Genomic DNA, 51,989 nt, shown 5'->3' with positions numbered 1-51,989 from the left:
TCCATCGTGAGTTGGCCAACCTTGCGTTCAAGTGCTGCGATCTGCGCCTCATACTCGGCGATGACGCTCGCTTCGGCTTCCTCATCGCTGAGTTCGCCGCGATCGAACTGGGTCAGCCACAACTGAATGAGGTTGGCCGAGACGCCGTAAGTACGTTGCGCATCTCGCCGTCCGATGACACCGCTTCGAATATCCTGACAAAGCTGCAATTTGAACGGCGTCGAGTGCCGCCGATATGGACCTCGGGATTTCATGAGCCTTCTCCGATTGAGGCCCACAGAGCGTATCAGTTTTTCCGTTTCCCGTGGTCCAGCCCCAGGGGTTCACTCCATCCTGAGAAGGCCTGTGACCATTTGCAAAACAACAAAATAGTGTCCAGTCCCATTTGGGATGCTCCGGGCGGGGCATTTGTTCTGAGACAAGTCGAGGAGACATCTCGACAGCATCTGTGGGTAACAGATTGGTCGCCAATAGAGTTGGGGAGTTCCGCCCAATTTGGAAGCCACTTTGGGATTGTTGCACTTCCGCTATCTGTGCGATGCTCCCTCTAGAGGTCGCAGCCTTAGAAGCGAAATATGGGGTGAAATGCGCGTATCAAATTTAGAAAGCGGCGGCCCGCGCAAGACTAGCCTCTACGAGGAGCTTCATGGGCGGCTGAAGGCGGCGATCCTGGGGGAAGCCTTGCCCGAAGGACTTGTTCTGACCGAGGCCGCCCTTGCCGAACTGGTTGGGAGCAGCCGGGCGCCGGTTCGCCAAGCACTGCAACTCCTGTTCGATGATGGACTAATCGCGCGGTTCGATGGACGTGGCTTTATCGTAGGTACCGGCGTGGTGCGACCGAAGCGGGTCAAGCTCGGTGCCTATCTCGGCAAATTGTTCCATGAAGATGACGACAGGCCGATATTTGCCTGGCAGGCGCTCTACGAAGATGTCGAGCGCATCGTCGTCTACCGCTCCTTCTTTGGTCGTTACCGCATCAATGAAATCGAGCTCGCGCGACATTTTGGTGTGGGGCGCGCCGTGGCCCGCGACGTTCTGTTGAAGCTTGAGACGCTCGGCATAACGGAAAAGGACGATAATTTCCGCTGGTCGATCGTGCCGCTCGACAGCCAGCGCATCCGTGACCTTTATGAGGTGCGCGAACAGATCGAGCCGGTGGCTCTTTCAAGCGCTCTGGGAGGACTTTCGCAAGAACATGTCGGCGCGATGCTCGCACGCCTTTCGCAGGCGCTTGCGGATTATCCCGATGTCTCGGCCTCGACCATGTACGAATTGGAGCTCGACCTTCATCAGCGCAGCCTTCAGGCCTGCCCCAACAAGGAATTTCTCAGCATCCTGAAACGGACGCACTGCGTTCTAACGCTCAGCAAGCATGTCGTCGGCAGCCACATCAAGACGCCGGAATATGAGCCATTTCTTGCCGAGCATATGGGTGTGTTCAAGATGGTGCAGAAACGCGATGAGGAGGGTTTACGGAAAGCTATGCGCGATCACATCCACAACTCGCAACCCAATGTCCAAGCCCGCGCCGCCTATATTCGCGAGCACTATCGGCCGGACGAATACAGCTTCATTTCCTAGGCGGTGTAGACGGACTTGACCGGTATACACAATGCGGTCATGGAAACGCCAGCAGAGACATTGCTCTCGGCCTTCTTGCAGCCTCCCGCGGCTCTCTTGAAACGCTCGAGATTACCGGCGGACTGTTCGATGCACGCGCGGCCATTTTTAAATAGTCGCCGCGAAGAACGTCGGTTTGTCGTTTCGTTGAATTTATATCGGACCACACGGAGGCATGCCGCGTGACCGGCTGCATTGCGATTGGTCTTGCTGGAGTAGCCATTGCCGACAACCGCCACCCCGGCTTGGATGTCAGAGCTCAAGTCTAGCTGAACCGGGAAGGGCGGTGTGTCACCCATTGTGCCGCCGGTCGGGTCCGCACAAAATGCGCCAATCCCCCCGCGCCACGGCCAATTAAATATCCGGTATCCGCCATCTTTCCGGTAAATCGGCAAAATAACCCAACGACGCCCAAGACAGATCATTCCTGTTGCTTGGTCGCGTCGCTAGCCTCCATTCTGGAGGGTCGGGAAACCCATGCCAGTTCAACCGCATCAGAAGCATATCTTCACCATCACACGTCGCGTAAAATTAGACATCAAACCCGCGAAGTTCTCCAACTTCTGTGCCAAATACCAACTGGCCAGCATCAAGTAACGAAGTCCAGGTAATTGACCTGGCTGCCCTATCCTGAAATCCTGCGAGCTTTAGGTCTGCCACCTCGTCAGAGGCGTCCCATGGATCAGCCTCCCAGATATTGGCCGACGAGTTCATGCGATCCATTTGCTTCATCAAACTGTCCACTCGGCCGGTTTCGGCATTCCGAAGCGACAGTTTACCGTGCTTCAGCAAGGTCAACCAGGAGGAAGCCTCATTTTGTCGCTGGCCTGGTCAGAGCCACTAGATAAGCAAATTTCAAATGGCTCACATTCGTCCACGCGCCAGAGAGAGGCTGTATCAGGTGATGGCGCCGACCTGCCAGGGAACGAATTCGTTGTCACCATAGTCGAAGGTCTCACTCAGCGTCTTCTTGCCTGAGGCGACAGCGATGATTTCCTCGAAGATCCGTTCGCCGGCTGCCTCGATCGTGTCGTCGCCACTGACGATGTCGCCGCAGTTGATGTCCATATCCTCGCGCATATGGTTGTACATCTCGGTGTTGGTGGCGATCTTGACGCAAGGCGCAGGTTTGAAACCGGAGACCGAGCCTCTGCCCGTCGTGAAGCAGATCACATTGCAGCCGCCAGCGACCTGGCCGGTGACGGCAACGGGGTCATATCCAGGCGTGTCCATGAAGACGAAGCCAGGCTCATCGACGATCTCCGAATACTCGTAGACGGCCTTCAGCGGCATGGATCCGCCCTTGGCGACCGCGCCCAGCGACTTCTCGAGGATCGTCGTCAATCCGCCGAGCTTGTTGCCATAGGAGGGGTTATTGTTGAGTTCCGCGCCGTTGCGGCGGGTATAATCGCGCCACCAGTCGATCCTCGAGAGCAGCTTCTCGGCAACTGCTGGAGTGACGGCGCGGCGCGTCAGCAGATGCTCGGCGCCATAGATCTCCGGGGTCTCCGCCAGAACCGACGTACCGCCATTGCGCACGAGCAGATCGGAGGCATAACCAAGTGCCGGGTTGGCCGAAATCCCCGAATAGCCATCGGAGCCGCCGCATTCCAAGGCGAGCTTAAGTCCTGAGAGCGGCTGAATGGTGCGTCTGGCGGAATTCACCTCCGGCAGCATGTCGCGGATCATTTCGGATGCGGCTGCGATCGTCTTGCGTGTGCCGCCGAGATCCTGGATGGTCATGGTGCGCAGCCGGTTTCCCTCCTCGAGCTTGTAATGCTCCAGAATGGGCGCGATCTGATTGGTTTCGCAGCCAAGGCCGATCATCAGGATACCACCGAAATTCGGATGGCGGGCATAACCCTGGAGGGTGCGCGCCAGATAGCGATAGCCCTCGGAATTGGTGTTGATGGCGCAGCCGCCGCCGTGAGTGAGGGCCACCACGCCATCGACATTGTCGAAGCCGTCCAGGCCGCCGGTGCGATTGAAATGCTCGGCGATATATTTTGACACGGTCGCCGAACAGTTGACCGTGGTGACGATGCCGATGAAATTGCGCGTACCGACGCCGCCAGCGCCACGATCGAAGCCCATGAAGGTCCGACAGTCCTCTTGCGGCAACATGCCCATCTCGTCGATATCAACGCTGAACTGGTAAGGGTGATCGGACTCAATCACCGCCAGATTTTGCAGATGGACATGGCCGCCCGCGGGAATGAACTGTGTCGCGACGCCGATCGGCTGACCGAACTTGCGGATCTCCTGGCCTGCCTGAATGTCACGTACCGCCACCTTGTGACCGCGCGGGATCTGGTCTGCAGCGGTCAAACCGTCGATGCCGGTCGGGCTGCCCGCGCGGATCATCGAGCGAGCGACCGCGACATCGTCGATGGGATTGAGCAGGATAACAGGCGAAACGGCGGACATGAGAAATTCCATACTGGTTGAATGAATGTCTATTGCTAGCAATAGACATTCATTCGGTGGATGACGTCAAGCATGATCGATCTCGACGATCGGTTTCTCTCGCTCAATCGTGTGGTTGGCGCGCCAGCCACACGCTGAGATCGCCTTCCGCCCGCTCGAGTGCACTGTGATTGAGCAGCTTTCGAAGAAATGCGACGGCAACCGCACGCGCTCTGAGATTGAAACGGCCATCATCGTCTTGGCTACCAAGCGGCTGATAGACCCCAAGTTTGACATAGAGCTGCTGCAATCGATTCTGGACGCTGCGTACCGAGAGGTTGCGCCTTTGGGCGATGGCGCGATCCGTCAATCCGAGAGCGATATCGACCAGGATTTCATATTCGGCCTCGGTGAACCCGTTGACGTTTCCAAGGCTCTTTTGCTGCATACCGCGCACTTCGCGGTCGATCACACACTGGCTCTCGATGAAGATACTGCGGAGCGCCAGTTTCAGCCGGTCGTCGGAGGCCGATTTCAGAACATAGCCATAGACCGCACCGCCAGGCACGATGCGTGAGATACCGCGGACATAGGCCTCGTCCGAATAATTTGACCAGAAGAGAATGCGCGTTTCCGGCCGCTCTTTCCAAATGGTGCGGGCGGCCTCGATGCCGTTGCGCTGGTTCATCTGGAGATCCATGACGATGTGCTCGGATTTGCAATCCCGCGCTAGCCGTTCGCCGGCATTGCCATTTTCGGCCTCCAGCACGCCGTCGCATTCGGGAAGTGCGGCGCGGATCGCCTCGTTGAGATAGGAGCGATGAAGCGGATCGTCCTCGATGATCAGGACCTTCATGCCGCGGATCCTCCCGCCGATCGCGTCTTGGCTGGCAAGCTGACACTGACAATCGTTCCTCCGGAAGCTGTTGCCGGTCTGATCATAAAGCGCGCCGAGATCAGGCGCGCTCGGGTCCTCATATTTTCTAAGCCGCCACCTGACGTTCTGCGGGCATTCCCAAGTCCAAGCCCGTCATCGATGACATCGATGGTCACCGCGCCTTCAGCCGCCTTCAGTTGAACGGCGATACTGCTTGCTTGGGCGTGGCGGATAGCGTTGTTGATGGCTTCCTGCGTAATGCGGAATAGGGCAATAGAAACCGATTGATCAAGGCTATCGATGGCGCCGCTGGTTTCATCTTTGAGGTTCCAGGTCAAAGTGGCCCCGCTCTCCTGGATTGATCGTTCAAGATGATTCTCCACGGCTTGCGCAAAGCCGAATAGCTGAAGAACCGAAGGCTTTGCTTCTTCGATGATTTGGCGAAGGTCATGCATACTATGCTGCAAACCACGAAACAGCGGTTCAAGCGCTTCACCGGTGACATCGGGTTGGCGGGCAAGGCGCTCCAGCCGCCGGGAGAGGCGGGTCAGATCGGCCAGGATCTGGTCGTGCAGGTCCATGCCGATACGTTGACGCTCAGTCTCCAAGGCTTCGGTCAGTTTCAGTGCGCCGAGCCGCAAACCCTCTTCGCGGGCGCGGGCTTCGGCTTCGACAATTGCCGAACGTTTAGCCTGGTCGGCGGCGCGGATGGCGAAGAAATGAGGCGCCAGGAGGTCGGCAATCACGCGGGCGCTCTCAATGTCCTGCATGGTGTAGAAGCCGGTCTGATGACTTGAGCAGGACAGAGCGCCGATGACATGGCCTTGCACCTTGAGCGGCACATGCAGACGACTATGCAGCGACTGATGAAAGATCGGATGCGAGAAGGCGCCCTGAAAGTGGAACTGGGGGTCGCTCCAGGCATCGTCGGTGAGAAGGTAATCTGTCTCACCCCAAAGGAGCGTGCGGATGGGGCTGTTGCTCACTGGCGCTGGAAAGCGGCGGCCCCAGTCTGTTTCCAATCCGCTCTCGTAGGCCGTGTGAAACTGCTCGTCCACGAGGATAATGCAAACATCAAGGTGGTCATGTGGGATGACATGGCTGATTTCAACGGCAACTGCTCGGATGACCGAGTGAAAGTCGAGCTGGCCGGCAAGTAGCCTCGATATGTTGAGATAGTGGTCGAAGACCGAGGTCGGCGCCAGATTGCGCAAAACAAGCCCTCCCAGGCAACGCGTCGACCGCTTATCCTCCAGTCGATCGCAGCACGCGAATTCCCATGCTATTAAGCGCTGATCCAAGCCATTCGTCCTGCGGATTTACGCATCTTTTCTGCGGGATCCCGCAGGGTCCAATGCGTTAAGCTCCTGTACAAGCGAAACAATCTCGGACATCCTGCTTGTACTGACAGGGGAGCCTTCAGTGCAAATACTATTTTCGATCGTTCGTTGAGGAGCGCGTTCGAAAATCTTAGCCTGGAAGTGGAAGTACGGGCTCATTGGGAGGAAAATATGAATATTGCCAAGATGCTTCTGGCATCCGCCGTCTTCGCTTGCGTTGTCGTGCCGGGTTCCGCTTTTGCCGATACAGCATCCAAGAAGATTGCATTGTCGAACAATTATGCCGGCAACTCCTGGCGCCAAGCCATGTTGACCAGCTGGCAGAAGGTAACCGGCGAAGCGGTCAAAACTGGTGTCGTTGCGGCCGCCGATCCGTTTACCACGGCGGAAAATCAGGCAACCGAACAGGCTGCCCAAATTCAGAACATGATCCTGCAGGGCTATGATGCGATCGTCATCGATGCAGCATCTCCGACCGCGCTGAATGGTGCCATCAAGGAAGCCTGCGATGCCAAGATCGTCGTCGTCTCTTTTGACGGTATCGTCACCGAGCCGTGCGCGTGGCGCATCGCCGTCGACTTCAAGGGCATGGGCGCCAGCCAGATCGAATATCTCGCCAAGAAGGTGCCGAAAGGTGGCAACGTCCTCGAAATTCGCGGACTGGCCGGCGTCTCCGTCGATGACGAGATTTCTGCCGGCATTCACGACGCTGCCGCCAAATATCCGCAGTTCAAGATCGTTGGCTCGGTCCATGGCGACTGGGCGCAGGACGTTGCGCAGCGCGCCGTTGCCGGGATCCTCCCAAGCCTTCCCGACATTGCCGCGGTCGTGACCCAGGGCGGCGACGGTTATGGCGCCGCTCAGGCATTCGCGGCCGCAAAGCGCACGATGCCGACGATCGTCATGGGGAACCGACAGGACGAGCTTGCCTGGTGGAAGAAGGAGAAGGATGCCAGCGGCTACGAGACCATGTCGGTCTCGATTGCGCCAGGCGTCTCAACTCTCGCCTTCTGGGTGGCCCAGCAGATCCTCGACGGTCAGCAGGTGAAGAAGGATCTGGTCGTCCCCTTCCTGCGCATCGATCAGGGTAATCTCGAAACCAACCTTTCCACGACGCAGGCGGGCGGCGTCGCCAATGTCGAATACACACTCGACGACGCCAAGAAGGTGATCGCTACGGCGAAGTAGTCGATATCAGCCAGCAAATGAAGGCCAGCGCCGCCGATCAAAGGCGGCGCCGGTTGGACCCAACGCCCGGCCGGACGATCCATGATTGCAGTTAAAGATAATAGCTTGATGAGAGAAAATGCCGAGCGGCAAGCCGTCGTCTCGGCCCGAGGCATCAAGATGCGTTTCGGCGCCGTCAAGGCGCTCGACGGCGCCGACCTGACTATTCATGCCGGCGAATGTATCGGTCTTGTCGGACACAATGGCGCCGGGAAATCGACGATCGTCAACGTCATCAATGGCGGCCTAAGCCCCCATGAAGGAACAGTTGCCTATGACGGCAATGATAGGGTCCATGGTATCAATGCGGCGCGCGCGCATGGCATTCGCTGTGTTTTCCAGGAGCTTTCGCTCGCGCCCAATCTAACCGTCGTCGAGAACATGCGGATCGTCCACCACGGCCTTTCCGGCTGGAGCTGGCGTCGGCGGGCGGCGGCGATCGTTCGAGCCAAGCTCGACGAGATCTTTGTCGGTCACAAGATCGATGTCATGCGCACGGTTGGTGAGCTTTCTATCGCCGAACGGCAAATGGTGGAAATCGCGATTACCTTCTCTACCGTCAGCGAGAAGCCGAAACTTGTCATTCTGGATGAACCGACCTCATCGCTCGATGCGGGGCTGGCGGCACAGCTGATGGCCTATGTGCGAAGCTTTGTCCAAGCTGGCGGTGCGGTCATGCTGATCTCTCACATTCTTGGCGAGATCCTTTCGACTGCGAGCCGCATTCTCGTCATGAAGGATGGTCGCGTCGTGGCTGATCGTGCCGCGCAGGACTTCAGCGTCAACAGCCTTGTCCAGGCGATGGGCAGCGTCGTCAAGGAACAGGACCGCAAGCTAAGGAATGAGGCGCATGCCACCAGGCCTCCCATCCTGGCCTTGCCTTCGCGCGGCGGCAGGGGGCTTGCCTTCGAAGTTCGCAAAGGAGAGGTGATTGGCCTTGCCGGTCTCGCGGGCCATGGTCAGACCGATATGTTGCTCGATCTCCATCGATCACTATCAAGCAACTGGCTGCCGGGCAGGCGGGACAATATTGCCTTCGTCGCCGGTGATCGCAGCCTGAACGGGACCTTCCCTTTGTGGAGCATCCTGAAGAACCTCAGTATCGCATCGCTCGGCGATCTATCGAAGATGTTCCTCGTCAACAAACAGCAGGAAGAGAACCTCGGCGCAGACTGGAAGGCACGTATCGAAATCCGGACGCCAACGATGGAAAACCGCATCCTGTCACTGTCCGGCGGCAATCAGCAAAAGGTCCTGTTCGCCCGCGCTCTCGCGACCACGTCGCCGATCGTGCTGATGGATGATCCCATGCGCGGCGTCGACATCGGCACCAAGCAGGAAGTCTATCGGATCCTGAATGACGAGGCCTCCGTCGGCCGGACCTTTATCTGGTACTCCACTGAAATGGACGAGATCCGCCTGTGTGATCGCGTCTACGTCTTTCGCGACGGTGCCATTGTCGCGGAACTGGTCGGAGAGGATATCACGGAGGAAAATGTGCTGGCGGCTTCTTTTGCCGGGGAGGGCGCATGATCCGCCCATCGTCTTCCACCTTGCGCCTGCTAATCCCGGCGCTATCACTGGTCGTTCTGCTGAGCGCGGTCTTCTATCTTCAGCCGCGCGCCATGAGCTATGTCGGTCTCAATCTGCTCTTCAATCTCGCCGTGCCAATCGCGTTGGCGACGATCGCCCAGATGATGATCATGTCGGTCAATGATCTCGATCTGTCGATGGGAACATTCGTCAGCTTCACCGCCTGCGTGGCTGCGACCTATCTACAGTCAGCACCGCTCCTGGGCATCCTCATTCTTCTCGCCTCGATCGTCGTCTACGCCGCAATGGGCGTGATCATCTATATCAGGGACTTGCCGTCGATCGTCGTCACCCTCGGCATGAGCTTTGTCTGGGGTGGCCTTGCCGTATTGCTGTTGCCTGCGCCGGGTGGCACCGCGCCCGACTGGGCTCGCTGGCTGATGACGTCAAAGCCGCCGCTGGTCCCCATGGCGATTGTTGCAAGTGTCGTGATCGCGTTGATTTCCCAGCTGATCCTCATGCGCTCTTCCTTCGGCGTACTGATCCGTGGCGTCGGCGGCAACCAACGGTCGCTCGAGCGCGCCGGCTGGTCCGTTGTAACCTTGCGCGCGGCCGCCTATGGGCTTGCCGGTCTGTTCGCGGTGCTATCCGGCATTGCGCTTGTCGGGCTTACCACATCGGCGGACGCCAACATCGCGCTACGCTACACGCTGCTGTCGATCGCCGGCGTCATTCTTGGCGGCGGGGAATTTATTGGCGGCAGGGTTTCGCCGATCGGTGCCGTCATCGGCGCGTTGACCCTGACATTGGCAGGCTCTTTCCTGTCATTCTTACGGATTTCGCCGGACTGGCAGATCGGCGCTCAGGGCGCCATCCTGATCGTCGTGCTGGCCCTGCGGCTGCTGCTCAGCCGCGTCGAGAAGCGGGAGAAACACTCATGATCGCTCTTCGCGTGCTCGGGCGGAAGCCTTGGATCTGGTCGTTTTTTGCCACCATCACCGTATGGCTCGTCACTGTGCTTTTCACCGGTGGCGCAAGCTCCCTTGGTCTGTCGCAGGCCGCATTGACCTTCGCAGCCTTCTCGGTGATCGTCGGTATCGGGCAGATGTTCGTCATCACGCTCGGCCCGGGCAATATCGATCTTTCCGTGCCAGCCACCATGACGCTTGCCGGCACCGTGGCGCTGAAGCTGATGAATGTCGAAGACGGCATGATCGTGCCAGGCCTGCTGGTGTCGATCCTGATCGGTCTTGGCATTGGCATCGGCAATTATGCCCTGATCAAGCTTTTGCGCATCCCGCCGATTATCGCGACGCTGTCGATGAGTTTCATCATTCAGTCGACGGCAATCTGGAGCAATCGTGGCCTTCGCATCAAGCCGCCTGAGCAACTCGCTGATTTCACGACATCGGGCTTTCTTGGCATCCCGAATGTTGCCATCGTTGCGCTCCTGCTCTCGCTGCTTGCCTGGGCGCTGCTGGAGCGAACGATCTACGGCCGGTGGATATCGGCAATCGGACAAAGCATGTTTGCGGCGCGCATGGCAGGCATTCCCGTCGATGGAACGCGGCTTGCAACCTATGTGCTCTGCGCCATCCTCGCTTCGATTTGCGGCTATCTGCTGGCGAGCTTTTCCGGTGGGGCTGCCCTTAATATGGGTGCCGAATATCTGCTGATGTCGATCGCCGTCGTCATCATCGGCGGAACGGCGGTCGCCGGTGGAGACTCGAACGTTCCGGGCATATGGGGCGCGTCCCTGTTCATGTTCCTGGTCGTGTCTATGCTGAATACCTATGGCTTTGGCGCAGGCCCCAGGCTCGTTCTCACCGGCCTCATCATCATTGCCGTCATCCTGGTTGCAGGCGGCCGCCCAACCGGCGGTCGCTGACACTGATCCCCAGCAGTTTTAGGACATCCGAAATGCCGAACGACGCATCGTCTCTCTATGAAATCTACGATACCCGCTTTCGCAACCTCGTGGTTCCAAGCGCTGGATTGGAGGAGCTTTATTCAGATTGCCGCTGGGCAGAAGGCCCAGTCTGGTTTGCCGATACCGGATGCCTTATCTGGAGCGACATTCCCAACGAACGTATGTTGCGATGGGTGCCAGGCGGCGGCGTGTCGATCTACCGGGCACCATCCAATTTCACCAATGGCAATACTCGCGACCGTCAGGGGCGCCTTATATCCTGCGAACACGGCGGCCGTCGGGTGACGCGCACCGAAATCGACGGTTCGATCACGATCCTCGCCGATAGCTATAAGGGCCAGCGCCTGAATTCGCCGAACGACGTTGTTGTCCGTTCGGATGGAACCGTCTGGTTCACCGACCCGACCTACGGCATCCTCTCAAACTACGAAGGCTATAAGGCGGAGCCCGAGCAGGCAACCCGCAATGTCTACCGGCTCGATCCGTCTAAAGGAGAGCTGGATGTCGTGGTCGAGGATTTCGCCCAGCCGAACGGCCTGGCCTTTTCTCCCGATGAGACAAAGCTCTATGTGGCCGACTCTGCTGCAAGCCACGACGTCAATGCCCCAAGGCACATTCGTGTCTTTGACCTCGTGGATGGCAGAAAACTCGCAAACGGTCGCGTTTTCTGCAACATCGACGCCGGCGTCCCGGATGGCTTCCGCGCCGATGTCGAGGGTAATATCTGGACAAGTGCCGGCGACGGCGTCCATTGTTTCGCGGCTGATGGCACCTTGATTGGCAAGATAAAGATATCGCAGACGGTGGCCAATCTCACTTTCGGTGGCCCGCGCCGAAATCAGCTGTTCATCACCGCGACGCGATCGCTCTATCGTGTCTTTACGACGGCAACCGGCGTGCAAATGCCATAAGGTTCGTCGTCGATAAGCCAATACTCGAAATAGCGGCCACCGGGTCCACCTCGTCCGCCGCGGCCGCATCTGGCACGACAAGCTCGAAATTCCGCGCTGATTTGCGCTGATCGCCCGGAAGCTACGTTTCAAGCAGGTGTCGTTTATCCGCTTCTATAGTCAGCCTTATCCAAATGCTGCTCATCGTGACCGCGAGTGCCCGTCGTTTCAAGAGCTACCATTTGCGATGCTCTCTCTCATTCGCAACTGTACAGGTGAAGTGATGACCTTTTGCACGGGCCGAGATGCAATGCCTAGACATAAGCAATGGGCTGGCGTTAAGCTTTGGCTTTGATAACGGCGATACCAAAACCATGAACATGATAGAACCCCCGCGCAAATCGGGAGACGTCGGCGAGGAAAAGATACTGACCAATCCAGTGCGGCTTGGAGGTCGCTTGAAGCTCGCCCGGCAGACACGGGGGTTGACCCTCAAGGCTCTTGCCCTGGCGGCAGATTGTTCTGAAAGCCTGCTGTCGAAGATCGAGAACGGCAAGGCTTCGCCCTCATTGCCAATGCTCCATCGGCTCGTCGGCGTTCTCGGCACCAATATAGGCTGGATGTTTGAGGAGGCCGATGGTGAGGAGGGCATCGTCTTCCGTTCGGGAACGAGGCCGCTGATCGGACTGGACCCGTTGCGCAGGGGGGAAGGTATCTCTCTCGAACGAGTTATCCCCTATTCGCAAGGTCATCTGCTCCAATGCAACATCCATCATATCGAGGCCGGCGGTCAAAGTGCCGGGCCGATCCAGCATGTCGGCGAGGAGGTCGGTTACGTCCTTGCGGGTGAAGTCGAGCTTATGGTCGGTGAGCGTACTTTCCGGCTCTCTCCTGGCGATAGTTTTGTTTTCAACTCCGAACTGCCCCATTGGTATCGCAACGTGGGAGCGGAACGCGCCAGCATCTTCTGGGTCAATACGCCAGCGACTTTTTAATTCGTGCGGATCCAGTCGGAGCAAGCTCGCGACCATCTTGAAAATCATCCATTCAAGTCACTTGACAAGAATTCAAGTTACTTGAATACTCCTCATGCAATCCAAAAACATGGGGAACGATCATGCGTCTTAAGAAATATTTGTTCGGTTGCGCGCTTGGCGCAACCGTTGCGCTTGCCTGCAGCGCCGGTGCCGCCATGGCGGATACGCTGGCACTGGTGACGATCAACCAGCAGGCTCTCTTCTTCAACCAGATCAATGATGGCGCCAAGGAGGCGGCAAAGAAGGCCGGTGTCGATCTTGTCATCTTCAACGCAAACAACGTGCCCAGTGCACAGAATGATGCCATCGAGAACTACATCACCCAGAAAGTCGACGGTATCATATTGGTCGCCATCGACGTGAACGGGGTGAAGCCGGCAATTACTGCTGCCAAAAAGGCCGGTATCCCGGTCATCGCCATCGATGCGCAGATTCCGAACGGCGATAACATCGCCTTCGTGGGTGTCGACAATACCAAGGCGGGCGGGGAGATCGGCAAATTCTATTCCGATTATGTCAAAGCCAAGTTGAGCGGCAGTGCCAAGATCGGCGTTGTCGGCGCGCTCAACTCCTTCATCCAGAACCAGCGTCTTGACGGCTTCAAGACGGCGGTAAAGGCGGGCGGGCAGAAGGTCGACTTCCTTGATACCGTAGACGGCCAGAACGTCCAGGATGTGGCGCTCAGCGCAGCGGAAAATCTCATCACCGCCAATCCCGACATGACGACGCTCTATGCGACCGGCGAGCCTGCGCTGCTCGGTGCCGTTGCGGCCGTCACCAGCCAGGGCAAAACGGGTAGCGTGAAGGTCTTCGGCTGGGATCTGACCAAGCAGGCGATCGAAGGCATCGATCAGGGCTGGGTTACGGCTGTCATCCAGCAGGATCCGGCTGGCGAAGGCAAAGCGGCGGTCGAAGCGCTCGTCAAGGTGAAAAAGGGCGACAAGATCGATCCAATCATCAATGTGCCGGTGACCATCGTCACCAAGGAAAATGTCGACAAGTTCCGGGGCATGTTCAAGTAGCTCTCACACCTCGTCACGTCATGGCCGTTCGCATCGGCCATGACGTTGTGGCATCATGGCTCAGGCCATTTCCGCAAGGCAGCATTGATATGACAAACGCTGATACCTACCGCGTCAGGATGACCGGTATTTCCAAACGCTATGGTACGATGCAGTCCCTGGACAATGTATCGTTGACCTTGAAGCCGGGCGAGGTCCTTGGCCTTGTCGGTGACAACGGCGCAGGCAAATCGACCTTGAGCAAGGTCCTGTCGGGCGCGGTGATCCCGGATTCGGGGACGATCGAGATTGACGGCAAACCGGTTTCCTTTGCGTCGCCAGCCGACGCACGCGCTGCGCATGTCGAGATGGTCTACCAAGACCTGTCCCTTTGCGACACGGTCGACGTCGCAGGAAATCTCTTCCTTGGGCGTGAGCCGAAATGGAAGCTTGCCGGCATCCCGATCCTCGACAAAAAGACCATGCATGAACGGGCGCGCCATATGCTGGAAGGGCTTGGCATCGTCATTCCTGACACGCATCTCAAGGTCGAAAATCTTTCAGGCGGCCAACGCCAGTCCATCGCAATCGGACGCGCGGCGTCATTCAATCCGTCGGTCCTCATCATGGACGAGCCGACGGCAGCCTTGGCAGTTGCCGAAGTCGAAGCGGTACTGGAGCTCATCCGCACAGTCAGTGCGCGGGGCGTCAGCGTCATTCTGATCACACATCGTCTGCAAGATCTCTTCCTCGTCTGCGATCGCATCCAGGTAATGTACGAGGGACAGAATGTTGCCGAGCGCCTTATCGCGGAAACGAATATCGAAGAGGTCGTCAACCTGATCGTCGGTCGCAAGTTTTCTGCTCGCTCGGCCGGACAACCCACTGAGCGAGGTGCTTCCGTATGACCATAGCCTCTTCTCATGCCCAAACCAGCCCGTCGTCTCGCCTGCGTAAGGCGCGCCTCTACGACAAGGCGATAGCCAATGGCGGCATCGTTTCGATCGCCTTGTTTTTCATCGTCGTCTGCGTTTTCTTCTCCCTCTTTACCCATGTCTTCCTGACGGCTCCCAACCTCCTGAACGTCGTCAGACAATCCGCGCCCTTGTTGATCGTGGCAGCGGCTATGACCTTCGTCATCACAACAGGCGGCATCGATCTTTCGGTCGGATCCGTATTGGCCCTTGCCGCAACGCTTTCGGCTGCCTGCCTTCAGGCCGGAATCCCATGGCCGCTCGTTGTCGTTCTGATGATGCTTCTTGGTGGCGCAACTGGATTGATCCAGGGATATTTCATCGCTTACGAGCGGATCCCAGCCTTCATCGTCACCCTGGCTGGGCTATCGGTCATCAGGGGCCTGGCGCTGCTCATCACCGGCGGCTATTCGATCCCGGTCGATCCGCAGAGCCCGTTCACGGCGATTGGCCAGGCCTGGTTCTTTGGCATTCCTGCACCTGCAATGATTGCGATCGTGGCCCTTGCCGCGGCCTATGTCGCCTTTAATGAAACGCCCTTCGGCCGCTATGTCACCGGCATCGGCGCCAATGCCGAAGCGGTGCGCCGCGCCGGCGTCAATACCCGGCGCGTCACCTTGTTCGTCTATGTGATATCGGGTGTCGCTGCCTCAATCGCCGGCATCATCCTTGCCGCGCGCCTGGGTTCCGGCTCTTCAAATGCCGGGCAGGGTTTCGAACTCGATGTCATTGCCGCAGTGGTACTGGGTGGTACAAGCCTGTTCGGTGGGCGGGGCTCGGTTGTCGGCACGGTGCTTGGAGCACTGACCGTTGCCGTTATCGCCAATGGTCTGATCCTCTCGCACATGTCGCCTTTCTTCACGCCGATCGTGACTGGCGTCATCATCCTGGTGGCAATCTGGCTGAACTTCCGCCTCTTCAAGGGCGCGACGAGGAGCCGCTGAGCATGATGGACCATCTCTTTGCGGATACGACCAAAGCGCATCATGCCATCGGCGTTCAAACCGGATGCGCCATGACGGTGCTGGGCCCGATACCGGTCGTGGATATGGGCGTGACGCTTATGCACGAGCACATTTTTCTGGATGGGGCGAGTTCGTGGAAATGCCCCTGCCATCCCGATGAAAAGGCGATCGCCGAACAGCCGGTGGGAATCGAGATCATCGGCGAACTTCGGATGAACCCCTATATGAACCGCGACAACGTCTCGTTGGATGACGGGGATCTGGCGCTAGCCGAACTCGGCCGCTTCCAGAAGCTTGGCGGCCACACCGTGGTGGAAACCACCAACTTTGGCATAGGGCGCGATGCCGAACAGTTGCGCCGTATTGCTCGCATGTCCGGTCTGAAGATCATCATGGGTACGGGCTTCTATCTGGAACATACCCATCCCGAATGGCTGAAGGGCATGGATCTGGACGAGGTCACGGCCTTCATCGTCAACGACGTCGGCGGTGGCGAGACCCAGCCTGATATCATGGCTGGCGTCATCGGCGAGGTCGGCGTCAGCAAGGACTTTACGGCCGAGGAGCAGAAGTCCTTGCGGGCATCGGCGCGAGCCTCGCGGCTGACAGGCCTGCCTTTGTCCATCCACCTGCCGGGATGGGAGCGCCTCGCCCATCGCGTACTGGATGTGGTCGAGGAAGAAGGCGCGGACCTGCGTCATACGGTGCTCTGCCACATAAATCCCAGCCACAATGATCTCGATTATCAAAAGAGTCTCGCCGAACGTGGCGCTTTTCTGGAATACGACATGATCGGCATGGACTATTATTACGCCGATCAGGATGCCCAATCGCCGTCGGATGAAGAGAACGCCAGGGCGATCCGGGCGCTCGTCGACTTAGGCTTTACCGACCGCCTGCTTCTGTCGCAGGACGTCTTTCTCAAGATCATGCTGACCCGCTATGGCGGCTTCGGCTATGGCTACATTCTCAAGCATTTCCTGCCGCGGCTGAAACGCCATGGCGTCGATCAGCAGGCGATCGACCAGATGCTGATCACCAATCCCCAATCGGTATTTTCCGCCTCGGCCTGAAGGTCGGGTGCATTCAAGGAGCAGACATGAGCAAGAAAAAGGTTCTTCTGGCAGGTGAGTCATGGGTTTCGACCGCCACCCACATCAAAGGTTTCGACCAGTTTCCGACGGTGACCTATCACACTGGCGCCGACGAGCTTCTCAAGGCTTTGAAGGACAGCGCCTTCGACGTCACCTTCATGCCGGCACATGAGGCGCAGCGTGATTTTCCGCTGACGGCAGAGGTGATTGCGGACTATGACGCTATCATTCTGTCGGATATCGGCGCCAACACGCTGCTTTTGCATCCGGATACCTGGATTCATTCCAAGAGGACACCGAACCGTCTGAAACTGTTGCGCGACTATGTGGCAAACGGCGGCGCACTATTGATGTTTGGTGGCTATTACAGCTTCCAAGGCATTAACGGTGGCGCGCGCTATCATAAGACCCCGGTCGAAGAAGTACTGCCCGTGACCTGCCTGGCGATCGATGATCGTGTCGAGGTTCCCGAGGGATTTTCGCCTGTCGTCACGGGAAGTGCCGATCATCCTGTCCTCAAGGGCCTGGGAGGCGACTGGCCCTATCTCCTCGGCTTCAACCAAGTGGCCGTCAAGCAGGGCGCCCAGGTTCTTGCGACGGTTTCCAGCGAGTATGGTTCGCAGCCGCTGCTGGTAACCGGCACCTATGGCGCCGGCAAGACACTCGTCTGGACATCGGATGTCGGCCCGCACTGGCTGCCGCCCGAATTCATCGCCTGGAACGGCTATAAGACACTGTTCGAGCAGATGCTAGCCTGGGCAACGATCAGGGACTGATGCCTATGCGCCTCCATGTCGTCGGCAATGTCTGCGTCGATACGAGCTTCCGCTTGCCGCGCCTGCCGCGTCCGGGCGAGACGCTCAATGCGACCTCGACAGTTGAGGGCATCGGAGGCAAGGGCGCCAATCAAGCCGTCGCGGCGGCCCGAAGCGGGGCGGATGTGTGCTTCTGGGCCCCGCTTGGCGACGACGATATGGCGGATAGAGTGACCGAGATGCTGAAGAGCGATCTTGACGTCGATCGACTGATTCGACTGCCTCTTCCCACGGATCGTTCGACGATCCTGTTGGAAGAAGGCGGCGAAAACGCCATCGTGAGTGCCGTCGTCTGCGCGCGAGCTTTCGATCCGATCCAGCAAACGAATCTAACCGAGATCTGGAGTAAAGACGACATCCTTTTGATGCAGGGAAATCTACCATGGGAGGTCATCGCCACTTGTCTGAAACTTGCCAAACGGTCGGACCTGAAGACGGTGCTGAATCCGAGCCCGCTGTCAGACACGAACGTCGAGGATCTTGCCGATGTGGATGTCGTCATCGTCAATCGGGGTGAAGCCTGCGCGCTGACGGGTCTGGAAAGCCCGGCTGCGGCGGCAGACCTGCTCTTCGATAGAGGGGCCAGAAGCGTGGTCGTGACGCTGGGAAGTGAGGGTAGCCTCGTTTGGGATCAGGCAGATGATGCACCTTTTGTTCTTGAGGCGCACAGGAGCGCCGCTGTCGATACCAGCGGTGCCGGTGACTGCTTTGCGGGCACCTTCGTCGGCTTGCTGGCGCAGGGAAAAACCTTGGCTGCGGCTGCAAAGGTGGCAACCAAGGCTGCCGCCATCTCAGTTGCTCGTCTCGGAACGCTCTCCTCCTATCCCTCGCGGGCGGAGTTTTCGGAAATCATAAAGATATCAGAACTGGAAAACACATGGCTGGGACAATGAAGCCTATCGGGCAGGTAGCGGGCAACGCGCTTATCGATCTCTTCGGGCGCGACAAAGCAATTATCGGCGTCGTACACTTGGCGCCGCTTCCCGGCGCGCCACGCTATTCGGGAGAGGAGATAGAGACCGTCTACCAGCGCGGCCTCGATGATGCTCGCGCTTATCTTGCCGGCGGCTGCGACGCCGTGATCATCGAGAACCATGGCGACATTCCATTTTCGAAGCCCGATGATATCGGTCCGGAGACTTCGACCTACATGGCCGTCGTCTCGGATCGCATCCGCCGTGAACTCGGCGGTCCGATCGGCATCAATGTTCTTGCCAACGCCGCCATCCCCGCGCTTGCGATCGCCAGTGCGGCGGGCGCGGGCTTCGTTCGCGTCAATCAATGGGCAAACGCCTATGTCGCCAATGAAGGTTTCATCGAGGGTGAAGCTGCCCGTGCAATGCGCTATCGCGCGCGGCTCAATGCATATGGCATCCGTATTTTCGCTGACGCACATGTCAAACACGGAGCGCATGCTATCGTTGCGGACCGCTCGGTCGAGGAGCAGGTCAAGGATCTCGTCTTCTTTGATGCAGATGTGGTTATTGCCACGGGGCAGAGAACCGGGCATGCAGCCGATCTGGACTACATAAGCATGATCAAGCGGGCGGCAGGCCTGCCGACGCTCGTCGGCAGCGGCGTAACCACAGAGAATGGCAACGACATTCTATCGGTTGCCGATGGCGTGATCATCGCAAGCTCCCTGAAATATGATGGAGTCTGGTGGAATGCAGTCGATCCCCAACGGGTAAAGGACTTCGTGGCAGGCATCCATCGATGAAGCCATATCCGAAGATCAATGCGCAGCGTCTGTTGCAGCGCATTGCCGATTTTGCAGCGATCGGCGCAACGCCCGCTGGCGGTGTGAACCGCCAAGCACTGAGCGCCGAGGATAGGGCGGCCCGACGCCTGCTTGCGGAGCTAGCCGTCGCGCGCGGATTTGGCATCCACCAAGACGCGATTGCCAACCTCTTCATCCGGCGCGAAGGGTCTAATCCTTCGCTTCCGCCCATTCTGATCGGTAGCCATCTTGATAGTCAGCCTACCGGAGGCAGGTTCGACGGCGCTCTGGGTACGCTGTCTGCCTTTGAAGTATTGGAAGCTCTGGAGGATGCAGGCGTCGTCACCGAGCGATCTGTGGAAGTCGTGTCCTGGACCAACGAGGAAGGTAGCCGCTTTTCTCCTGGCTGCATGGGGTCGACGGCTTTTGTCGGCGCAGGCGACGTGCGCAGATGGCAGGATATGCATGGTGCCGATGGAGCCAAACTCGGCGACGAGCTGGCTGCAACATTGAATGCACTACCGGAAGCTGGAACGCAGCCGATCGGCCATTCTGTTTCCGCCTTCGTTGAGGTGCATATCGAACAAGGCCCCGTGCTTGAGCGCACAGGCGTGCCGATTGGCATCGTCACCGGCGTGCAGGGAACCAAGTGGCTTGAGATTTCCTTCATCGGCGAAGCGGCCCATGCTGGCACGACGCCACTAGAGTTCCGCAAGGATCCCATGGCCGCCGCTGCCGCTGCGATCGCGCACCTGCAGCTAGTCGTCATGCCAGCTGATCCAATGGCGCGGCTGACGGTTGGCCGCATGACTGTTGAACCCAGTTCCGTCAACGTCATTCCGAGCAGGGTTACATTCACCGTCGACATCCGCCATCCTCAGGAAGACGTGCTTTCCTCGATCGAGGCCCAGGTCGATGCGGAATGCCGTGCGTCGGCCGAGCGTCATATGGTCGACGTGCGGATCGCAAAGCGCTTTGACCTAGCGCCTGGACAGTTTGACCTGGCGATCGTGGATATGATTGACAATGCCTGCAGAATGCTCGGCGTTTCCAACATGAAATTGGTCTCAGGAGCTTTTCACGACGCACTTTTCGTCAGCCGCGTCGCGCCGACGGCGATGATCTTTGTCCCGTGCCGGGATGGCATCAGTCACAATGAGGCTGAATTCGTTGCCGCAGAAAACATTGAAATCGGCGCAACGGTCCTGCTTGAGACCACTCTTGCCTTGTCCAAAGAACAATAATCGTCCGGTGATCGATGTCATGGCTGGATGTCTGTGAACTCCGCCCGATGAACGGGTTCGGCAGAACCAGGATGTACTGTGCAGCCATAGATAGAAGTGAGCCACTAGATCTGGCCATGTCGTTCGAGCACAAGCAATCTGCAAGTATCCAGAAGACATTCTGTTTTACCAGCTCGCTGGACAGCGGATCCCACCAATTGGCGGGCAACTTTACGGTCGTCTCCGGGCTGCCGTAGGTTGGTCGGCGAGCGATCTTTACGCCGTCGTGCCATGGACCTTCGAAAAGTAATGGCCCCACGTTATCGCTTACGCCGTAGTGGTTCTGCCCAGAAGATGGCGGATTGTTTCCGGTTTTCGATGAGCGTTGGAAGCAACTAGTTTCGCGCTAATATGCGGAATTTTGGGCGTGATTTGTCGGTCTCAATACTCGCCCGGTTGCGGATGGGTCGCCAGCATCAGGTCCTTAAGCCCGCGGCTGCCGTCGCGGTTGCCGGTGGCCGCGACCGCGGTGAAGATGCGTTGGGCGTCGTCATACATTTTGAGATTGAGATAGCTGTATCCGCGCAATACCATCAGGTCGACACGCTCCTGCTGGAGCTGCGAGCGCTGGTCGAGATAGAGCAGTGCCTCGTGGTAGCGTTTGCCATTGAATGCCGAAAGGGCGCGATCGGCCAGGATTGCCACCTGCAGTTCGGCGGCGCGCTGATGGCTCATGGGTGCTTTGGTCGCCGCGACGGCTGCATTGTTGGCAAGCCCGGCCCGGAGATAGGCAAGGCTCTGCCCGTATGCGGCATCTTCTCGCGACTTGGGGTCACTATTGTTCAGCCCAACGCCAAAGGCTTCGACCGCTTCCATGGGCCGATTGAGGTTCATGAGGCACCAGCCGCGTGACAGCGCATTGGCCGGCGTCAGCAGCTCGGCATTGATTGTCGTGGTGCAGCCGGCCTGACGGCGCGTCGTGCGAGCAGCGGTTCTGGCGCGAATTTCAGGCTGAGCATATTCGACGGCTGCCGAGCGACGAACGGGTGTGATTGGCTGGGCGGCGGCCTGCGTGTTCGCGTAGGGTTGCGCAGCTGGAACCTGAGGCGTCGCTTGGGGAGCGGTCAACGGCGCGTTCGGGAGCGGCTGCTGGAGCACGGGTTGCTGGGGGGCGGTCTGTGCAGTCTGGTTCGGTGATGGCAATGGCGCGGCGACAGGTGTGCGCGGCGCCGGTTCTCCGAGGACGGCGATGCGCTGCGAACGACCTGCCCATAGGCGCTGGACTTCGGCGACACCCTGTCGGTCGTTCAGCTGATTGCGCGTGATAGCGAGGCCGTAGGCAGAAGGCTCGTCGTCGGGTTTCCAACGTAGCGCCGTTTCGAACCAGCGTGCGGCTGCCTGCGGCTGGTTCACGGTTCGGGCGTACCAGCCGAACTGCTGCGCCGTCGGAACATATTTTTCCTTCACGATCTCAGCGGCGACGCGCGCAAGGACATCCTCCGTGAGATTGGCCGGCGGCTGCAAGGCCATGAGGTTTGCCGTCGCTGCGAGATAGGTCGCCATCGCATCCTTGGATTCGTTGCGCCATTTATACATAGCGTCTTCGGCGTCCTGCGGTTTGTGGTCGGCAATCAATATCAGGGCCAGGCCCTGCGAGATTGCGGCTGAATCTTCCTTCTCATGTGCAGCCTTGAACCATTGCTCGGCGTCGGTGTAGTTGCCGCGGCGCAGATAATACCAGCCGAGCAGCGAGTCATCTGACGCTAACCCCTGGCTGCGGGCAACGCGCTCGACCTGGGAGAGATAGTCCTGCGAAACGGTCAGTTTCGGATCATCATTGCCCTGCGCCACGAAGCGCCGAGCCAGATCGGTCCTTATGCTGTCAAACTCGCGTCCGCCATTGCCATCCGGCTTCTCAAGAGAAAGGAGATCCTGCATGGGCTGGTAGGCCAACAATGAGGAGGCCTTCTGGATGGTCGCGAGCCTCTCCTGCGGATTTGTGCAGGTCTTCAGGATGTAGCTATAGGCATCCTGGCCGCGCTGTGCGCGGTCGGTGCGAATGAAAGCCTCGGCCACGCGCCAGAGAATATCGATATCGCTGCATGTGAGCAGGCTCGGGTTCTTTGAGCCGATGTCGATCACCGTTGCGTATTGTTTCAGATCGGAAGCATTGACGATGCGCGTGCGCGCTTCGGCCACGGCAAGGCGCTCCAGGAGGTCGGAGGGTGGTTGCCATCCTGTATCCGCAGTCTGACGGTCGGCGATTGCCTTGCGCACCTCAGCGTAACGGCCCTCGGAATAGAGCTGCCACATGGCTTCCAGCTGCTTGTCGCTGTTTTGTGGTACGGCCAGCGGATCGGCGGGCGGCGTCCAGTTCGGGTAAAGCGTCTGCAGTCGAGAAATTTCCGCCTGCAGACGCGCCTTGTCGCCATGGCTGGCAAAATAGCGCAATGCGCTTTCATCCACCTTGGGTGCCGCGGCGGGTTGAGGCTGGCTCGGCTGCTGCTGAGGTGACTGCTGTGGGACGGGCTGAGGCGTCGGCTGTGGCGCAGCCTGCGCCGTTGCAGCGGGGCTGGCTTTGTCGACCTGAGACGTCGATGGCGGATCGGCGAGAACCGCCGACGGCGCCGTTGCCTGTATGTGATTGGCGATTGCCTGCAGATCGATGGACTGCCCTTGGGAGGTCGCCGGCTTGGCGTCAGCCGCGAGCGTCGCCAAAGGCTCCAGGCGATGGGATCTCGCCAGCTTGATCTTGTCTTCCGGCGAGTCGTGATCCTTCGTTGCGAGCGTAAACCCCGCCACAGCGACGGCCATAAAAGCCATGATCAAGGTGGACTTTATAAACACTCCGGGTGTTTCTCCGTGACAAAAGCCAGGCTCAAGAGCTGCAAAGTGGCCGGGTAGTAAAGCGACGGAGCGAACTGCCGAACCGGAGCGGGCAGTTTTGTTCCGCCTACCACACACGCCACAACATCGTTAACAATCCTATAACCGGGGTCGGAAAGCAGGTCTTTCGGTTTGCCCGTGGTCAGGTCGATCGTCGCTGGTTCGTCTCCTTCGACAGTCATGCCGCGCTGCAAGCGTGTGAGCAGTGCTTTGTCGTTAATGCCGGCGCGGGACAGATAAAGCGGGATTCTAACGGCATTGTAACCGAATTCCGCCTCGAAACCGTCGGCGGGTGCTGGCTTCGCCTGCAGGCTAACCCAGTCGGCTGGCAGCTTGCGCGGGCCGAACTGCATCGAGCGCAAAAGAGCAAGGCCATCGTCCCGCAGCTTCTGCCATCGCTCTGATGGCGCCAGCAAGGCCATGACAGGAATAGCCTCGTAAACCCAATAGGACGGATTGATGATGGGGCCGTCCTTGCGCCCTGGCGCAGTGTAGCCCTCAACACCGGGAATGAGCACCGTCCTCCCGCCCGCATCTATGACGACATTGGAGAGAAGCGCTTTCGCCATGACTGCGGCAGACTGCAGATAGTCCTTGTTGTTCCAGGCAGATCCCGCAAGCGCCAGGGCATAGGCGATCAGCAGATCGCCATCCGAGGCGTTGTTGGTATCCGTCACATGAGGAGTTACCGCCGGATCCCATTTCCACGCCGCAAGACCATCGTCGCGCAACAGGAGTTCGGTCCGCGTGAAATACAAGATCTGCTCGAAGTCAGCCGGATTATTGGCGAGATAGGCGAGCAGCAAGCCGTAGCCTTGGCCTTCGCTGTGGCTGATGCCACTGTTGCCGTTGTCGAGGACGCGGCCGCTCGCATCGACGAACTTTGCCTTGTAGGCGATCCAGTCGTGCGGGTCGATTGCAGCACGTTGAGCCGCAACCGGCTGGGCGACCACCAGGATGGCGGCGCTGCAAATGGCCAGAATGGAGCACCAGCGTCTCATTCGCGCCTGCCGATCTTGGAGAGAATGTTTGCTGTGGCAATGCCGAGCAGCAGCGAGCCGATGACCAACAGGAATGCGTAGGAAAGGATATTGCTGGAAAGCCAATTCGCGGCGATCAGACGATAGTTGGTCAGCGACCAGGGGCCGGACAGGACGAAGTCGAAGCGGTTGACCGGTACGGTGTCGATCTTTCCCGTCTTGGCGGAATAGAGGGTGATGTGGCCGCTGATCTGCGGCCAATTGACTTGCGAGGTCATGGCATCCACGCCCGTCCGCAAGTCTCCGGCACTTGGTGCCGTAATCACGGTCCAGGTCGCGTCCTTGGTGGGGTTTGCCGCCTGCGCGATCAGGAAGGTATTGGCATTCGACGGTGCAAAAACCTGCTCAGAGCCTGGCATGAAGCGCAGGGAGCTGAGCGAGATATCGAAATTGCGATGCATCCACTCCTGAAAGCGATCGAGTTGCCCCTGCACTACGCCGCCGCTGATGCGGGTACGCCAATCCGCGATGGTGACGGAGGCATCTTGTGTAGTGCCTTGTCCGGGTGTCGGCGAGCGCCAGGCGACCTGGCTTGTGGCGGCAATATTCATTTGCGAAAGGATCGTCGACGGGAGCTGCGAGATTGAGCCGATAAAGATCGCATTCCGGCTGCCAACGGCGCTGGGCGACGCTATCGGCTCAATGGCAATGGAATGGCCGGCAACCAGCGCCATCTGACCGAGGAGGGTGGCGGTCGTGGACAGCATATCGGCATCGATCCGATCGATGAACAAGGCCGTTGCCTCGGCATCGCGATTATAAGGATAGCCCGTGCCGGCGAAGGCGGCCAGGTTGGGTCGCTGCCCGACCCTTGCGAAATCCGGAATGCGGAACTGGCTGGTATCGAACAGCGCAAAACGCGGTGTCGTGCTTGACGTGGTGGCGGGCACGCAGGCCGAATCCTCGTCGGCCAGCAACATTGCCTCGAGCGTCACCGTGTTGAGGCCGGGTTTGAAATGGCGCATCGTGATGCGAATGGGCAATTGCTTGAGGATGCCGCCGCCCGTCGCGGTGATCGGCTTTGTCGTGGCGATGTTGCCGTTGACATAGACATCGATATGGCTGCCAGGTCGCACGTCCTTCGCATAGGCGGCATCCAAAAGGACGGTGGCTTCACCATAGGCGTTCGCATAAAAATCGGACGGAATTGCAACGTTGAAGCTGGTGTGAAAACGCCGTCCTGAAAATTCCGTCGTCTTGACGCCCAGTTGCTCAAAAGAGAGGCTGGTTCCAGAATAGAGGAAAGGGGCATCCGGCGCAGTCCAGCGCTGCGTGACCAGCAGATCGCGCTGCGTATTCGGATCCCGGTCGGTTGGCGAAACCACCATATCGATCGCCGAGGAGATCGCCTGCCAGGACGGGCCGCTGATGAGCAGAAGCTGCTGTCCGCTGCGTGGATCCGTCGCAAATGTCGCCAACGCGCCATTTTGAGCGGAGGCGGGCACGGCAAACAGAGGCTGCAATTCGGCAGGCGTGCCGACGGCAACCGTCATTTTGCCCGGGCCTGGCGGCGGCAAAGCATCCGGACTGAACGAGAACGTCTCGTTCGGCATTCCGGCAAGCAGTGACAGACCCTGTGCGAGCCGCAACATCGGTTTGGTGGTGCCGGGTTGCGCCAGCGCCGGCACGACGAGATTGAATTGCGTCTTCCCGGCTTCGTCGATGCCGATCGCGCGTATTGCATCGGTTGTCGAAAGCTTTTCAGCCTCGCGCCCGGCGAATGTCAGAAAGGTTTTCGTCGGATCGATATCGGACCACAATTCGTAGGTCGACTGGATGTCACAGTCGGTGCGATGTCGTTGCGACGCCTCGAAGGTCAGCAGGTTAGAGCCCGGCTGCAGCAGGCCGCGCGGAATGTCGAAATTGACATCAGACGGGTTGTCGGAGGAGCCGATTTGCTGCTGGTGCACGATACGATCGTTTAAGAGCACGGTGAGCTGCGATGCTTCAGGGGCAACGACGACCGCGTTTTGGTAGGAAAAATTGAACTTCGCCGGAGCTGCCGCTTGTTCGGGCGTAAGGTAGATCGACCAGGATTTGTGATCGATCTCACCCTCCAGGCGCAGCTTCGAATAAGGAACGACAAAGCGGCGGAGCTCGGGTGTCGCCGATGCGATCTGTTGCACCTTCGGTGCTGCTTGCGGCGGTGCTTGAACCGGAACGACGAGCGGCGTGACCTGTGGGGCTACGGTCTGAGGAATGGCAGTTTGCGGCGTTATCGCAACGGGCGGATTGACCCGAGGGGTAACAGCCGAAGGTGTCGCTGCGGGAGGGAGGGTCGTCTTTGGCGGTTCAGCTTGGGGTGTTGTCGTCTGGGGCGCGAAAATTCGCGGCGTGACGGGCGGCTCGCCTTTCGGGCGTTCGCCCGACATGTCAAATGGTGTCGACTGCGCTTGGGCGGCCGCGGCGCCCAGGAGCAAGATGAGAATTGGGAGGACGCGATTCATCAGCTCTTCGCCTTTGCGCCCTGCCGTTGAGTTGAGCGCTCGCCGCCCACCCCTCTGAAAAGATAGATCAAGCCGCGGCTGGTTTGGTAGAGCGACAGGCCGAGGAACCAGATCGTTCCGCGGATGATGCCCGGATTGCGCCGACGCGCCTGCTGGAATTTCGTCCATTGGTCCGAATTGGCAAAAACAAGGTCGGCGATCAGCCGATGATCGGCGGCACCTTTCGGGACATACTGGCATCCGATCGCGGTGATATCTCCCATCGGTTCGATATTGCGAATGACAACCGACAGCGTGACCATTTCGGCGCCGCTATAGGGCTGGAAGCGAAGCGTGCCTTCCGAGCCGACCTTTATCGGGCCGAGATCCTTGTTGAAGACGTTCAACTTTGCGCCGTGAACGGAGACGTCCTCGATCGAAGCGGAATTCCATTTGTCGCCGGTGCCGAATTCGCTGCGGCGATCGACGCGTACGCGCCGCGACGAGGCGCGCTCGCCCCGTTCCGAGACCACGCCTAGCGCGCAGCCGGACATGATGAGGTTGATGAGATTCCAGCCGCCGACGACGAGCGTCACATCTGCCTTATAGGGCTCGGCGTAAACACGATAGATAGTCACCGCCAGGGCGATGATCTGAACCGCAAAGATGACGAAGAACGGGCGACTGATCTCAGAAAGCCGGCTGACCGAAATCGACTCGTCCTTGGCCGTCACTTTAAAGGTCGGCTTGTGGGGATTGAGCATGACGGAAATGACGGCCGGCAGCAGATGCACCGTCTGGACATATTCGTAGAGCTCGGAAATCCAAGGCCAGCGGAAGGAGCCGTAAAGATAATTCTGCATCATCAGGTTCACGAGCATGTAGGCGAGCGTATAGGCAAGGAACTCGCTGCCAGATGCGGTGAAGATTTCGAGATCGAAGAACAGATAGAAGAGCGGCGCGAACAGGAAGATGACGCGCGGGAAAGGGAAAAGCCAGAACAGCGTCGAAGACATGTAGCAGAAGCGTTGTGGCAGTGTCAGACCGCGTTTCAGCAGCGGGAAGCGGAAACGCAAGATCTGCATCATGCCTTGCGCCCAGCGGCTGCGCTGGCCGATGAAGCTTGCAAAGGTCGCCGGTTGCAGGCCCGCAATCAGCGGCTTGTCGACATAGATGCTGTTCCAGCCGGCGCCATGAAGCGCAAGCGCCGTTTCGCAGTCTTCTGTAATGCTGATGCCGCTGAAGCCGTTCTGCGATTCGAGCGCCCTGCGGCTGAGGACTGCGGCGGAACCGCAGAAAAATGCTGCGTTCCACTTATCAAGACCGCGCTGGATAATGCCGTAGAACATTTCGTTCTCGCTCGGCATGGTGTCGAAGGTGCGCAGATTTCGTTCCAGCGGGTCCGGATTGATGAAGAAATGCGGCGTCTGGACGAGGAAGAGTCTCGGATCGTCCTCGAAATAGCCCACCGTCTCCATCAGAAAATCGCGCGCCGGCGCGTGGTCCGCGTCGAAGACGGCAATCAGCTCGCCGGTGGAGTGCTCAAGTCCATTGTTGAGATTACCCGCTTTTGCATGTTCATTGCGCTCTCGCGTCAAATATTCGACATCCAGATCGGCGCAGAGCTGCTTGAGTTCGTCGTGGCGAGCAATGGCCACTTGCGATTCCAGCACCTTGGTCGAGTTCCGCTTTTGCGCCGTGCCGCCATCATCGAGCAGCCAGACTTTGAGCTTGTCGGCCGGATAGTCCATTGCTTTGGCAGAGGCGAGCGTGTTGGCAAGAAGATTGGTGTCCTCATTGTAGGAGGGCACGAAAACGTCCACCGACGGGAAGTCCTGCGTCTTCAATGCGCGCGCCGTGCGCGGGGGAAGAGGAGTGGCAACGATGAAGAGGCTGAGCATCAGCATCGCCACGTTATAGACTTCTGCAAGATAGAGCAGCAGCCCCGGAATGAAATTCTCAGGCTGATTTAAGGGCGGAAGGGTACTGGTCGTCCGCCAGTATACGTAGCGCAGGACGATGGCGGTGCCGAAGGCAAGCGCCACCAATCGCCAAGTGCCCTGACGCTTGAGAATCTTGATGATTGCCATAATGGTGACGGCGACGGTGCCGGCGATCAACTGCGTTTGAAGGTTGACGGGCAGTGTGATCAGAACGACCCCGCATAGCGCGATCACGGCCCATATCAAGATGCTGCGTGCTGTCTGCATCGATGTTCCTTCAAAGGTATTGCCAGGCGCCATCCTGGCGCCCCGAGATCGCTCAGCCTAGCGGCTGCACGTCGCGGATATGCCCGATTCTCCGTTACAGTCCGGTAAAGGCACGGCAATATTGCTCGCTGTATTTGGCCTCGACGGTTGTGCCATTATGGACGTCGAGCCGTTCGCGCCGCCCGTCTGCGGCGAATCGTTCTGTCCATCCGGCAAAGGTACGCGCGGGCCGATGATGGGTGGCAGGGCCGGCTGCACCTGGGGCTGCTGCGGTGTGACTGCGGGCCTGCGTATGACGGCAGGGCGTATGGGTGCCGGCTGGCTCTGATAGCCGATGCTGATCGGGGCCGTACGATAAGGGGCAGCGTCGGGATAGACCAATTCGCCCGGCTTGCCCAGAACGGCATCAGCACCGCGCGGCGCACCGAAGGGGTTCAAGGCAGCGCCATCGAAACGACCGGCGATCGTATAGCCATACACCGTGCTTAGGAGCTGGCGCTCCGTCGAATGGGCGTCGCAGAGCCTGAGCCTCACCTGCACCGTGCCGAAATTGCGCTGCTCGCGCGACGGTGCGAAACCTGCCTGAACCTGCTGCCACGCATAAAGGCAGGTATCGCCGGCCATGCTCTGACCGGAGGCGTAGCCGAAAGGCCCGTAGCTGTTCTGGACGAAGATCGCCGAGCGAGCGAGCCGCACGCCCGGAACGGCCGAGGCCATTTCGCGGGCGATCGTACGCTCGTTGATGGTATTGAACGGCCTGCTTCCGAGAGCCGGGTTCGATCCATCTATGCCGAGAAACTGTACCTTGAGGAAATTCTGGCCGGGAACGGAGGAGGAAGTAGCGAGCGAAATCGTCTGATCCACATCCTTGGCATGTCTGCGCTCGACCACATTGACGATTGCCGGGCCACCGGGCGGTGGGAAGGCCAATGCCTTGTCGTTGTCGACCGTTTCCACGCCGATTGATTGCCGAACGTGGCCCGTCGTCGTACAACCGGCCATCAAACCGGCTAACGTAATCAGGGCTATCGTCTTTGAAAGATGCATCTTTTCGGGTCGCGGCAAAGTGGTTGTCTGTTATAAAATTCGCTAAATTGCGCGGCGGAGTTGGGAATCAGGCCCTTGTATTTGGTAACACGAATAAGCAGGACTATGGTTAATCAATCGTTAATTTAGCGATTGAGACCCAGGCAAAAGGGTAAAGTAATGCCGATCATGATGTCGCGGAAAAATCGGTTGAGCGGCCGCCCAGAGATGACGCCACATGCAGCCCGAGCTGCTCCCGAAGAGGTGACCCCGGTTTTCTATAACGTCCTTCGGAACGCTACTTGTACGGCCCGATTGAGGGCGACCGGAAGGGCCGACATATGGTTCTCGCCGGCATATTCCTCGAATGTAGCCGCCCCTGTGAAGGAGCTCATTGTTGCCCATCGCTGTGCCATGTCACGGGCGAGTTCGATGGTGCGTGTTTCCTTGGCGCGTTCCTGCCTTTTTTGCTCTTCGGGCGTACCCTTGTGAAAAGGCGCGAGTTTCTCGCCTTCGTATCCGCCGGCAGAGAGATGCAGCTCTGTGTCCAGCGGAACTTTAAGATCGGCGAGAAATTCGCTTTCCAATGAAAGGATTGCGGCATCTTCCCAATAGATTGCGGGGCTTGCCGCGATCCAGCGACTGAAGGCGTGTGGTTTCGAAAACAGCGCGTAGAGAGTAAAGAGACCACCGAACGAGTGACCGAAAAGCGATTGGCGCGATCGGTCAATCGACACCTGTCGTTCTATCCAGGGCTTGAGCTCGTCTTCGATCAAAGCCAGGAAACGCGCTCCGCCGCCGGTCCGGACATCAGGTGTGTTGGGGAAGAATGGTGGATAGATCCGACCGGGAGGCGGGCTCAAGTCCCATGAACGCCGAAGCGGATCATAGGGTTCGTCCGTGGGGTAGCCGATGGCGACGATGACACCTTCGCTAACATTGGTTCCGTTCGGATAGGAGGCCTGCACTTTGAGGGCGTCGAGCGCAGTTGCGAAACAGGCATTCCCATCCGTCAGGTAAAGAATGGGCCATCCCTCCGGCGGCGCCGGCTTGTCGGGGCGGTAAAGGAAGATCCTGTGCGGCTGATCGGCATTTTCGAATTTCAGATCGGCAAATGTCGCGCCGGCAAGAGTGACCGGCCTCGACTGGACCGTTGAGCTGCATGATGACGATTGGGACATTGTCTCCCCGAAAGACCGAAAATGCGGTTGCCTTGCAGGATCGTAAAGGCGCTTAAAAAAGATGACTGTAATTCTCCATATTATGAGATTCGACATCTGACAAGCAGTTCCGATATGTCAAAAATATAATTCGAGGTTGTATATTCGCAGAACGCAGTGTCGCCATTTCGGCGATTTTATCGCAGCGGCATCGAATTCGATGAAAAGATGACTATTATACTCATATATTATTGACGGCGGCCGGAGCTGCAATCTAATTTGCGCCATCTTTCTCAAAAACGGATGGACGAAAAAACTTATGAAACAGAGACAATATAATTATATCAATAAATTGATAGATAGTAGGATCGCTCTTGCGCGCAGCGCTACAGCGCTTGCCACCCTGTTTGCTTTGAGTGGAAACGCCTTTGCACAAGATTCCGCTGCCGGCGCGAACAACGGTGCTGCGACCCAGCTTGCGCCGATCGTCGTCAGCGGGCAGTCGAGCGGTGCAAGCGATAATACAACGGTAGCGGCAAAGAAAAGCAGCGGCGCCACCAAGATCGATACGCCTCTGGTTGAGACGCCGCGTTCCGTTTCGGTGGTGACCCGGAAGGAATTGGAGGAGCGCGGTGCGCAGGACATTACCGAGGCCGTGCGCTACTCCGCCGGTGTTCAGACGGGCTCGTATGGTTTTGATCCGCGCTTCGACCAGATCTATATTCGCGGCAATGATGTCACGACCGACGGCGATTATCGCGATGGGCTGCGGCAACCCTACATGAATTACGCGATGTTCCGAACCGATCCTTATGCGCTCGACCGTGTCGAGATCATCAAGGGTCCGGTATCTGTGCTCTACGGCGCCGGCTCGCCGGGCGGTATCGTCAACAAGATATCGAAGCTGCCGACGGAAGAGACGATCAGGGAGGTCGGGGTTTTCTATGGAACCTCTGACCGTGCCCAGACAATGTTCGATTTCGGCGGGCCGGTCAGCAAGGACGACGACACCATGTTGTACCGGATCGTCGGCTTGGCGCGAAAGGGTGACACCAATTTTGACATTGCCGACGATCGCTATTTCATCCAGCCGTCCTTCACTTGGAAATCTGATGATGCGACGAAATTTACGGTCTACGGATCGGCGCAGTCGACTGAGACCGATGCCAATGTCGGTGCAATGAAAGGCCCCGACGGCAATATTCTTGATTTTCGCGACAGCGATCCCGATTATGACTATCAAAAGACCCGCCAGCAGCAGGTCGGCTACCAGTTCGAGCATGAGTTCGATGGTGGCTTCACCTTCCGCCAAAATCTTCGCTTCTCGCACCTGAATCTAAAATCGCGTTATCTCAGCACGCTTGGTTGGACCGGAACCGTCGCCAATCGTGGTGCAACTGCGATTGGCGATAGGATGAATGTCTTCCAGGTCGATAACCAACTCGAATCCAAGTTCAATACCGGTCCGGCAGCCCATACCATGCTGTTCGGCCTCGACTATACTCGTATGAGGGATTCCTTCGCATATGGGATGGATGCGACGACCAGCCCGGCCTATGACTTCGATATCACCAATCCGACCTATGGAGTGTCAGGCCCAACGCCGGCCTATAACTTCAGCCGGGTCGGCGCCAGCCTGCAGCAGTTCGGTGCCTATGCCCTTGACCAGATCGAAGTCGACAAATGGCGCTTCACGCTCGGCGGGCGCCAGACCTGGGTCAAGCAGTCGACCGATACCACTCTTGTCTCTTCCAATACGACCACGAACGACAGTCTCAACAAGAGTGCATTTTCAATGCAGGCCGGTGCTCTCTATCTCTTCGATAATGGGATTGCGCCCTTCACCAGCTATTCGACCTCGTTCAATCCGGTCACCCAGCGATCCGCATCCGGCAGTATCCTCAATCCCGCGAAAGGCGAGCAGTATGAGCTTGGCGTGAAATATCAGCCGCCGGGCACCGATATCCTGCTGTCGGCCGTCGCCTATCACCTTGTCGAGAAAAACAAGCCCGTTCTGGTCGATCCGCTGACGGGCATCTATGCCTCGCTCGGCGAGGTAACCAACAAGGGCATCGAGCTGGAAGCCAAGGCAAACATAACCGATGGCTGGGACGTGGTTGCCGCTTACTCGTACAATCATTCCGAAATCACGCGCGGCAACAATGCCGGCAACACGCCTGCGGTAACCCCGCAGAATATCGCCAGCCTCTGGTCAAACTATACCTTCCAGGAGGATTCCGCTGCCAGGGGTCTAACGGTCGGTGCCGGCATTCGCTACACCGGCGAGACCTATGCCAGCACGGCGAACACCGCCAAGAACGATGCCAGCGTCTATCTGGATGCGGCACTCTCTTACGACTTCGGCGCGGTCGATCAGAAGTACAAAGGCCTGACTGCATCGGTCGACGTCCGCAATATCGCCAACCGCCGACTGACGGTTTGCAACGAAGGCTATTGCTACCTTGGACAAGGCCGCAACATCACGGCATCGTTGAAGTATCGCTGGTAAATTCTTCGCGGGCGTCGTGTTTCCACATGCCGCCCGCGATTTTCGCTTGAAAAAAGCAAACAGAGCGGCAAGACCTGCCAGATGCGCTTGAGTTCAGCCATCTTCCCGAACTGCAGCGATCCAGAGGACGGTACATGGATCGTGTCAGGCCTGCTCCTTCAGATGCTGGCCTTGATCCGATGCGATCAATATTCGCTGGCATTCGGCGGGCGAAACATTTCTTCCATCGGCAAGAACCTCGAATACTGGCAGCGTGCTCCGATGCGTTTAAGAGGCCCTGCGCCGCTTGATCAGTAGCATCAATAGCAGAGGCGCACCAACAAGCGCCGAGACCAGGCCGGCGGGGATCTGGTATGGGAAGGCGATCATCCTGCCGAACCAATCGGCAAGCACCATGAGACCGCCGCCGGCAAGGGCTGCACCGGCAAGCTGGGGCGCTGCGCGTCGTAACCCAAGCTCTCTCGCGAGGTGTGGGGCCATAAGGCCGATGAAACTCAAAGGGCCGACGACGAGCGTCGCAGCAGCAGTCATGGATGCGGCGAGCGCAAAGAGACCGGCGCGGGCGAGATTGACGCGGACGCCGATCGCTTGCGCGGCCTGCGGGCCGAGCGGTAACAAGTCGAGCCAGCGGCAGCCAAGAAATGACAGTGCGAATCCCATGGCCGCCGCACCTGTTGCGGAAATTGCTCTCGTTGTGTCAACAAGATAAGTCGAGCCGCTCATCCACTGCATGATAATCATCGCGCGCGGATCGCCGCTAGCGGCAAGCACGCTTATGAAGGCGTCAAGCATGGCGCCGAGCGCAATACCCGTCAGCAAGACCCGCTCCGGCGCGAAGCCGGAGCGAATGCCGAAAAGGAAAATAGCAACCAAAACGGCGAATGCACCAAGGCCGCCGAGGCCGAGCTGAGCTGCCATGCCTGGAGCTGAAAACACAAAAAGGGCGGCCGTTACGCCGATGGTCGCGCCGGCGGAGATACCCAATACTTCGGGACTTGCCATCTCGTTACCGCTGAGTCGCTGCAGGATTGTCCCGACGACACCCAACATCGTGCCTGCAGCGAAGGCGCCGATCACCCGCGGCAACCGATAGGGCAGGACATCGGGCCAATGCAGGTAGACTAGAGTCGTCCAGGCGCCATCCGGCGCCCGTCCGAAGAAGGCTGCGCCTAGAAGGAGGGCTAGAAGTCCGATGCCTGCTATGAGGAGCGGTTTTTGTGAGGTATGTGCCGTTCGGCCTAGCGTCTGGGGCGAGACCGGAACGTTGCGTTGTGCCACCTTCAATCGCGGCAGCATCAGAAGCAATAGCGGAGCGCCGAGCAATGCGGTGATGGCGCCGGTCGGAAGGAAGGTCGAGGATGCGCCGGAAAGCAGTATCAGCGCCTGATCCGTTAGAAGCAGCAATCCCGCACCGATGAGCGGCGACCAGACAAGCTGGCTCCTCATATGGCGGGCGCCGGCAAGCTTAGCAATCCGCGGGGCGATAAGGCCGATGAAGCCGATAACGCCGACCGCACTGGTCACGATGGCGGCAAGCGCGATGGCAAGGCAGACCGCAGCAATGCGTGTCCGCCTTACCGAAAGGCCGAGACCACTGGCGCCGCCGTCCCCAAGTTCCATGAGCGATAGCGGCCGCGCCATCAGAAAAGCAATGGCGGCAAGAACCGCGATTTTCGGGAGAAGGGAAAGGGGAATGGTCCAGCTCTGCTGCACCAGCGACCCCGCGCCCCAGATGAAGAGGCCGGAGAGATAGCGATCGTTCATCAGAACGAGAATGGCGGCAAGCGCACCACTCCAGACACTGACGATCAATCCCGAAAGCACCAGGGCAAAGGGCGAGAAGCCGCGCCTTGAGCCGATCAGAAAGACGACGGCAGCGGCCGCAGCACTCCCGAACAGAGCAACGGCATCGCGGCCAAAGCCTTCAAGGGCCGGAAGGGCGAGCATGACGGCGACAAGTGCGAGATTTGCGCCGGCAGAAATGCCGAGCGTCGAAGGCGAGGCAAGTGGATTGTGCAGTACCTGCTGTAACAAGCTTCCCGAAAGAGCCAGCGCTGCGCCGGCAAGAAGTGCGGTAACAATCCGTGGCAGCGTCGAATAGAGCAACAACAGGCGCTGTGGATCGTAACAGGTATCCTGTACCAGCAGGCGCGAAAAATCTGGGGCAACATGATGCCAGACGAGCAACCCGGCGAGCCCCAAAAGCGTCAATGCCACGACGGGAGCGCCGAGGGCCTTATTTGCTTCCATGTGGCTCATGCGAGTTTTTCCAAATGGTCGAGCAGGATGCGAGCGAAGCGCTCTGCCTCCTGCACCATGCCGAACATCAGAGTGCCCGGCAGCACCGAGACACGTCCGGCCTGCACGAAGGGCAGGCTGGTCCACAAAGGGCTGTCCTGCAGATTGTCGAATATATTGGGGGGAAGGAGAGGTTCAAATGCGATCAGGCGCAGGCTTTGATCGAGCGTTGCCAATTGTTCCAGGCCGATCGTTTCGAAACCCCAATAGTCGCCAGGCCCTGTCCAGGCGTTTTTGAGACCGATCCTGCTCATGACGTTCTGGTAAAGGCCGGCGCCGCCATAGATCCGGGCGTGGCGCTGATCGACGAAATTGATAAGTGCCAATGGCGGAGGATTGAGCTTCCCAACTCTGTTCGCGCAGCGGTCAAAGAATTGTTCGGATCGCGCCAGAAAATCGTCCGCTTGCTGGTGTCGCCCGATTGCAGCGGCCAGCAGCCGTGTGGCCTCAATCGATCGCTGGAGAGCTTCTCCGCCTTCGGCATAGACCGTCAGCTCCATGACAGGCGAAATCGCCTCCAGCCGTGGCTTAAGCGGTGCGAGATAGGGTGTCGTCAGGATCAGTGCCGGCTTAATGCTCGCCAGGACTTCAAGATTGATTTCACTGGTCGTGCCGAGATCGATAACGCCGGCCGGCATTTTCGGCTCCACCACCCATCTATCCCAATCGGCAAGCGAAGCGATGGCAGCCGGCGTGACACCGAGCGCCAGCAGCGTCGAAGCCAAACCATAATCGAGGGAAACGATCGGGCCGGATACCGTTTCGGCAGCAAATCCCGCTCGCGGAACGGCAAAGAACGCTGCGGCGGCAAGGAGTGCGCGGCGGCGGGAAAGTTTCAAGGGATAGTAAAGTTTCAAGGGATAGTAAGGTCGCTCAGATGACATAGGCGAGCGGTGTTCCATGCACGGGGTGAGCCGTGATGCCCATGTTCGTGTTGTAGATCATATGCAGCGTCTCGGCTGTCATGAGACTGGGCGACGGGCCGGCGGCAATCAGGCGTCCGTGCTTCAACGCATACAGATGGTCGCAAAAATGCGCGGCGACATTGATGTCGTGAAGCACAAGAATAACGCTCAGGCCTTTCGTCCGTGAGAGTTCCCGTACCAGGCCCAGGATCTCCATCTGATGGGCGATATCGAGCGCTGAGGTGGGTTCGTCCAGCAGGAGGCAGCGGCTGTCCTGGGCAACCAGCATGGCGATCCACACGCGCTGGCGCTCGCCGCCCGAAAGCGTATCCACCATGCGGCCCTTCAAAGTATCGACGTGAGTAAGCCGCATCGCGGTCTCGACTTTCTCCCGATCGAGCTCAGTGAAGCGGCCCAGAGCTCCATGCCAGGGATAGCGTCCGCAGGCGACAAGTTCCTCGGCGGTCATGCCAGCGGCGGATGTGGTATCTTGCGGCAGATAGGCAACGGCGCGGGCGAAGGCACGCATGTCGTAGGAATGCACCGAGGCGCCATCGAAAACGATCCGCCCGCCGGCGGGCCGGATTTGTCGCGCCAGCAGTTTGATCAGGGTGGATTTGCCGGAACCATTATGGCCAATCAATCCCGAAATCTCGCCGGCGTTGAAAGTCGCATCGAGCGGATGGAGGATGGGGTTGCCGTCGACTTCGAAACGCAGGCCCTCCGTCGTAAAGACGGCGTGCCGGTCTAGGTCGGCTTGAGCGATCGGTTGGTCTTTCATGGCCATCTTTGGCGAAGCATATGGTTTCAGCATGTGTCGAACGTCTGTAAATGAGTGAGATCAGTTAGTTGCCGTCAGCGGCTTAACGAAGAACAGGCACGGATTGCCCTTACTCCAAAGCGTAGGAAACACCTCTGCACGGATAAAGCCGTTCCGGTCGTAGAAGGCCCGCGTCGCCTCATATTGCGGCTCGTCCTTGCCTCTTGGAGCGAGCGTCTTCACCGTCAGAAGCTTGCAGTCGGCAGCGCGCGCAAACCGTTCGGCGGCGGCGAGCAATCGTTTGCCGACGCCGCTTCGGTGGTATCGGCGTCGAGTTGCGATCACCAGGATTTCCATGGCAGAAGGCGTGCGCGCCTGCATCGAAACGAAACCGGCGATAGTGCCAGCCTCGACGCAGGCGAACATCGGCAGAGTTTCCGCAGCTTCTGCGCAGGCATCGACCACAGCCCGGTCCGTAAACCAGTCTGTTAGCTCCGACATGACGGCACGACAGATTTCGCCCCTGGATTCGGTTATCTCTATCGCTTCCAGCATGTGTTTCTCCCTTGCCGGGTAACGGTTGCGGAAAATGGCGGCGCGCCGCCATCAGGCACGCATCTCCCGAGAGCGCGAAGACCGGTCCCGCCTTTGGTTACGACTGGACGTCATGTTCTGATCGACCTCCAGCGCTAACGCTGCGAGGCAGCGCGAATGCGCTTCTCTCAACAGGCCGCAAACCAGCGCGCAGGATACTCCGGCTTCTTTGGCGATGACGTTTTGGGGCACATCGTCGAAATAATGCTCCTCGTAAAACTTGCGGGTCCTGGCGGGCATCGCCTCGACGGTGCAACGAAAGGCCTTATATGCTTCAGCCTCGTGCAGATGTTCTTCGGGACTTCCGTAGGCAGATGCATTGCCGCCGACTTCTTCTTCGACAAACAGACCTCTCTCATATCGCAAGCGCCGCATATGGTCGGTTGCCAGATTGCGCACCATGCGCATCAAATAGGGGGGCAGTGCCGCGATATCTTGCCTGAGCGGTTTGGAGACCAGTTGCAGCAAAACCTCCTGCACAACGTCTTCGGCCAAGGTCATGCTACCGGTGATCCTGCGGGCGACGGAGAGGAGTTTCGGGTAGGCGCGAAGCGCTGTTTGGAGTTGTTCATTGGAAGTCGGCTGTGAATGGTTGGCAATCATGTCGGGCTCTCGATGAAATCCAAAGTTGCATTTCGTTGCGCCCCTCCTTTTGAAGGGACCCTATAAAACATGATAATAATAGTCAAGATAAAATCGATAGGCAGTCAATCTTCTTCTGAATCTCGATATATCCATGTGATTTCATGGGAATTTTAAACAACTCTCATAAAATGAACGAGGTCGAGGTTATGGCGCCATATTGGCTCAGCTATCATGGTTGAAGCAGCGACAGCCCATTGAAGATCGCTGCCGTTTCCGCACTTGAATTGACCAGAGTGAACAAAAACTGCCTCTCTCGGCGGGGATTCTATAATGCCAAAGGTTGTATTTTTTTGAATGAGGGTCACGCTTTGCGGGTCGGCGAGGAAGCCGTGGCCGAGGCATTTCAGAGCAGCTTCCTTTCGAACCCAATGGGATAGAAATTCGTTTTGGCGCTGCTGTGATGTCAGATGGTGGAGATCGTTGAGCTCTTGAGCGGAGAGGATCAGCGGCAGGATCTCGCGCACTTCTGCTTCGGAAAATAAGTTGAGCGGTTCGATGTCTACGCCGACATGGCCGCCGCGACTAACGGCAAGCACCACCATGTTCCCCGCATGGGAGAGATTGAAGTCGATATCGGGATGGTCGGGCAGGTAGGGTCGCCCGGACGGCGTAATCGCTATGGAAAGAGCCGCCGGCGTGCAGTCGGTAATCCTGCTGACAATGCTTCGGCAAAGCGTACGTCCTGCAACGAACATACGCCGCGCCTCGAGTGAACAAAACGCTGCCGCACGCACCTTTTCCGCCTCGCTTAGCATCAGCTCCGGGATATAGAGGCCGTCGTGCAGGTGAAGGCTGTGAAGCTCCACCTGCGCGATCTCTTTCCCCGCTTCGAAGGAAATCACTTTATTCCGCCGCCTGTCCCATATGCGAGGAAAGTTGCGTCGAATGTGTCTGTGTTTCCCATTGAACGATGGGATCGAGCTGGCCGAGACTGAAATGATCGCGGCCGAGCAGCGCATTGGCGATGACGGCGCTGCGCCATGCGGCAAGGCTGAGCTGCGGTTCGGCGATGCCGTGGCTGTGGCGGCCTGCATTGAGAACGAAGATGCGGTTTTCACGCGGACCGTCCCAGGCCAGCGAGAAATCGTTTTCCAGCACCGGCTCGCCTATCGAGTTCAGCTCGATGCGGTTCTCAAGCGAATGAAGGAATTCAGGTAGGACGAACCGATAGCCCGTGGAAAGCACAATCATGTCGACCGCCAGCGTCTCGATGCTGTTGTCGAAGCCGTTGCGCATGGTCAACGCGATTTCGGGACCATCCCGCTCGGCTGCAATGACATCGCGGAACGGGCGCAGCGATATGCCATGATCAGGCTCGCCGGCGCTCTCGAGCTTTCTCTCGTAGAGCCGGCGATAGAGCTTCTTCAGGGTCGATGCGGAGATGCCGTCACTCGCGAGAACCTGTCGGCCGGTATGGACGAGCCGCAACTCCTCAGGTAGCCGGTGGAAGCGCTCCATATAGCCGGGCGTGAAGAGCTCGTTGGTGAAGGGCGTTGCATCCAGCGGCTCGAAATTCGGTCGGCGGCTGATCCAGTGGACTGCCGTGACGCTATTCAGGTCAAGAAGCGCATCGACGATCTCGGCGCCGCTTTGGCCGCCGCCTATGACAGCAACGCGCGGGACTTTGATCTCGCCGAGACGCGCGGCGGCCTCGCTGCTGTGAAAGCTCATCGATTTCGGCAGTTGTTCGGCCCAGGCGGGGCGAGCCGGCATTTTGCCGACGCCGACGGAAAGATTGCGGGCGGTGATCGCGCCATCATCCGTGGCAATGGAGAAGACGCCGTCATTGGCATGGACTTCATGCATGCTTGTGCCGAAGCAAAGCGAAGTGAGCCCACGCGCGACCCATGCTAGATAATCGGCGAATTCCTTGCGGGGAACGGCCTCATATTCGGCATTCAGAAACTGATAAAAGCGTTTGTGTGCAACGAGATAGGCAAGAAAGCTCCATGGGCTGGTCGGGTTGGTGGCTGTCACCAGATCCTTGAGGATGGATGTCTGCATCTCAGCGCCGGGCAGCATCATGCCCGGATGCCAGGCGAAGGATGGGTTCCGTTCGAAGAAGCGCACCGACAGCTCAGGTATGGAATCGAGCTGGGCGGCAAGGCTGAGGTTGAATGGACCAATTCCGGCCCCTGCGAGGTCGAGTACATACGATGTCATGATGCAGCTCCAGAATGATTTAGAAAGAGGGAGTTACTTGGCGATGCCTGCGGAGAGGGAACGCGGCGCAAAGGCATCGTCCAGCCGTCGCGCGAAGCGCTGGTGGAAGGGTGTCTTGCCGATGATCGTCAGATGGTTGGTGCCGGTAACGATCTCCGATGCAGTGGCGTTCGGCGAATAGCGGCGCCAATCGATGACGTTGAGGGCGCGCGTAAGGGAATCTTCGGCGGCGAAGGCATGAATGCGGAAATCGGATGGCGGGAGACGATAGTTTCGGAAGATCATCGCATTGTCGATGAGGATCCAGAATGTGTGCTCCTCCGAGCCGATATCAGGGCCGTCCGTCGGTAGTTTGACGTTATGCTTGACGACGTGGTGGAGGAACTGTTCGTAGACCTCCTCGTTCATGGCGGCGAAAAGCCTTTTCCAATCCTCGCGCATCGGCGTGGTTGCAAGCCAGCTCTGCACGGCGGCATGGGTGCGATCCCGGATGCCGTCTTCGAAGCGCGGCATGATGCCGACGGTGAACTCCTCGTCCATGTCGCAGACATCGACCATGCCGATCATGCGCAAATCGATGTCATTGCCGAGCTGCCGGGCGGCCTCATAGGCAAGCAGCCCGCCCCATGACCAGCCGAGGAATGCACAAGGGCGACCCTTGGCCTTCTTGCGGATAGCCTCCGCATAGCGAGCGGTGATATCCTCGACGCGGGTGCTGAGCGTTTTGGTCTCGGTCAGCGAGTAGCAGATGAAGCCCGTCGCCGGCTGCTCCGGGCCGAGATAGTCAACCAAGCGCATATATTCGCGCGTGCTGACGAGGAGGCCGGGGAAGCAGTAGAGAACCGGCCGGTCGCCGTTACGGCGGAGGTAGACGATATCGACGCCGGTCTCGTCGCGGCTACCGTCGATGGCAAGCGCCAGGTCGCGGATGGTCGGATGATTGAACATAGCGGCGATCGAAAGCGGCCATTCTGGATGGCGCATCTTCAGGCGTGAGACGATCCGCACCGCAGCCAGCGACTGCCCGCCGATATCGAAGAAATTCTCCGTGACGCCGATGTCGCCGATGTCGAGGATTTCCTTCCAGGCATCGAGGATCGCTCTCTCCTTGTCGTTGGCCGGTGCGACGATCTCGCGCTCGATGCGCGGTGCCGGCAGGGCCGCACGATCGAGCTTGCTGTTCGGACCCATCGGCAGCTTGTCGATCAACATGATCGTCTGCGGCACCATGTAGTCGGGCAGGGCGGTCATGGCGGTGCGACGCAGTTCGGTGACATTTAAGCTTTCGCCCTCGCGAGGAACGACATAGGCGACGAGCGAACTGCGGCCGTCCTTATTGTGCAACAGCACGACCACTTCGGCGACGCGCTGGTCCGACCGAAGCGCGGCCTCAATCTCTCCGGGCTCGATGCGAAAGCCGCGTAATTTGATCTGGTGGTCGACGCGCCCGGCGAATTCGACGATGCCGTCTTCCCGCCAGCGGCCGAGATCGCCGGATTTATAGAGCCGACCGCCTTCCGAAAAGGGATCGGGGATAAAGCGGTCCGCCGTCAGCTCCGGCTGGCCGAGATAGCCGCGCGCCAGGCCGCTGCCGCCGATGTAAATCTCGCCGATCACGCCGACCGGAACAGGCGAAAGATCGGCATCGAGCACATAGATACGCCGATCGCCCACACCGCGCCCGATCGGCGCGACTGCTCCCTCGAAGCGAGTTCCCGCCGGGATCTTCCAGATCATCGGAGTCATGATCGTTTCGGTTGGTCCATAGCCGTTGATCAGCAGCTGCGCTTTGAGATTTTCAGTGATCATGTCGAACACGGCCTGCGACAGTGCCTCGCCACCGAAGGAATAGAGCCGCAACCGCGGTATGTCGCCGTTCTCGCCGGCATATTCGGCCAGGCCGCGCACGTAGCTTGTAGGAAGGCTTGCATTGTTGACGCCGTGCCGCTTCATCATCGCGAAGGCGTCTTCAGCCGTGGCGAGCTTGTCCTGCGTCAGCACCACGCCGCCGCCCGCCATCAGCGGCACCATCCAGCGCTCATGTCCGCCGTCAGAGGTGAATGGAAGCACGGGATATTCGCAGGACTCCTCGCTCATCTCGTAGATGCGCAATGTCGCCTTGCAGTGATGCGCCAGCGGAGCATGCTCGACCGCGACGCCTTTGGGCACGCCCGTCGATCCGGAGGTGTAGATCACGTAGGCGAGCTGCTGCGGGGCGATCGCCGTGGCTGGCGCTTCGCTGCTTTCCGCGGAAAGGTCGATTGCATCGAGGTTGAGGAAGGGCGTCGCAATATCGTTCGGCAGGTTTGCGATGTGCCGCGTCCGGGAAATGACGAGCGTCAGACCAGGCGCCGTCAGGATATGGCGGTTGCGCGCCTCCGGGTGATCCGGTTCGACCGGCGTGAATGCGCCGCCTGACTTCAATACGGCAAGAATGGCGATCATCGCGTCGATCGACTTTTCGAGCGCGATTGCCACGCGCTTCTCCGGTCCGATCCCCATGGCAATCAGGCGATGTGCCAGCCGATTGGCCGCCGCCTCGAGTTCGCCGTGGGTGATCGATTTTTCACCTTGTGCGACCGCGAAGGCTTTCGGCCGCCGTCTGGCCTGCGCGGCGATGACTTCATGGATAGGCACGCCATCGTCGGGCTCGGGCGCATCGGGATAGGGCGCCGACAGCCTGTCGAGCTCCTCCGGCGACACGAACGGGATGTGCTTGATCTCCTCATTGGGGTTGCTGTGCAGACGCACGAGCGCGATTGCCAGATCATCGGCAAAGCGGGTGATCTGCTTTCGGTCATGCTTTTGCGGGTCGAAGCCGAAGCTGAGGCGAAGCTTGGTGTCGGATGTCTGCGAAACGGTGATGACCAGCTCGGCGTCGCGGCGCGCCTGCGGCTCGATCAGGCTACGGATATCCTGGGCCGACTGCGTAAATCGCAGGGGTGGACGGATGTCGAGAAGCGTCTTGACCAATCCCGTCGTGTCGAAGGATTCGTCCCGCCGCAGCAATGCGTCCGCAAGAGCTTCAAAGGACATTGATTGGCGGGCAGCGGTGTCGATTTCCTCAGCGAATGCCTCGCGGACGCCCTGAAGCGTCATGGCGCCGCTCAGCTCAGCCGTCAGGATCAGGATGTCCTCGCTTCGGGCTGCGACCACACGCGTTTCCGGGCGGGTGACCAAGCCTATCCGCTGTGTGGCGTAGCCGGAATGGCGACGCAGTGCGATCCCGAGTGCGGCAAGGACGGCGCCGGATATTTCGGTTGTTGGCTGCGCCCGCGCGGGCGGCGATGGCATCAGCACATCAAGCATGTGCTCGAACCATGCTTCGTCGACCAAATCTGTTCCGGTTAATGTTTGCGGCAGAAGCGAAGCGATATTTTCCTGCACCGTCAGGCGCTGAAACCAGAAATCGACCGACTCGACCGCCGGATTGCGTGGAGCGCCGTTGCCGGTCATCCATGACACCGCGTCGGGCATCGCTGTTTCGGCAACATCAAGTGGGACATCGGTGTCGCTATAGATATTGCGAAGGAAATCGGTAGCGAGAAGATCGAGTACTGCGATATCCGCAAGAATCGCGTGAAGAGACAATATGGTGCCGATCGCCTGGCCGTTTCTCGTCAGCAGAATGAAACGGGCCGGATTGCCACCGGCAAGATCCATCAGGCGCTGTCGTTCCGCGGAAGCGACGGCCGCCAGCCCCTCGTCAACATCCTCGTTTGCCGCCAGACCCTTCTCGACAGCATCGACATTGCCGACGTTTTTCAGGATCTGCTGAACAGCACCGCCTGCACGCGCCTCAAATTCACAGGTGACGAGGGGATGGTGACGAGAAAGTGCCGAAAGTCCCTCTCTCGCCACAGCAAGGGAAACTGGAGGGAAGGCGAAGCCGAGAATCTGTCGTCCGTAGATGACCTCGTTACCTGTCTCCGACAGTAGCCAGATTCGCGACTGCGCCGGCGATAGCGAGCACTTCGCGACAAGATCGGAGTCGTTTAATGCTCTGGCGTTCCGGTCAACAATTGTCATTTCTTTACTCGTCTCCTCGAAGATTTTGCGGTATTTCTCGAATATTTTAAATATAATAAAGTATATATACCAATCATCCGTAATGGATGTGGGGGCTATATTCCTTATGTTTCTGGCTTTGCTGCGCCGATGAGATCGGTATTCCCGATAATTACATAGAAGCATTTGCATGACGAACGACGGCGCGGGAAATTCAGGAGATTCTCAAAAAATCTTTTCGAAAAATATTTTGAATTTAGCCGGGAACCATTCGTCACTGCGAGACAAACGCCGGATGCATGATCTGTTGAGCCCGGCGGCGCACGATTTCGAAAAACGGAGAAAATTATGGATGTCGCTGTGACGATGATGAGCGAAAAGATGGCGACACAGTCATTTGAGTTGCGCTTGCCGCCGGCAGGGTTTGCAAGCAACGCACTCGGTTCCGATCAGCCGCTTATTGTTTCGCTGGGGCAGGCGCAAGGTAGCTTTCATGTCGAATATCAGGGGGTCGAAATTGCCTCTGCTTGTCTGTCCGCTCGCGATGCCAAGCTTTTGGTTTTTGACACCATATCTGATGCAGTCTCGCCGGTTTCCAATGAGGATATCGTCAATGCGGTATTGGAAGCCATTCTGGCATGCAATCCGGAACTGAACTGCTTCGAGATCGAATTTGCAGACCATGGTCTTGTGAAGCGCCTGCTGGAATTGGGCGCGGTCGAGCGGCACGGAGGCCACCAGGTGGTGCGTCCCGAATCCTTCTTTCAGCAGGCAAAGCCCTGGCTCGGAGGCGCCGTCAACGCCTATCCGGAAGTGTCGGTCCTGACCAAGGGCGTCCTTCATCCGCAAAGGCCGCCGAAACCTGCCGGTCGGGTCTATAGCCGGTTCATTCCCTGGCTTAATACCCAGCTTGGCTTCCACGTTGTTGATATCGAGGCCGATCTCGAGCATTTCCATCGCTGGATGAACGATCCTCGCGTGGCAGCCATTTGGGAAGATAGCGGGGATCTCTCTTATCACCGCGATTTCATCGCTGGCCGCCTTGCCGACCCGCGTACGCTGCCGCTGATCGGGACCTTCGGCGGCGTTCCCTTCGGCTATTTCGAACTTTATTGGGCCAAGGAGGACCGGATCGGCCCGCATTATGATGCTGATGGTTTTGATCGCGGCTGGCATGTGGCGATCGGTGAGGACAATTTCCGCGGAAAAGCCTTTGTCAGTGCCTGGCTGCCATCGCTGATGCACTACATGTTTCTTGCCGACCCGCGCACCCGGCGTATCGTCGGCGAGCCGATCCATCATCATGCGCAGCAGATTCGCAATCTTGATCGGTCTGGCTTCGCCAAGGTCAAACACATCCAGTTTCCGCACAAGAAGGCGCTGTTGGTCATGCTCCTGCGTGAGCGTTTCTTCATGGATCGGCTGCTTTCGCCTGATCTTGACGGGCTTCTTGGCGAGGATGGCCTGCCTATGCTCGGTTCGCTGCCGAGGAGCACCGCATAATGAAAACAGCCGTCGACATGAATGATCCGCGTATCATGCGGCTCGTTCTGACGGTCGCGCTTCCGGCGGTTGCGGGATTGACTGCCAGCGCCGGGCATCATGCGATTAACGCCATCTTTTTGGGTGCTCTCGGGCCGGACACGCTGGCGGGTATCAGCCTGGTCATGCCGCTGTTTTTGCTGGTTGCGGCAGCCGGCCAAGGGCTCGGCATCGGCCTTGCCACGCTTCTGGCGCGCCATCTAGGCGAGGGCGATCTTACGGCCGCCTCGTCGATTGCAGCAACCGCGCTTGCTGCCACCGTCCCGCTCGGCGTTCTTTTGTCTATGCTGATCTATCTCGGGCTGCCCGACTTTGTCGTTGCGCTCGGTGCGAGCGACAGCCTGTTGGCACCGGGTCTCGATTACGGGCGGCTGCTTGCTTTCGGTGTGACGCTTGGGCTGCTGCAGGCGATCTGCGATTTCATCGCGATAGCCGAGGGCAATTCGCGCTTTTCGATGATCGTGCTGATCGCGAGCTTTGCGCTCAATGCCCTCCTTGATCCCGTCTTTATCTTTTTCTTTAAACTCGGCGCATCGGGCGCCGCTGTTGCGACCATTCTTTCTTCCATCGCGGCAATTGCCTGCTATCTCGTCTATTTCGCTCGCAAATGGGGGAAGGTCAGGGTGTCGAGCGGTTTGGTGCGCTGGCGCTTGCTGTGGCCGATGGCCAGGATCGGTATTCCTGCTGCGGCTACCAGCGTCGTAACTGGTCTCGGCCTTCTCGTACTGATGCGTGAAGCTGCGGTTCATGGCGGCGATACCGGAGTGGCGGCGACCGCGATTGCCGTCAGATTGATGACGTTGGGGCAGCTTCCCGTCTTCGGCTTTTGCCTTGGCGCCCAGAGTATCGTAAGCCATGCCTTCGGCGCCGGCGATGCATCGCGCCTTAAAAGCGTAATCCGCTTTATGCTGGCTATAACGGTGCCTGTCGGGCTGCTCTATTCCGTCTTGCTGTTTGTCGCTGCAGAGCCTTTGGCCCGCCTGTTTACCGATAGTCCACAGGTCATCAGCGAAGCGGTTGCGTGGCTGCGCGCGCTCTTTCCCGTCTTTCCCTTGGCTGCCTTTCAATCCGTGCTGCTCGTCATGCTCCAATCTCGGGGCCGGGCGGGCTTGTCTGCGCTCGTGGGGCTTGCGCCGCAAGGCTATCTGCTGGTGCCGCTTCTGCTCGTTCTGCCGATCTGGATGGGCTTTGGCGGTATCTCGATAGCCCCCGCAGCCGCTGCCATTCTTGCTGCCATGCTTGGCCTTTTCGTCGCCAGAAGAGAATGGCTTGCCATTCTGCCGGCGGATCCGCTGGCCCGTGTGGCCGGCCAATCGACATTTCACTCCTGACTTATGAGGAACGCCATGAACGAGACACCGAGATTCGATGCTTATCGACACACTACTCCCAATGCGCCGATGCACCATCGCGCCGATCCGTTCGATGCCGCTGTGCCGCCGATCTATCAGACATCGCTGTTCCTGTTCGACAATTACAAGGAGCTGGAGGACGTCTTTGCCGGCCGCTCGAAGAAACCGATTTATTCGCGTGGCGACAATCCGACGGTGCGGATGCTAGAGCGCAAGATCACCGAGATGGAGGGAGCCGAAGAGGCGCGCGCCTTCTCAAGCGGTATGGGTGCCATCGCGGCAGCGGTTCTCGCCTTCGTCGGACCGGGAGATCGCATTGTCACGGTGCGGCACGTCTATAGCGACGCGTTCCGCTTCTTCGAAAAGGTTTTGAAGCGCTTCGGCGTCATTATCGATTATATCGACGGCACCGATAGCGAAGCCATGATCGCGGCTCTTCCCGGCGCCCGGCTCGCCTACCTCGAAAACCCGACCTCGATGGTGTTCGAGCTTCAGGATCTGACGGCCATTGCCGAAGCGGCGCGGCGCCACGGCGTGGTGACGATGGTCGACAATTCCTGGGCGACGCCGCTCTACCAAAACCCGCTCGCTCTCGGCATCGATCTCGTCATCCATGCGGCATCGAAATATCTCGGAGGCCACAGCGACACGGTGGCGGGCCTTGTTGCCGGCTCGAAGGCGCATATCGACCAGATCAACAGCGAAATCTACCCCTATACGGGAGCCAAGCTTGCGCCGTTCGAGGCTTGGCTGGTCCTGCGTAATCTGGAAACGCTGCCTTTCCGGATGCGCCACCACCACGAAGCCGGTCTGGAGGTGGCATCCTGGCTAAACGCTCATGGGGACGTAACCCATGTCATGCACCCCGCGCTCTACGACCATCCTGGCAAGCACACTTTTAGCGGATTTGGTGGACTGTTCTCGTTCGAGGTTTCGAACCGTATCGATGTCGCAGACTTCGTCGACGCGCTGCGCCTCATTCGCATCGGAGTGAGCTGGGGAGGCCCAGAGAGCTTGGTCGTGCCAGCCAAGGCGGCACTCAGCATTTCGCCGGAGACAAACGTCTTTGCGCGATTTGGTGTCAGCGATCGCACGATCCGGCTGAATGTTGGGCTCCATGCGGCAAAGGACATCATAGCCGACCTGGATCAAGCGCTGAGCGCCGCGGGACGATAATAAGCTCCCCAGATTTCTTATCGGCAGGCGGGCGAAGTGGCATTGCCGCTCCGCCCATACTATTATCCAATGTTGATTTCATTCCCGCCCCAGGCAGACCGAGAAACGATGACCATCCCTTCCGATGAAACACTAAGCGCGCTCGTAACCGAATATGGAACGCCGCTCTGGATCTATGATGCCGCCGCGATCCGCGGCCGCATCGCGCAACTGTCAGCCTTCGATATCGTGCGCTTTGCGCAGAAGGCCTGTTCGAACATTCATATCTTGCGGGAGATGCGCAAGGCAGGCGTCTTTGTCGACGCAGTTTCTCTCGGTGAAATCGAGCGGGCAATGCGGGCCGGATTTACCGCGGGCGGTGCATCCAATGCAGCCGAAATTGTCTTTACCGCCGATGTTTTCGACCGGCCGACCTTGGAGCGGGTCGTCGCCGACGGCATAGAGGTCAATATCGGCTCGATCGACATGCTGCATCAGCTGGGCGAACGATCGCCGGGTCATAGGGTATGGCTGCGCATCAACCCGGGTTTCGGGCACGGCCACAGCAACAAGACCAACACCGGCGGCGAAAATAGCAAGCATGGCATCTGGTTCGAGCAATTGCAGGAAGCCGTGGCGCTGACGCAAAAATACTCCTTGAAGCTCGTTGGCCTGCATATGCATATCGGCTCGGGCGTCGACTACGGCCATCTGCAGCGCGTCTGTGGGGCAATGGTTGGCTTTTGCCGCGAACTCAACGTCGATATCGAGGCGATCTCTGCCGGTGGCGGGCTTTCGGTGCCCTATCGGGAAGGCGAGGAGGAGATCGATCCCTCGCACTATTATTCACTTTGGGATGCAGCGCGGCGCCAGATAGAGGCCCGCTTTGGCCACCCGATCCGTCTGGAGATCGAACCTGGCCGCTTCCTGACCGCAGATTCCGGCGTACTGCTCGCTGAAGTGAGGGCAGTCAAAATGATGGGCCGCAACCGGTTCGTGCTTGTCGATGCCGGCTTTAATGATCTTGCCCGGCCGGCGATGTATGGCAGCTACCACAATATCTCGGTCGTCCCGGGAAAGGCGGCGCGGAGCGCGGTATCGGAACTATTGCCGACTGTCGTTGCTGGCCCCTTATGCGAGTCGGGCGATGTTTTCACCCAGGCAGAAACCGGAATCGTACAGCAACGCGATCTGCCCGAGGCTCACGTCGGCGACTATCTTGTCTTTCACGGCGCCGGTGCTTATGGTGCAACGATGTCTTCTAACTACAACAGCCGGCTTTATGCACCCGAAGTGCTTATCGATGGCGCGAAGCATCGATTGATCCGCAAGCGTCAGAGCCTAAACGATCTGTTGGTTTTGGAAGATGTTTGAGCGAAGGAGCGGGTATTTCGGCGGCGCTCGAGCAGGATGGACGATGTTCTGCTATCGTGAGTGCCTTCTAAAGATGAGCACGACTTTTCGTCTCGCCAGTAGAGGGGCTTTCCGCGGTTGCGAAATGGGTATGGTGATCGCGGTAGGGCGTCTTAGCGCCCGGTCCAATTCTGTTATCACTGGCCGCAAGGCGCGAAAGTTCTGCACCATTATCCCGGGCCGACTTGATCAGAAAGCCGAAATCGTCGAAGGCGCGGATCAGTCGTCACAGTATTTCGAGTTTTTCGTTAAGATTGATCGCTCCGGCTCATGCCGCTTATTGTAGTGGAAAGCCCGGTCAGCTGCCGAAACTCATGTTGCAAGCGCGCGGCAACTTCCCGCGCGAAACATCATCAAATCGCAAAAATTGCGTGAGAACAGAGGGCACCCTGCCAGATGGGGCTCATTCGCCGTCTACACTGAGTGACACGAGCAACGGGCGACAACTGAGGCCAGGCGAGCGCCACCAGACCTATACGAGCGCCGGTGCGAACAGTCTGGCCGCAAAATTTGAGGCGGGTTTGGCTCAGACATCGAAAAAGGCGAAACGCGAAAAACGATAGTACTGCTTTGAGCATAGGTTGGCGAAATACCTGAAATCTAGGGAGCGGAAGGCATTCCAAACTCCGTCAATGAACGTCCGAACATCTCATCCACCGAGTCTTGCGCACTTTCGGCTGCGTCCAAAAGATGGCCTTCGCGCGAACTCGCGTTAAGGAGCGCTTCTATATGGGAAAGCCAGAATCCATCTGTTTGGAATAGGCGTTCATTGGAAATCGTGTATCGATGCGATAGGAACGTGAGCACTCGACCGGCTTCAATATCTGTCAGCGAGGACGCGTTATCTATTTTCGCTGTGTTATCGATAGACAATCCGGCTAGCATCGTAGACGGATTGGCAACGATTCTTTTACCCAAGAGAGCAGCGGGAATTGCCGCCTTTGAGCCGATGGTAATCAATGCATCAATATCCGAGACAAAAGGATCAGAGCCGAACTGCCGCAACTCGGGAGGCAATCCGAAAAAATTCGGGAAAGACTCTGACATCCGCTGATCTAGCTTTGAACAATCACCCATATCGGAATGATAAGTCGCAAAAGCGCACCAATCGTCCGGCAGTGTTGATTTCCGCTAGGAACTGACCCGGCGTTTGGAGTGAACCCCTGGGGCTGGACCAGCGATGCGCGTCAAACTAAGCCGCCTGCTGGGCGAGTTGGGTTTCAAATTCTGCTGGCGATCGATAGC

General features: G+C 58.5%; 39 protein-coding genes. 20 read left to right on the top strand and 19 right to left on the bottom strand.

What is annotated here, in order from left to right:
* A partial coding sequence (locus GA0061102_RS26580; RefSeq protein ID WP_092854790.1) for a transposase occupies positions 1-254 on the bottom strand: 254 nt, incomplete at its 3' end.
* A gap of 331 nt (positions 255-585) precedes the next feature.
* Here GA0061102_RS26580 and GA0061102_RS26575 point away from each other — a divergent pair.
* Positions 586-1,581 (top strand): GntR family transcriptional regulator, encoded by a 996-nt coding sequence (locus GA0061102_RS26575; RefSeq protein WP_092854788.1) that lies wholly within the window; start codon positions 586-588, stop codon positions 1,579-1,581.
* Between the two features lie 936 nt (positions 1,582-2,517).
* Here GA0061102_RS26575 and GA0061102_RS26560 read toward each other — a convergent pair.
* From GA0061102_RS26560 to GA0061102_RS26550, 3 genes are all read right to left on the bottom strand, one after another.
* Positions 2,518-4,047 carry a UxaA family hydrolase gene (locus GA0061102_RS26560; RefSeq protein WP_092854782.1) on the bottom strand — a complete coding sequence of 510 codons (1,530 nt, stop codon included), beginning with the start codon at positions 4,045-4,047 and terminating at the stop codon, positions 2,518-2,520.
* 103 nt (positions 4,048-4,150) lie between these two features.
* A complete protein-coding gene (locus GA0061102_RS26555) occupies positions 4,151-4,882 on the bottom strand; it encodes a response regulator transcription factor (protein WP_092854780.1) in 732 nt (243 codons plus the stop codon).
* Complete coding sequence (locus GA0061102_RS26550) at positions 4,879-6,117, bottom strand: GAF domain-containing sensor histidine kinase (RefSeq protein ID WP_092854778.1); 1,239 nt, start codon at positions 6,115-6,117, stop codon at positions 4,879-4,881. Before GA0061102_RS26550 ends, GA0061102_RS26555 begins: the two co-directional genes overlap by 4 nt.
* 297 nt (positions 6,118-6,414) lie before the next feature.
* Here GA0061102_RS26550 and GA0061102_RS26545 point away from each other — a divergent pair, with 297 nt between their 5' ends.
* From GA0061102_RS26545 to GA0061102_RS26480, 14 genes are all read left to right on the top strand, one after another.
* On the top strand, positions 6,415-7,431 hold the full coding sequence (locus GA0061102_RS26545; protein ID WP_092854776.1) for an ABC transporter substrate-binding protein: 1,017 nt from the start codon (positions 6,415-6,417) through the stop codon (positions 7,429-7,431).
* A 108-nt stretch (positions 7,432-7,539) separates the two neighbouring features.
* Complete coding sequence (locus GA0061102_RS26540; RefSeq protein WP_245298149.1) at positions 7,540-9,003, top strand: sugar ABC transporter ATP-binding protein; 1,464 nt, start codon at positions 7,540-7,542, stop codon at positions 9,001-9,003.
* The gene (locus GA0061102_RS26535; protein WP_092854772.1) at positions 9,000-9,944 is read left to right on the top strand and encodes an ABC transporter permease; all 945 of its coding nucleotides are present in this window, start codon (positions 9,000-9,002) and stop codon (positions 9,942-9,944) included. The genes GA0061102_RS26540 and GA0061102_RS26535 overlap by 4 nt, the downstream gene beginning before the upstream one ends.
* On the top strand, positions 9,941-10,891 hold the full coding sequence (locus GA0061102_RS26530; protein WP_092854770.1) for an ABC transporter permease: 951 nt from the start codon (positions 9,941-9,943) through the stop codon (positions 10,889-10,891). The genes GA0061102_RS26535 and GA0061102_RS26530 overlap by 4 nt, the downstream gene beginning before the upstream one ends.
* 32 nt (positions 10,892-10,923) lie before the next feature.
* Positions 10,924-11,844 carry an SMP-30/gluconolactonase/LRE family protein gene (locus GA0061102_RS26525; protein ID WP_092854768.1) on the top strand — a complete coding sequence of 307 codons (921 nt, stop codon included), beginning with the start codon at positions 10,924-10,926 and terminating at the stop codon, positions 11,842-11,844.
* Positions 11,845-12,203: 359 nt separating this feature from the next.
* Positions 12,204-12,818 (top strand): cupin domain-containing protein, encoded by a 615-nt coding sequence (locus GA0061102_RS26520; RefSeq protein WP_092854800.1) that lies wholly within the window; start codon positions 12,204-12,206, stop codon positions 12,816-12,818.
* Between the two features lie 122 nt (positions 12,819-12,940).
* Positions 12,941-13,882, top strand: coding sequence for an ABC transporter substrate-binding protein (locus GA0061102_RS26515; RefSeq protein WP_092854766.1), 942 nt, complete (start codon positions 12,941-12,943; stop codon positions 13,880-13,882).
* Positions 13,883-13,971: 89 nt separating this feature from the next.
* Positions 13,972-14,769, top strand: a complete 798-nt coding sequence (locus tag GA0061102_RS26510) for an ATP-binding cassette domain-containing protein (protein ID WP_092854798.1) — start codon at positions 13,972-13,974, stop codon at positions 14,767-14,769.
* Positions 14,766-15,779, top strand: coding sequence for an ABC transporter permease (locus tag GA0061102_RS26505; RefSeq protein WP_092854764.1), 1,014 nt, complete (start codon positions 14,766-14,768; stop codon positions 15,777-15,779). Before GA0061102_RS26510 ends, GA0061102_RS26505 begins: the two co-directional genes overlap by 4 nt.
* A 5-nt stretch (positions 15,780-15,784) precedes the next feature.
* Entirely contained in the window at positions 15,785-16,873 is a 1,089-nt protein-coding gene (locus GA0061102_RS26500; protein WP_092854796.1) for a phosphotriesterase family protein, read from the top strand.
* 26 nt (positions 16,874-16,899) lie between these two features.
* Positions 16,900-17,670 (top strand): glutamine amidotransferase, encoded by a 771-nt coding sequence (locus GA0061102_RS26495; RefSeq protein ID WP_092854762.1) that lies wholly within the window; start codon positions 16,900-16,902, stop codon positions 17,668-17,670.
* Positions 17,670-18,602: a ribokinase gene (locus tag GA0061102_RS26490; protein WP_245298148.1), complete on the top strand. Its 933-nt coding sequence runs from the start codon at positions 17,670-17,672 to the stop codon at positions 18,600-18,602. The genes GA0061102_RS26495 and GA0061102_RS26490 overlap by 1 nt, the downstream gene beginning before the upstream one ends.
* Positions 18,587-19,429, top strand: a complete 843-nt coding sequence (locus GA0061102_RS26485) for a BtpA/SgcQ family protein (protein ID WP_092854758.1) — start codon at positions 18,587-18,589, stop codon at positions 19,427-19,429. Before GA0061102_RS26490 ends, GA0061102_RS26485 begins: the two co-directional genes overlap by 16 nt.
* Entirely contained in the window at positions 19,426-20,673 is a 1,248-nt protein-coding gene (locus GA0061102_RS26480) for a Zn-dependent hydrolase (RefSeq protein ID WP_092854756.1), read from the top strand. The genes GA0061102_RS26485 and GA0061102_RS26480 overlap by 4 nt, the downstream gene beginning before the upstream one ends.
* A gap of 420 nt (positions 20,674-21,093) precedes the next feature.
* Here GA0061102_RS26480 and GA0061102_RS26475 read toward each other — a convergent pair whose 3' ends face one another.
* From GA0061102_RS26475 to GA0061102_RS26450, 6 genes are all read right to left on the bottom strand, one after another.
* On the bottom strand, positions 21,094-23,499 hold the full coding sequence (locus GA0061102_RS26475) for a cellulose synthase (protein WP_245298147.1): 2,406 nt from the start codon (positions 23,497-23,499) through the stop codon (positions 21,094-21,096).
* A complete protein-coding gene (locus GA0061102_RS26470; RefSeq protein WP_092854754.1) occupies positions 23,490-24,539 on the bottom strand; it encodes a family 8 glycosyl hydrolase in 1,050 nt (349 codons plus the stop codon). Before GA0061102_RS26470 ends, GA0061102_RS26475 begins: the two co-directional genes overlap by 10 nt.
* Positions 24,536-27,025: a cellulose biosynthesis cyclic di-GMP-binding regulatory protein BcsB gene (locus GA0061102_RS26465; protein ID WP_092854752.1), complete on the bottom strand. Its 2,490-nt coding sequence runs from the start codon at positions 27,023-27,025 to the stop codon at positions 24,536-24,538. The genes GA0061102_RS26470 and GA0061102_RS26465 overlap by 4 nt, the downstream gene beginning before the upstream one ends.
* Entirely contained in the window at positions 27,025-29,214 is a 2,190-nt protein-coding gene (bcsA, locus tag GA0061102_RS26460) for a UDP-forming cellulose synthase catalytic subunit (RefSeq protein WP_092854750.1), read from the bottom strand. The genes GA0061102_RS26465 and bcsA overlap by 1 nt, the downstream gene beginning before the upstream one ends.
* Positions 29,215-29,271: 57 nt before the next feature.
* Complete coding sequence (gene bcsN, locus GA0061102_RS26455) at positions 29,272-30,261, bottom strand: cellulose biosynthesis protein BcsN (RefSeq protein ID WP_092854748.1); 990 nt, start codon at positions 30,259-30,261, stop codon at positions 29,272-29,274.
* A 257-nt stretch (positions 30,262-30,518) separates the two neighbouring features.
* The gene (locus GA0061102_RS26450; protein ID WP_092854746.1) at positions 30,519-31,421 is read right to left on the bottom strand and encodes an alpha/beta hydrolase; all 903 of its coding nucleotides are present in this window, start codon (positions 31,419-31,421) and stop codon (positions 30,519-30,521) included.
* 298 nt (positions 31,422-31,719) lie between these two features.
* On the opposite strand from GA0061102_RS26450, the gene GA0061102_RS26445 reads away from it, so the two are divergent.
* Positions 31,720-33,909 (top strand): TonB-dependent siderophore receptor, encoded by a 2,190-nt coding sequence (locus GA0061102_RS26445; protein ID WP_092854744.1) that lies wholly within the window; start codon positions 31,720-31,722, stop codon positions 33,907-33,909.
* 267 nt (positions 33,910-34,176) lie between these two features.
* Here the strand turns inward: GA0061102_RS26445 and fhuB are convergent, their stop codons facing one another.
* The 8 genes from fhuB to GA0061102_RS26400 all read right to left on the bottom strand — a co-directional run bounded on the left by fhuB (position 34,177) and on the right by GA0061102_RS26400 (position 45,303).
* Positions 34,177-36,168 (bottom strand): Fe(3+)-hydroxamate ABC transporter permease FhuB, encoded by a 1,992-nt coding sequence (gene fhuB / locus GA0061102_RS26435; RefSeq protein WP_092854740.1) that lies wholly within the window; start codon positions 36,166-36,168, stop codon positions 34,177-34,179.
* Complete coding sequence (locus GA0061102_RS26430) at positions 36,165-37,091, bottom strand: iron-siderophore ABC transporter substrate-binding protein (protein WP_092854738.1); 927 nt, start codon at positions 37,089-37,091, stop codon at positions 36,165-36,167. The genes fhuB and GA0061102_RS26430 overlap by 4 nt, the downstream gene beginning before the upstream one ends.
* The gene (locus GA0061102_RS26425; RefSeq protein ID WP_208858707.1) at positions 37,081-37,893 is read right to left on the bottom strand and encodes an ATP-binding cassette domain-containing protein; all 813 of its coding nucleotides are present in this window, start codon (positions 37,891-37,893) and stop codon (positions 37,081-37,083) included. The genes GA0061102_RS26430 and GA0061102_RS26425 overlap by 11 nt, the downstream gene beginning before the upstream one ends.
* A gap of 60 nt (positions 37,894-37,953) precedes the next feature.
* Positions 37,954-38,427, bottom strand: a complete 474-nt coding sequence (locus GA0061102_RS26420) for a GNAT family N-acetyltransferase (protein WP_092854734.1) — start codon at positions 38,425-38,427, stop codon at positions 37,954-37,956.
* A 51-nt stretch (positions 38,428-38,478) separates the two neighbouring features.
* Complete coding sequence (locus GA0061102_RS26415; RefSeq protein ID WP_092854732.1) at positions 38,479-39,069, bottom strand: sigma-70 family RNA polymerase sigma factor; 591 nt, start codon at positions 39,067-39,069, stop codon at positions 38,479-38,481.
* Positions 39,070-39,221: 152 nt separating this feature from the next.
* Positions 39,222-39,953: a 4'-phosphopantetheinyl transferase family protein gene (locus GA0061102_RS26410; protein ID WP_245298146.1), complete on the bottom strand. Its 732-nt coding sequence runs from the start codon at positions 39,951-39,953 to the stop codon at positions 39,222-39,224.
* A 1-nt stretch (position 39,954) separates the two neighbouring features.
* Positions 39,955-41,274: a lysine N(6)-hydroxylase/L-ornithine N(5)-oxygenase family protein gene (locus GA0061102_RS26405; RefSeq protein WP_092854728.1), complete on the bottom strand. Its 1,320-nt coding sequence runs from the start codon at positions 41,272-41,274 to the stop codon at positions 39,955-39,957.
* 33 nt (positions 41,275-41,307) lie between these two features.
* Positions 41,308-45,303 (bottom strand): non-ribosomal peptide synthetase, encoded by a 3,996-nt coding sequence (locus tag GA0061102_RS26400; protein ID WP_092854726.1) that lies wholly within the window; start codon positions 45,301-45,303, stop codon positions 41,308-41,310.
* A gap of 327 nt (positions 45,304-45,630) precedes the next feature.
* Between GA0061102_RS26400 and GA0061102_RS26395 the strand changes: the two genes are divergently transcribed.
* From GA0061102_RS26395 to lysA, 4 genes are all read left to right on the top strand, one after another.
* Positions 45,631-46,785, top strand: coding sequence for a GNAT family N-acetyltransferase (locus GA0061102_RS26395; protein ID WP_092854724.1), 1,155 nt, complete (start codon positions 45,631-45,633; stop codon positions 46,783-46,785).
* The gene (locus tag GA0061102_RS26390) at positions 46,785-48,155 is read left to right on the top strand and encodes an MATE family efflux transporter (RefSeq protein ID WP_245298145.1); all 1,371 of its coding nucleotides are present in this window, start codon (positions 46,785-46,787) and stop codon (positions 48,153-48,155) included. The genes GA0061102_RS26395 and GA0061102_RS26390 overlap by 1 nt, the downstream gene beginning before the upstream one ends.
* A gap of 15 nt (positions 48,156-48,170) precedes the next feature.
* Positions 48,171-49,352 carry a PLP-dependent transferase gene (locus GA0061102_RS26385; protein WP_092854722.1) on the top strand — a complete coding sequence of 394 codons (1,182 nt, stop codon included), beginning with the start codon at positions 48,171-48,173 and terminating at the stop codon, positions 49,350-49,352.
* A gap of 108 nt (positions 49,353-49,460) precedes the next feature.
* Positions 49,461-50,705: a diaminopimelate decarboxylase gene (lysA, locus tag GA0061102_RS26380; protein WP_092854720.1), complete on the top strand. Its 1,245-nt coding sequence runs from the start codon at positions 49,461-49,463 to the stop codon at positions 50,703-50,705.
* A 639-nt stretch (positions 50,706-51,344) separates the two neighbouring features.
* On the opposite strand, the gene GA0061102_RS26370 is transcribed toward lysA, so the two are convergent.
* The gene (locus tag GA0061102_RS26370; RefSeq protein WP_139115107.1) at positions 51,345-51,791 is read right to left on the bottom strand and encodes a hypothetical protein; all 447 of its coding nucleotides are present in this window, start codon (positions 51,789-51,791) and stop codon (positions 51,345-51,347) included.
* Positions 51,792-51,989 lie beyond the last annotated feature (198 nt).

It is taken from the genome of Martinezella miluonensis, assembly GCF_900094545.1.
Lineage (GTDB): Bacteria > Pseudomonadota > Alphaproteobacteria > Rhizobiales > Rhizobiaceae > Rhizobium > Rhizobium miluonense.
The sequence above is the reverse complement of the archived record's forward strand: the minus strand, read 5'-3'. Positions and strand labels throughout refer to the sequence as shown.

Coding starts and splice junctions, on each gene's coding strand:
- GA0061102_RS26425 (WP_208858707.1), bottom strand. CDS start 37,893: ATGAAAGACCAACCGATCGCTCAAGCCGACCTAGACCGGCACGCCGTC.
- GA0061102_RS26505 (WP_092854764.1), top strand. CDS start 14,766: ATGACCATAGCCTCTTCTCATGCCCAAACCAGCCCGTCGTCTCGCCTG.
- GA0061102_RS26395 (WP_092854724.1), top strand. CDS start 45,631: ATGGATGTCGCTGTGACGATGATGAGCGAAAAGATGGCGACACAGTCA.
- GA0061102_RS26405 (WP_092854728.1), bottom strand. CDS start 41,274: ATGACATCGTATGTACTCGACCTCGCAGGGGCCGGAATTGGTCCATTC.
- GA0061102_RS26400 (WP_092854726.1), bottom strand. CDS start 45,303: ATGACAATTGTTGACCGGAACGCCAGAGCATTAAACGACTCCGATCTT.
- GA0061102_RS26430 (WP_092854738.1), bottom strand. CDS start 37,091: ATGTCATCTGAGCGACCTTACTATCCCTTGAAACTTTACTATCCCTTG.
- GA0061102_RS26490 (WP_245298148.1), top strand. CDS start 17,670: ATGCCTATGCGCCTCCATGTCGTCGGCAATGTCTGCGTCGATACGAGC.
- fhuB (WP_092854740.1), bottom strand. CDS start 36,168: ATGAGCCACATGGAAGCAAATAAGGCCCTCGGCGCTCCCGTCGTGGCA.
- GA0061102_RS26495 (WP_092854762.1), top strand. CDS start 16,900: ATGAGCAAGAAAAAGGTTCTTCTGGCAGGTGAGTCATGGGTTTCGACC.
- GA0061102_RS26445 (WP_092854744.1), top strand. CDS start 31,720: ATGAAACAGAGACAATATAATTATATCAATAAATTGATAGATAGTAGG.
- GA0061102_RS26390 (WP_245298145.1), top strand. CDS start 46,785: ATGAAAACAGCCGTCGACATGAATGATCCGCGTATCATGCGGCTCGTT.
- lysA (WP_092854720.1), top strand. CDS start 49,461: ATGACCATCCCTTCCGATGAAACACTAAGCGCGCTCGTAACCGAATAT.
- GA0061102_RS26525 (WP_092854768.1), top strand. CDS start 10,924: ATGCCGAACGACGCATCGTCTCTCTATGAAATCTACGATACCCGCTTT.
- GA0061102_RS26470 (WP_092854754.1), bottom strand. CDS start 24,539: ATGAGACGCTGGTGCTCCATTCTGGCCATTTGCAGCGCCGCCATCCTG.
- GA0061102_RS26480 (WP_092854756.1), top strand. CDS start 19,426: ATGAAGCCATATCCGAAGATCAATGCGCAGCGTCTGTTGCAGCGCATT.
- GA0061102_RS26485 (WP_092854758.1), top strand. CDS start 18,587: ATGGCTGGGACAATGAAGCCTATCGGGCAGGTAGCGGGCAACGCGCTT.
- GA0061102_RS26540 (WP_245298149.1), top strand. CDS start 7,540: ATGAGAGAAAATGCCGAGCGGCAAGCCGTCGTCTCGGCCCGAGGCATC.
- GA0061102_RS26370 (WP_139115107.1), bottom strand. CDS start 51,791: ATGTCAGAGTCTTTCCCGAATTTTTTCGGATTGCCTCCCGAGTTGCGG.
- GA0061102_RS26515 (WP_092854766.1), top strand. CDS start 12,941: ATGCGTCTTAAGAAATATTTGTTCGGTTGCGCGCTTGGCGCAACCGTT.
- GA0061102_RS26555 (WP_092854780.1), bottom strand. CDS start 4,882: ATGAAGGTCCTGATCATCGAGGACGATCCGCTTCATCGCTCCTATCTC.
- GA0061102_RS26450 (WP_092854746.1), bottom strand. CDS start 31,421: ATGTCCCAATCGTCATCATGCAGCTCAACGGTCCAGTCGAGGCCGGTC.
- GA0061102_RS26575 (WP_092854788.1), top strand. CDS start 586: ATGCGCGTATCAAATTTAGAAAGCGGCGGCCCGCGCAAGACTAGCCTC.
- bcsN (WP_092854748.1), bottom strand. CDS start 30,261: ATGCATCTTTCAAAGACGATAGCCCTGATTACGTTAGCCGGTTTGATG.
- GA0061102_RS26385 (WP_092854722.1), top strand. CDS start 48,171: ATGAACGAGACACCGAGATTCGATGCTTATCGACACACTACTCCCAAT.
- GA0061102_RS26500 (WP_092854796.1), top strand. CDS start 15,785: ATGGACCATCTCTTTGCGGATACGACCAAAGCGCATCATGCCATCGGC.
- GA0061102_RS26415 (WP_092854732.1), bottom strand. CDS start 39,069: ATGATTGCCAACCATTCACAGCCGACTTCCAATGAACAACTCCAAACA.
- bcsA (WP_092854750.1), bottom strand. CDS start 29,214: ATGCAGACAGCACGCAGCATCTTGATATGGGCCGTGATCGCGCTATGC.
- GA0061102_RS26510 (WP_092854798.1), top strand. CDS start 13,972: ATGACAAACGCTGATACCTACCGCGTCAGGATGACCGGTATTTCCAAA.
- GA0061102_RS26465 (WP_092854752.1), bottom strand. CDS start 27,025: ATGAATCGCGTCCTCCCAATTCTCATCTTGCTCCTGGGCGCCGCGGCC.
- GA0061102_RS26530 (WP_092854770.1), top strand. CDS start 9,941: ATGATCGCTCTTCGCGTGCTCGGGCGGAAGCCTTGGATCTGGTCGTTT.
- GA0061102_RS26520 (WP_092854800.1), top strand. CDS start 12,204: ATGATAGAACCCCCGCGCAAATCGGGAGACGTCGGCGAGGAAAAGATA.
- GA0061102_RS26535 (WP_092854772.1), top strand. CDS start 9,000: ATGATCCGCCCATCGTCTTCCACCTTGCGCCTGCTAATCCCGGCGCTA.
- GA0061102_RS26545 (WP_092854776.1), top strand. CDS start 6,415: ATGAATATTGCCAAGATGCTTCTGGCATCCGCCGTCTTCGCTTGCGTT.
- GA0061102_RS26560 (WP_092854782.1), bottom strand. CDS start 4,047: ATGTCCGCCGTTTCGCCTGTTATCCTGCTCAATCCCATCGACGATGTC.
- GA0061102_RS26420 (WP_092854734.1), bottom strand. CDS start 38,427: ATGCTGGAAGCGATAGAGATAACCGAATCCAGGGGCGAAATCTGTCGT.